The sequence below is a fragment of the Pedobacter superstes genome, from assembly GCF_037622515.1.
GTDB classification, from domain to species: domain Bacteria; phylum Bacteroidota; class Bacteroidia; order Sphingobacteriales; family Sphingobacteriaceae; genus Paradesertivirga; species Paradesertivirga superstes.
In genome coordinates, this window is sequence record NZ_JBBJCN010000001.1 from 519043 (window position 1) to 576713 (window position 57671).

General features: G+C 37.6%; 56 protein-coding genes and 1 tRNA gene (2 of these 57 only partly in view). 36 read left to right on the forward strand and 21 right to left on the reverse strand.

From position 1 onward, the window contains the following. Positions 1-1335 carry the 3' portion of an arginine decarboxylase gene (locus WG906_RS02410; protein WP_339990923.1) on the forward strand. Its footprint begins 51 nt before the window's first position, so 1335 of the gene's 1386 nt are visible here — the last part of the coding sequence; its start codon lies off the left edge, out of view; the stop codon is at positions 1333-1335. Positions 1336-1581: 246 nt separating this feature from the next. Here WG906_RS02410 and WG906_RS02415 read toward each other — a convergent pair whose 3' ends face one another. The 8 genes from WG906_RS02415 to recQ all read right to left on the reverse strand — a co-directional run bounded on the left by WG906_RS02415 (position 1582) and on the right by recQ (position 11157). Next, complete coding sequence (locus WG906_RS02415) at positions 1582-2175, reverse strand: dihydrofolate reductase family protein (protein ID WP_339990924.1); 594 nt, start codon at positions 2173-2175, stop codon at positions 1582-1584. A 601-nt stretch (positions 2176-2776) separates the two neighbouring features. Then, a complete protein-coding gene (locus WG906_RS02420; RefSeq protein ID WP_339990925.1) occupies positions 2777-3823 on the reverse strand; it encodes an acyltransferase in 1047 nt (348 codons plus the stop codon). 108 nt (positions 3824-3931) lie between these two features. Next, positions 3932-4651 (reverse strand): RluA family pseudouridine synthase, encoded by a 720-nt coding sequence (locus WG906_RS02425; RefSeq protein WP_339990926.1) that lies wholly within the window; start codon positions 4649-4651, stop codon positions 3932-3934. A 45-nt stretch (positions 4652-4696) separates the two neighbouring features. Beyond that, complete coding sequence (locus tag WG906_RS02430) at positions 4697-5386, reverse strand: response regulator transcription factor (protein WP_339990927.1); 690 nt, start codon at positions 5384-5386, stop codon at positions 4697-4699. Positions 5387-5488: 102 nt separating this feature from the next. Next, positions 5489-6586, reverse strand: coding sequence for a redoxin domain-containing protein (locus tag WG906_RS02435; protein ID WP_339990928.1), 1098 nt, complete (start codon positions 6584-6586; stop codon positions 5489-5491). Continuing rightward, a complete protein-coding gene (gene gatB / locus WG906_RS02440; protein WP_339990929.1) occupies positions 6583-8067 on the reverse strand; it encodes an Asp-tRNA(Asn)/Glu-tRNA(Gln) amidotransferase subunit GatB in 1485 nt (494 codons plus the stop codon). Before gatB ends, WG906_RS02435 begins: the two co-directional genes overlap by 4 nt. A gap of 88 nt (positions 8068-8155) precedes the next feature. Further along, positions 8156-8968 (reverse strand): 3-deoxy-8-phosphooctulonate synthase, encoded by an 813-nt coding sequence (gene kdsA / locus WG906_RS02445; protein WP_339990930.1) that lies wholly within the window; start codon positions 8966-8968, stop codon positions 8156-8158. Beyond that, complete coding sequence (recQ, locus tag WG906_RS02450; protein ID WP_339990931.1) at positions 8968-11157, reverse strand: DNA helicase RecQ; 2190 nt, start codon at positions 11155-11157, stop codon at positions 8968-8970. The genes kdsA and recQ overlap by 1 nt, the downstream gene beginning before the upstream one ends. Positions 11158-11251: 94 nt before the next feature. Here recQ and WG906_RS02455 point away from each other — a divergent pair, with 94 nt between their 5' ends. Continuing rightward, entirely contained in the window at positions 11252-12217 is a 966-nt protein-coding gene (locus tag WG906_RS02455; RefSeq protein ID WP_339990932.1) for a KpsF/GutQ family sugar-phosphate isomerase, read from the forward strand. A gap of 81 nt (positions 12218-12298) precedes the next feature. Next, positions 12299-13381 (forward strand): mannose-1-phosphate guanylyltransferase, encoded by a 1083-nt coding sequence (locus WG906_RS02460; protein ID WP_339990933.1) that lies wholly within the window; start codon positions 12299-12301, stop codon positions 13379-13381. Positions 13382-13443: 62 nt separating this feature from the next. On the opposite strand, the gene rlmB is transcribed toward WG906_RS02460, so the two are convergent. Then, positions 13444-14220, reverse strand: a complete 777-nt coding sequence (gene rlmB / locus WG906_RS02465; protein ID WP_339990934.1) for a 23S rRNA (guanosine(2251)-2'-O)-methyltransferase RlmB — start codon at positions 14218-14220, stop codon at positions 13444-13446. Positions 14221-14486: 266 nt separating this feature from the next. Between rlmB and dnaB the strand changes: the two genes are divergently transcribed. Further along, a complete protein-coding gene (gene dnaB / locus WG906_RS02470) occupies positions 14487-16052 on the forward strand; it encodes a replicative DNA helicase (RefSeq protein ID WP_339990935.1) in 1566 nt (521 codons plus the stop codon). A 158-nt stretch (positions 16053-16210) separates the two neighbouring features. Here the strand turns inward: dnaB and chrA are convergent, their stop codons facing one another. Continuing rightward, complete coding sequence (gene chrA, locus WG906_RS02475; RefSeq protein WP_339990936.1) at positions 16211-17434, reverse strand: chromate efflux transporter; 1224 nt, start codon at positions 17432-17434, stop codon at positions 16211-16213. Further along, positions 17415-17750, reverse strand: a complete 336-nt coding sequence (locus WG906_RS02480) for a tetratricopeptide repeat protein (RefSeq protein WP_339990937.1) — start codon at positions 17748-17750, stop codon at positions 17415-17417. Before WG906_RS02480 ends, chrA begins: the two co-directional genes overlap by 20 nt. 44 nt (positions 17751-17794) lie before the next feature. Between WG906_RS02480 and WG906_RS02485 the strand changes: the two genes are divergently transcribed. From WG906_RS02485 to WG906_RS02495, 3 genes are read left to right on the forward strand one after another with little or no spacing between them, the layout of a single operon-like run. Next, positions 17795-18532: an electron transfer flavoprotein subunit beta/FixA family protein gene (locus WG906_RS02485; protein WP_339990938.1), complete on the forward strand. Its 738-nt coding sequence runs from the start codon at positions 17795-17797 to the stop codon at positions 18530-18532. Positions 18533-18558: 26 nt separating this feature from the next. Then, positions 18559-19530, forward strand: coding sequence for an electron transfer flavoprotein subunit alpha/FixB family protein (locus WG906_RS02490; protein ID WP_339990939.1), 972 nt, complete (start codon positions 18559-18561; stop codon positions 19528-19530). Positions 19531-19561: 31 nt separating this feature from the next. Further along, a complete protein-coding gene (locus tag WG906_RS02495; RefSeq protein ID WP_339990940.1) occupies positions 19562-20158 on the forward strand; it encodes a bifunctional nuclease family protein in 597 nt (198 codons plus the stop codon). A 69-nt stretch (positions 20159-20227) separates the two neighbouring features. On the opposite strand, the gene WG906_RS02500 is transcribed toward WG906_RS02495, so the two are convergent. From WG906_RS02500 to WG906_RS02510, 3 genes are all read right to left on the reverse strand, one after another. Next, positions 20228-21520: a citrate synthase gene (locus tag WG906_RS02500; RefSeq protein WP_339991512.1), complete on the reverse strand. Its 1293-nt coding sequence runs from the start codon at positions 21518-21520 to the stop codon at positions 20228-20230. A 192-nt stretch (positions 21521-21712) separates the two neighbouring features. Continuing rightward, on the reverse strand, positions 21713-22237 hold the full coding sequence (locus tag WG906_RS02505) for an outer membrane beta-barrel protein (protein ID WP_339990941.1): 525 nt from the start codon (positions 22235-22237) through the stop codon (positions 21713-21715). A gap of 99 nt (positions 22238-22336) precedes the next feature. After that, positions 22337-23155: a fimbrial biogenesis chaperone gene (locus WG906_RS02510; protein WP_339990942.1), complete on the reverse strand. Its 819-nt coding sequence runs from the start codon at positions 23153-23155 to the stop codon at positions 22337-22339. 362 nt (positions 23156-23517) lie between these two features. Between WG906_RS02510 and WG906_RS02515 the strand changes: the two genes are divergently transcribed. From WG906_RS02515 to WG906_RS02565, 11 genes are all read left to right on the forward strand, one after another. Beyond that, on the forward strand, positions 23518-23985 hold the full coding sequence (locus tag WG906_RS02515) for a hypothetical protein (RefSeq protein ID WP_339990943.1): 468 nt from the start codon (positions 23518-23520) through the stop codon (positions 23983-23985). A 42-nt stretch (positions 23986-24027) separates the two neighbouring features. After that, entirely contained in the window at positions 24028-24501 is a 474-nt protein-coding gene (locus tag WG906_RS02520) for a hypothetical protein (RefSeq protein WP_339990944.1), read from the forward strand. A 160-nt stretch (positions 24502-24661) separates the two neighbouring features. Next, the gene (locus WG906_RS02525; RefSeq protein ID WP_339990945.1) at positions 24662-24991 is read left to right on the forward strand and encodes a hypothetical protein; all 330 of its coding nucleotides are present in this window, start codon (positions 24662-24664) and stop codon (positions 24989-24991) included. 277 nt (positions 24992-25268) lie between these two features. Continuing rightward, positions 25269-25778, forward strand: a complete 510-nt coding sequence (locus WG906_RS02530; protein ID WP_339990946.1) for a hypothetical protein — start codon at positions 25269-25271, stop codon at positions 25776-25778. A 331-nt stretch (positions 25779-26109) separates the two neighbouring features. Further along, positions 26110-26622, forward strand: a complete 513-nt coding sequence (locus WG906_RS02535; RefSeq protein WP_339990947.1) for a hypothetical protein — start codon at positions 26110-26112, stop codon at positions 26620-26622. 558 nt (positions 26623-27180) lie between these two features. Then, positions 27181-27678: a hypothetical protein gene (locus tag WG906_RS02540; RefSeq protein ID WP_339990948.1), complete on the forward strand. Its 498-nt coding sequence runs from the start codon at positions 27181-27183 to the stop codon at positions 27676-27678. Positions 27679-27784: 106 nt separating this feature from the next. Next, positions 27785-28231, forward strand: coding sequence for a hypothetical protein (locus WG906_RS02545; protein WP_339990949.1), 447 nt, complete (start codon positions 27785-27787; stop codon positions 28229-28231). 186 nt (positions 28232-28417) lie between these two features. Continuing rightward, complete coding sequence (locus WG906_RS02550) at positions 28418-31099, forward strand: COG1470 family protein (RefSeq protein ID WP_339990950.1); 2682 nt, start codon at positions 28418-28420, stop codon at positions 31097-31099. Between the two features lie 160 nt (positions 31100-31259). Then, entirely contained in the window at positions 31260-32111 is an 852-nt protein-coding gene (gene ypfJ, locus WG906_RS02555; protein WP_339990951.1) for a KPN_02809 family neutral zinc metallopeptidase, read from the forward strand. Between the two features lie 175 nt (positions 32112-32286). Next, complete coding sequence (locus tag WG906_RS02560) at positions 32287-32949, forward strand: outer membrane beta-barrel protein (RefSeq protein ID WP_339990952.1); 663 nt, start codon at positions 32287-32289, stop codon at positions 32947-32949. A 128-nt stretch (positions 32950-33077) separates the two neighbouring features. Then, a complete protein-coding gene (locus WG906_RS02565) occupies positions 33078-33608 on the forward strand; it encodes a hypothetical protein (protein WP_339990953.1) in 531 nt (176 codons plus the stop codon). Here the strand turns inward: WG906_RS02565 and tamL are convergent. Beyond that, the gene (gene tamL, locus WG906_RS02570) at positions 33605-35941 is read right to left on the reverse strand and encodes a translocation and assembly module lipoprotein TamL (protein WP_339990954.1); all 2337 of its coding nucleotides are present in this window, start codon (positions 35939-35941) and stop codon (positions 33605-33607) included. The genes WG906_RS02565 and tamL overlap by 4 nt on opposite strands. Here tamL and WG906_RS02575 point away from each other — a divergent pair. The 3 genes from WG906_RS02575 to WG906_RS02585 all read left to right on the forward strand — a co-directional run bounded on the left by WG906_RS02575 (position 35902) and on the right by WG906_RS02585 (position 37005). After that, the gene (locus tag WG906_RS02575) at positions 35902-36675 is read left to right on the forward strand and encodes a TrmH family RNA methyltransferase (protein WP_339990955.1); all 774 of its coding nucleotides are present in this window, start codon (positions 35902-35904) and stop codon (positions 36673-36675) included. The genes tamL and WG906_RS02575 overlap by 40 nt on opposite strands. Positions 36676-36726: 51 nt before the next feature. Next, a tRNA-Cys gene (locus WG906_RS02580) sits at positions 36727-36797 on the forward strand. 28 nt (positions 36798-36825) lie between these two features. Further along, positions 36826-37005, forward strand: a complete 180-nt coding sequence (locus WG906_RS02585) for a spore protein (RefSeq protein ID WP_339990956.1) — start codon at positions 36826-36828, stop codon at positions 37003-37005. A 72-nt stretch (positions 37006-37077) separates the two neighbouring features. Here WG906_RS02585 and WG906_RS02590 read toward each other — a convergent pair whose 3' ends face one another. Then, positions 37078-38103 (reverse strand): quinone-dependent dihydroorotate dehydrogenase, encoded by a 1026-nt coding sequence (locus tag WG906_RS02590; protein WP_339990957.1) that lies wholly within the window; start codon positions 38101-38103, stop codon positions 37078-37080. Positions 38104-38189: 86 nt separating this feature from the next. Between WG906_RS02590 and mnmC2 the strand changes: the two genes are divergently transcribed. The 6 genes from mnmC2 (at position 38190) to WG906_RS02620 (ending at position 42718) form a co-directional block, all read left to right on the forward strand. Next, entirely contained in the window at positions 38190-38864 is a 675-nt protein-coding gene (gene mnmC2, locus WG906_RS02595; protein ID WP_339990958.1) for a tRNA (5-methylaminomethyl-2-thiouridine)(34)-methyltransferase MnmC2, read from the forward strand. Positions 38865-38916: 52 nt separating this feature from the next. After that, entirely contained in the window at positions 38917-39318 is a 402-nt protein-coding gene (locus WG906_RS02600) for a c-type cytochrome (RefSeq protein ID WP_339990959.1), read from the forward strand. A gap of 54 nt (positions 39319-39372) precedes the next feature. Continuing rightward, positions 39373-40182 (forward strand): nucleoside triphosphate pyrophosphohydrolase, encoded by an 810-nt coding sequence (gene mazG / locus WG906_RS02605; RefSeq protein WP_339990960.1) that lies wholly within the window; start codon positions 39373-39375, stop codon positions 40180-40182. Positions 40183-40337: 155 nt separating this feature from the next. Continuing rightward, entirely contained in the window at positions 40338-40889 is a 552-nt protein-coding gene (locus WG906_RS02610) for an RNA polymerase sigma factor (protein WP_339990961.1), read from the forward strand. Continuing rightward, positions 40886-42238 carry a hypothetical protein gene (locus tag WG906_RS02615; protein WP_339990962.1) on the forward strand — a complete coding sequence of 451 codons (1353 nt, stop codon included), beginning with the start codon at positions 40886-40888 and terminating at the stop codon, positions 42236-42238. Before WG906_RS02610 ends, WG906_RS02615 begins: the two co-directional genes overlap by 4 nt. Positions 42239-42316: 78 nt before the next feature. Next, positions 42317-42718 (forward strand): hypothetical protein, encoded by a 402-nt coding sequence (locus tag WG906_RS02620; protein WP_339990963.1) that lies wholly within the window; start codon positions 42317-42319, stop codon positions 42716-42718. A 6-nt stretch (positions 42719-42724) separates the two neighbouring features. Here the strand turns inward: WG906_RS02620 and WG906_RS02625 are convergent, their stop codons facing one another. Further along, complete coding sequence (locus WG906_RS02625; protein ID WP_339990964.1) at positions 42725-43945, reverse strand: ABC transporter permease; 1221 nt, start codon at positions 43943-43945, stop codon at positions 42725-42727. A 79-nt stretch (positions 43946-44024) separates the two neighbouring features. On the opposite strand from WG906_RS02625, the gene WG906_RS02630 reads away from it, so the two are divergent. Next, positions 44025-45299, forward strand: coding sequence for an exo-beta-N-acetylmuramidase NamZ family protein (locus tag WG906_RS02630; protein WP_339990965.1), 1275 nt, complete (start codon positions 44025-44027; stop codon positions 45297-45299). 10 nt (positions 45300-45309) lie between these two features. Continuing rightward, positions 45310-46239, forward strand: coding sequence for a methionyl-tRNA formyltransferase (fmt, locus tag WG906_RS02635; RefSeq protein WP_339990966.1), 930 nt, complete (start codon positions 45310-45312; stop codon positions 46237-46239). Between the two features lie 12 nt (positions 46240-46251). Here the strand turns inward: fmt and WG906_RS02640 are convergent, their stop codons facing one another. Together WG906_RS02640 and WG906_RS02645 are read right to left on the reverse strand one after the other, a co-directional pair. Then, positions 46252-47091: an aminotransferase class IV gene (locus tag WG906_RS02640; RefSeq protein ID WP_339990967.1), complete on the reverse strand. Its 840-nt coding sequence runs from the start codon at positions 47089-47091 to the stop codon at positions 46252-46254. 39 nt (positions 47092-47130) lie between these two features. Beyond that, entirely contained in the window at positions 47131-48168 is a 1038-nt protein-coding gene (locus WG906_RS02645) for an RluA family pseudouridine synthase (protein WP_339990968.1), read from the reverse strand. A 177-nt stretch (positions 48169-48345) separates the two neighbouring features. On the opposite strand from WG906_RS02645, the gene WG906_RS02650 reads away from it, so the two are divergent. From WG906_RS02650 to lat, 3 genes are all read left to right on the forward strand, one after another. Then, positions 48346-49401 (forward strand): DUF6588 family protein, encoded by a 1056-nt coding sequence (locus WG906_RS02650; RefSeq protein ID WP_339990969.1) that lies wholly within the window; start codon positions 48346-48348, stop codon positions 49399-49401. Between the two features lie 53 nt (positions 49402-49454). After that, complete coding sequence (locus WG906_RS02655; RefSeq protein ID WP_339990970.1) at positions 49455-50345, forward strand: 1-aminocyclopropane-1-carboxylate deaminase/D-cysteine desulfhydrase; 891 nt, start codon at positions 49455-49457, stop codon at positions 50343-50345. Between the two features lie 65 nt (positions 50346-50410). Then, the gene (gene lat / locus WG906_RS02660) at positions 50411-51742 is read left to right on the forward strand and encodes an L-lysine 6-transaminase (protein WP_339990971.1); all 1332 of its coding nucleotides are present in this window, start codon (positions 50411-50413) and stop codon (positions 51740-51742) included. 1 nt (position 51743) lies between these two features. Here lat and bshB1 read toward each other — a convergent pair whose 3' ends face one another. Both bshB1 and WG906_RS02670 read right to left on the reverse strand, forming a co-directional pair. Continuing rightward, positions 51744-52463: a bacillithiol biosynthesis deacetylase BshB1 gene (gene bshB1, locus WG906_RS02665; RefSeq protein WP_339990972.1), complete on the reverse strand. Its 720-nt coding sequence runs from the start codon at positions 52461-52463 to the stop codon at positions 51744-51746. A 150-nt stretch (positions 52464-52613) separates the two neighbouring features. Next, positions 52614-53216, reverse strand: a complete 603-nt coding sequence (locus tag WG906_RS02670; protein WP_339990973.1) for a DUF4294 domain-containing protein — start codon at positions 53214-53216, stop codon at positions 52614-52616. 120 nt (positions 53217-53336) lie between these two features. Between WG906_RS02670 and WG906_RS02675 the strand changes: the two genes are divergently transcribed. The 4 genes in view from WG906_RS02675 to WG906_RS02690 are tightly spaced (at most 55 nt apart) and all read left to right on the forward strand, a layout consistent with a single transcriptional unit that may run on beyond the window. Beyond that, a complete protein-coding gene (locus WG906_RS02675; protein ID WP_339990974.1) occupies positions 53337-55568 on the forward strand; it encodes a RelA/SpoT family protein in 2232 nt (743 codons plus the stop codon). Positions 55569-55623: 55 nt separating this feature from the next. Then, positions 55624-56097 (forward strand): Fur family transcriptional regulator, encoded by a 474-nt coding sequence (locus WG906_RS02680; protein WP_339990975.1) that lies wholly within the window; start codon positions 55624-55626, stop codon positions 56095-56097. A gap of 16 nt (positions 56098-56113) precedes the next feature. Continuing rightward, positions 56114-57388 (forward strand): adenylosuccinate synthase, encoded by a 1275-nt coding sequence (locus WG906_RS02685; RefSeq protein ID WP_339990976.1) that lies wholly within the window; start codon positions 56114-56116, stop codon positions 57386-57388. A 16-nt stretch (positions 57389-57404) separates the two neighbouring features. Further along, on the forward strand, positions 57405-57671 hold the 5' end (the start) of the coding sequence (locus WG906_RS02690; RefSeq protein WP_339990977.1) for an anthranilate synthase component I family protein. 1002 nt of this gene lie beyond the right edge of the window; the window shows 267 of its 1269 coding nt (coding positions 1-267); the start codon lies at positions 57405-57407; its stop codon lies beyond the right edge, outside the window.

Sequence of the window (57671 nt, forward strand, 5' to 3'; positions counted from 1 at the left end):
GGCTTTGAGGTTATTGATGATGAACTTTATTTCCATGACCTTAATCTTATGGAAATGATTGAAACGTATGGCACTCCGCTGCGGTTCACCTATGTTCCTTTAATTAGCAAAAAAATACAGCAGGCAAAACTTTTGTTTAAAAAAGCAATAGTAAATAATAATTATCGCGGAAGCTATAAATACTGCTATTGCACCAAAAGCTCGCATTTTAAACATGTAGTTGAAGAAGCTTTAAAAAATCATATCCACCTTGAAACCTCTTCCGCATTCGATATGCCCATGATCGATGCCCTTGAAAAAAAAGGTGTTTTAAATAAAGACATTACAGTTATTTGTAATGGATTCAAAACCTACCAGTACAAGCAGTATATAATTGATATGCTGCACGACGGCTTTTCAAATATCATTCCGGTATTGGATAATAAAGAAGAATTTAATCTTTACGATGATGAGCTCGATATACCCTGTAATTTAGGTATTAGAATAGCAGCGGAAGAGCAACCAGATTCTCAGTTTTATACATCCCGACTGGGAATCAGGATGGAAGACATTCTTGAGTTTTATAACAATAAAATTGCTGCAAATCCCAATTTCAAAGTGGTTTTGCTGCATTTCTTTATCAATTCAGGAATTTCGGATACACCCTATTACTGGAATGAGCTGGAGAAATATGTTACTCTTTATTGCAAGTTCAAAAAGTTAAATCCGGATCTTACGACACTTGATATTGGCGGCGGAATGCCCTTTAAAGATTCCCTGGTTTTCGATTTCGATTACGAATACATGGTAAATGAAATTGTTAAACGGATTAAGGAAATTTGTGCCGAGCACGATGTGGTAGAACCTGATATTATTACAGAATTCGGTAAATATACCTGTGCTGAAGCTTCAGGTATTTTATATAAAGTATTAGGCAGAAAACAGCAAAACGACCGCGAAAAGTGGCTTATGCTGGATGGTTCATTCATTACCAATCTTCCCGATGTATGGGCTTTAAATCAGAAATACATCTTATTACCCATAAATAACTGGGATTCTGAATACGAACGCGTTAACTTAGGTGGCATTACCTGCGACGGGCAGGACTATTACAGTCAGGAAGCTCACATGAACAACGTATTCATGCCCAAGACCCGTAAGGTTCAATATGTAGGATTCTTCCATACAGGCGCTTATCAGGAAGTATTAAGTGGATACGGCGGAATTCATCATTGTCTGCTTCCTTCCCCAAAACACGTAATTATTCGGCGTAACCGCGATGAAACTTTCAACTTTGAAGTGTTTGGTGAAGAACAGAACAGTAAACAGGTATTAAAGATCCTAGGTTATACCTAGGTTGTCCGATCCTGCTTGTTCCCAAGTTAACAAGCGATGGGATCAGCGTTCTATTCCGCAATTGGGTTAAATAACGGAGAGGTGAAATTTCATTCGTTAAAATAAAAATCATAATCGAGATGAGGCAGTTTTTAGATTTGTCTGATCTCGATTTTTTGTTAACCATTGTCTTGCGATCCTTGTTTATCTCGCATTCATTTTCCAGTAACAAATTTTCCGCTACTCTACCTTTGCCATATTTTTTTCTTAGGTTCCAACATTACCAGTCTTTACTTCTCCAGCCCGCTTGTAGTTGGCGATAATGACTCCACTTGGTGTCACTGTACTTTCTATTAGCGTGAATGCTGCCGGAATCGGGCCGTTGTCAAACAATTTTTTCCCTTTACCAAGAGTCAAGGGAAAAATTTTGAGTCTGAGTTCGTCAACTAAATCATTTTTGAATAATGTCTGGATCAGCTCGCCGCTGCCCCAAACTTGAATGTCAGAGCCTTCCGTTTTTTTTAGCTTTTCGATATCTGCCAGGCTTTCGAGGAAAACTGAGTTCTCCCAATCAGACTTTTTCATGGTTCTGGACACGACGTTTTTTGTGACATCATTAATACCTGCCCATCCATTTTCATGCTCAGGCCAGTAGCTGGAAAAGATCTCAAATGTTTTTCTTCCCAAAAGAAGATCTGCAGGTTTCATGTCTTTTTTCATGACCTCACCAAAAACTTCATCTCCATACGATGCCGTCCAACCGCCATATTTGAAACCGCCTGATGTATCCTCCTCAGGTCCACCAGGTGCTTGCATTACCCCATCCAAAGTAATAAATGATAAAACAATTATTTTTCTCATACTATTCATCTCCTTTCCAGCTTCTAAAGTCGGTTCATTTAAGAATTAATAAACTTGTTTCTAAGCTTTATATCCACTGAACCTGCTTAATTTTAGGCCAATTAAAAATGACAGTCCAAAAAAATGCCATAAACACGGCACAAAACACGAAGTAGTGTACCAGTCTGCCTCGGTGCCATAGTATCAGGTCTATTATCAGAGAAAAAAAAACCAAAAAGCTGTATTTAAAACAAAAGAAACAAAAAGTTGATTTAGATTAGAAAGGTTTTGATACCTTCTCTGTAATTCTAATCATGATTGCAGGCTAATGGCCATCTTCATAAGGATGTTCTATCAGCATTTAAAGTTAGAATGTAATGCTTAGACTTGTTGCAATTAGGAGTTATAGCACTTCACCGATAATCGAGTTTACATATAATTAAAATTTCAAAAATCTTATAAAGCTACCTTAAGCGACATCGGGAGATGATTAGTGCAGATTTCTTCTCTAATCGGTGTTGTCACCGTACGATAACTGCTTAATTTTGATGATATAGACGGGCATGGTTACAAATAGCATCCGGCACGTAGTTGCATCTAAGCACATGACTTCGCCGGCCATTTATCCGGAAATATAAGTTCCATAACGACTCCTGTTTATCAGAAATGTAATAATTGATGAAATAATTAAACACAATAATGTTGTCAATGGAATTCCTATAAGCGGGTTTATAAATGACCAGGAAATTCCAATTTTAGATAAATGAATTAATACAAAAACATGAGCTAAATATATCCCATAGCTATATTTGCTAATAAATTTTGTAAGGTTTGTGAACCATTCATTTTTAAAATTAAAATGTTTGAGAAACAAAAAAACGCCTGTTGACGCGACTATAACATTTGGACTTAAGAATGAATAAAAACCGCCGTAAAATCGCCCGTTACTCTTTGTTAATAAATAGGTTCCAATTATCGTAATTGAGATTCCGGTTAAAAACAGGAAAAAAGAAAGTAATTTAATTTTCTTTTCAGGAAACCTTGTAGTTGCCAATAAAAAGCCTAAAATCGGATATCCCAGGAAACCAGAAAAGTACCTTAAGTCTATCTCCGGCTTAATTTTAGTTAGGAATGGAAGACTGATCAGAATTACTATAAACCATATTACAATGTAATAGGAAATTTCCTTCTTTGTGCTGTTGACAATCCATTTGCTGATTATGGGAATAAACAAGTAAATTCCGATAATCATATAAATATACCATAAGTGATAAGATGCTCCCTTCCTGAACTGAATCAATATGTATTGAATTAATTCAACAGTATTCAAATTTACCCCATGCTTTTTTGAGATTAAATTATAAAGTATATATATAAAACTCCAAAATACAAAAGGGAGGAATATTCGTGAAATACGTTTTCGAAAAAAAACGCCAAGTTCATATGTTTTGGGTAAAATTAATGCTCCCGACAGCATTAAAAAAACAGGCACACAAAAGCGGACAGAGCTGTCGACGAAATTACCGATCCACCAATCACGATTCGGAATAGTACCATATTGATACAATATCGGTGCAGATACATGTAATAGAATTACCGAAATTGTTGCAAATGCTCTTAAATTATCTGCCCAAAATACTTTATTCTCTGTGCCTGGTATTTTATGCATTTTTCTGTCGTTGATTAATTACACGTCAATGAACGCCTCTAATCAATGGTTGCTGATTTGAACAGGATAATTGAAAAGGCATAAGTCCAGTCGAATTAATTGGTTCGTCTATAAATCAAACTTATCCAGCAACTTCAGCAAAGTAGCGAAATCTTTAGGATACGGAGCCGATACAGTGATCTCATCCATATCATTGATTTTAAAAGTCACTTCTTTAGCATGCAATGCAAAGCGTTTCATAATTGGAAGCTCTTCCTGATCTTTACCTAAGCGATATCCTCTCTTTATTCCTGAAAGCAATACTGGCTGACCTCCATACATATCATCCCCCGCGATAGCTGCACGTTGCGATGCGAGATGAATCCGGATCTGGTGCATGCGGCCGGTAATAGGCTGGCATTCTACAAGGGTGTAATTTTTATAGAATTTAATGGAATTGAAAATGGTTTCTGCTGCTTTACCCTCTTGCCGGCTTATGGCAACATTTTTATTTCCCAGGTTAAGAATGGGCAGATTAACATCAAGATTGTTAAACTGGTGCGTACCGTTAACAACAGCATGATAAACTTTCTTCACTTTCCGGCGCTCAAATTGCATAGATACCAGGCGGTAGGCTGCGGGATTTTTAGCGATAATTAAGCAACCAGAGGTTTCTTTATCCAATCGGTGACACACTTGCGCATCGCTTGAATACTGTTTAGCAAGGCGCAGCATACTAAGTTCCCCGCCTTCCCTTTCATCTAATGAACTAATAAATGGCGGCTTATTTACTACGATAATATCGTCGTTTTCGAATAGAATGGACTCTTTAAAATTTGGAAATTTCACGCCGCAAATTACAGAAAAAAACACTTATGTGTTTTTATTCCTTATCTATACGGGATCGAACTTATAACCAACACCTTTTACAGTGCTTATATAATCCTCACCAAGCTTTTCACGAACCTTACGGATATGGACATCGATGGTTCTGTTTGTGACTACAACAGAATCTTCCCAAATGCTCTTAAGAATAACTTCACGGGTGTATACCTTGCCAGGCTTGGAAGCCAGCAGATATAGAAGCTCGAATTCTTTCTTTGCCAGAACTATCTTCTCGCCATTGCGATAAACCAGATAGGTTTCTCTGTCAATCGTCAAATCAGAAATCTCTAATTTATTATCGATAGGCTCATCGGGCTGACTGTTGCGTCTTAAAATAGCATTTATACGACTTACAAGCGCACGAGGCTTTATGGGTTTGGCGATATAATCATCAGCTCCGACATTAAATCCGGCGATTTCAGAGTATTCTTCACTTCGTGCCGTAAGAAAGACCATAAATGTATTCTTAAATTCATTCATGGTTCTTAAAATCCGGCAGGCCTCAATTCCATCCATCTTGGGCATCATGATGTCCAGAATAATTAAATCAGGATGTGAACGCTTTGCTTCGCTAACACCTTCCTGACCGTTTGAAGCCGTGAAAACCTGATAACCTTCCTTTTTAAGATTATATTCAATTAACTCCCTGATATCAGGCTCATCATCTACAATCAGTATTTTTTGCTTTGTCGAACTCATGGTTATTATTTACCACTAAAGTATAACGCTAATAGCAGGAAATGGTTAAGCGTATATTAAGTTATTGTTAACAATGTATCTAATGTTAACAATATACAGAGTTTATCTCAATGTTTTAGTTAAGAAAGCTTCGAGTTCAGCTCCCCGTAAATTTTTAGCAATTATTTTACCTTCTTTATCAAGCAAATACGATGCAGGAATACCCTCAATACTATACTGCTTTACAACCTCACTATCCCATTGTTTTAATTCGGACGCATGGTTCCAGGCAAGCCCATCATCTTTAATAGCTTTGAGCCATAAGTCTTTATTGTTATCTAAAGAAACCCCCAGAATAGTGAAATTTTTATCTTTAAATGTATTGTACTGCTTCACCACATTCGGATTTTCCTCGCGGCAGGGCGCACACCAGGAAGCCCAAAAATCCAGCAAAACATATTTCCCTCTGAACTGGGATAATTTCAGTTCTTTGCCCTCTGCAGATGCCATTTGAAAATCGGGTGCGGTTTGGCCGACAGCCAGCGTCTTCAACTTCTCCATCTTCGCGGTAAAAGTTTGCACCGCTAAAGTATTTGGGAACTTACCTTTTATATCATCAGCATACTTTAAAAGCTCAGATTCATATTTAGTTTGGTCAAGAGAACTCATGGCATAAAAACCAGCCAGGTTATCTTTGTTTTTTTCTGCAAATTCAACAGACTCTTTTGCAAAATCATTCATGTTTTTTTCAAAACGCGGAATCAATACCCGTTCAACAGAATCTTTAACTGCAGGGTTGGCGCTTACTTTTTCCTGATATTCCTTTTGAATATCCATATATATTTTTCCGTACCTGGCACTAATCTTATTAAACTCTTTGAGTTTCTCGGAATCCTCTGAGCCTGTTAACTCATACTCGCCTGTTTCGTTTGAATAATCTGCTTTAAAATCAATTTCATCACCATTTTCAGCAATCAGGGGATAGGTTTTTTGTCCGGCAGAGATATAATAAAAATCAGCATCCGGAGAAATAACTGTAAACTTAAATTCGCCTTTATCATCTAAAATAGCCGAATCGACAAGCTTGTCAGCCTTATAGATGGCTACACTTTTTAAGCCGGAAGCATTGTCAAATTTACCGCTCACGATAAATTCGTCATTATTTTTGCAAGCCGTTAATACAGTGATTAACAGCAATAGCACACCAATTATTTTCTTCACTTTAATGAGTCTAATTTTTCAACAACCAACCTATTTGCAGTTTTAGGATCAATCTTCCCTTTTGAAAGTTTCATCACTTCGCCCATGAATAATCCTAAAACGCCTTTTTTACCTTTATTATATTCAATTACCTTATCAGGATACATTGAAACTGCCTGATCAATGTATTGCATCAGTTCATCACCGCCTGTATCTATCAGAAGATTAAGTTCCTGGACCATATCAAGCACATCCATTCCTGGATTCTTAACCAATTCAGGAAATAATTGCTGTGTAGCCGCTGTATTATTTATCTTCTTATCATCAACTAACGAAATAATAGTTGCAACAGATTCCGCAGGGATTTGTATAGAAAGGTTTTCTCTGGGATTATCGTTTAAATAAGATTGCACCGGACCATTTATCCAGTTGGCTGCCGACTTATAATTACCTGTAAATTTTACTACTTCCTGGAAATAATCCGAAACCGATTTATCTGAAGTAAGCGAATAAGCATCATATTCCGACAATCCAAAATCTTTGGTATATCGTTTAACTCTTTGTTCAGGAAGTTCAGGGAGTTCACTCTTAATTTGTTCGATAAATTCATTGCTAAGCACCAAAGGCGGCAAATCCGGTTCGGGAAAATACCGGTAATCATAAGCCATTTCTTTCGAACGCAAAACGGATGTTACACCTGTTGCGGCATCAAAATTCAATGTATTCTGATCGATTCTCCCTCCGTTCTCTATCACTTCAACCTGTCTGCGGAATTCATAATTTACAGCCCTCTGAAGGTTTCGTATAGAGTTAAGATTTTTAACCTCGCACCTCGATCCATATTCTGTTACTCCCTTTAACCTAACAGAAATATTGGCATCGCAGCGCAAACTTCCTTCCTCCATATTTCCATCGCAGATCTCCAGGTATCGAACAAGTTTTCTGATCTCGCTTAAATAGGCCGCGGCTTCTTCAGCCGATCGTAAATCAGGTTCAGACACTATTTCAACAAGCGGAACACCGGCACGGTTCAAATCGATTAAAGAATATCTATCATCCCTGTCATGAATACTTTTTCCCGCATCTTCTTCCATATGGATGCGGTTTAAACGAATCTTCTTTTCGGGCTTGTCTTTTAAACTTATAGAAACATATCCCTTCTGACAGATAGGTAATTGATCCTGAGTTATTTGATATCCTTTAGGAAGATCGGCATAGAAATAATTTTTTCTGTCGAACCGGTTAATCTTATTAATGGTACAATTGGTCGCCAAACCCATTTTAACGGCAAAGGCGACAACTTTTTTATTGAGTTTAGGCAAAGAACCGGGCAGACCTAAGGAAACAAGGCTGGTATGATGATTTGGCTCAGCGCCGAATGAAGCAGGATCTGTAGAAAATATTTTGGTGTTGGTTGAAAGTTGTGCATGTATTTCCAAACCGACAACTAATTCATATTTATCGAAGACCTCCTGGGTAAGTTTTTTTTGTTCCGTTTTCATTTATTGTAAGGGAGCCAAATATACTATTTCTCTTTTATGATAAAGATTAGTGCATAACACTAGAATGCTCAAATAATTCTATGCTTATTTAAGCAACTGCCTGTCTTACCCGAATAAGCTTTTCTAATAAATTTTCGAGCAATGACAGATGCAACATATTTGCACCATCTGATTTTGCATTCTCAGGCTCGGGATGAGTTTCAATAAATAATCCATCAGCGCCTACTGCTATGGCGGCTTTCGCGATGGTTTCTATCAATGCAGGCTTCCCTCCCGTTACTCCGGAAGTTTGATTGGGTTGTTGCAAAGAATGTGTGCAATCCATTACTACCGGCACTCCGAATGCTTTCATTTCCGGAATTCCACGGAAATCAACTATCATATCCTGGTAACCAAAAGTATTTCCTCGATCTGTTAAAATAACCTTATTATTTCCGCTTTCCTGCACTTTATCAACTGCGAATTTCATAGAACCCGCCGATAGAAACTGCCCTTTCTTAATATTGATAACCTTTCCGGTTTTAGCTGCCGCAATTAACAAATCCGTCTGGCGACACAAAAATGCAGGAATCTGCAAAACATCAACATATTGAGCAGCTATTTCTGCTTCTTCCGCGGCATGTATATCTGTAACTGTAGGAATACCAAATTCCTTATTTATCCTGGCAAGAATTTTTAAGGCTTTTTCGTCGCCGATTCCGGTAAAAGAATCAATTCTGGAACGGTTTGCCTTTCTGTAAGAACCTTTAAAAATGTAGGGAATCTGAAGTTTGTCTGTAATTACAACAATCTTTTCGGCAATACGCATAGCAATGTCTTCACTTTCAATGGCACAGGGCCCTGCCATTAAAAAGAAATTGCCTGATTCCGAAAATTTAATTTGTGGAAGAATATTGATCATTAGTTTCCTAATTCTGATAAAAACTTAATTCGCATTAACTGGAGTTCTTCACGGGTATAATCATCACTGCCCAGTTCTTTTAAAGCTTCATCGATAGAATCCACTTCTGCGCCTCTAAAATAATCGAAAACCTCATCCTGGCGGTCTTCATCTATCATCTCATCTATATAATAATTCAAATTCAGCTTGGTTCCTGAACTAACGATAGTTTCAACTTCTCTCAGGATATCTTCATAACTAATCCCTTTTGATGATGCGATATCATCAAGAGCCAGCTGCCTGTCAATATTCTGTATAATGGAAACTTTTAAAGCTGATTTATTTGCAGCACTCTTAATGACCAGATCAATGGGTCTGTCGATATCATTTTCTTCGACATACTTATTTATTAATTCGATAAACGGGGTCCCGAATTTCATGGCTTTACCCGATCCTACACCGTGAATTTGCTTTAATTCTTCAAGTGTAACAGGATAATGCGTGCACATTTCTTCAAGAGAAGGATCCTGAAAAATAACAAAAGGAGGGAGATTTTTTTGTTTTGCAATTCGCTTCCTTAAATCCTTAAGCATTTGCAATAAAGCAGTGTCTAGTGTAGCCGCTCCTTGCTGCGAGCCATCTTCAGGATCATCCTCGGCAGTTTCCATCACCCGGTTAAGAATAAATCTCATCGAATGCGGACTATCTATAAAAGATTTTCCTGTCCTGGTTAGATGAAGCAATCCATAATTATCAATATCCTTGGATAAGTAATTATTTAAAAGTGCCTGACGAAGCAGTGATTTCCAATAAACGAGTCCATCTTCTTTCCCGCTTCCAAAATAAGATAGCTCATTATGCTGATAAGCTGTAATTTGTGAAGTTTCAATACCCATCATAATATTAATGATATGATGATCGTCGAATTTCTCCCCTAGTTCCAGAATTGCTTTCAGCGTTTTTTTCAGGTTATCTGAAGCATCAAAATGAGTTTTGGGTGCCCTGCAGCAGTCGCACATATTGTTGCACCCCGTTTCATTAAAATTCTCACCAAAGTAATGCAGAATTTGCTTCCTTCTGCAAACAGATGATTCGGCATAATCTATTACTTCTTTTAATATTTGAGTACCAATTTCCCGTTCAGAAACCGGCTTGTCTTTCATAAACTTAGCAAGCTTCTCTACGTCTTTCTCTGCGTAAAACGCAACACACTGACCTTCGCCACCATCTCTTCCTGCCCTACCCGTTTCCTGGTAGTACCCCTCCATAGACTTCGGAATATCGTGATGAATTACATAACGAACATCCGGCTTATCGATACCCATACCAAAAGCTATGGTCGCAACAATCACCTCAACATCCTCCATCAGAAATTTATCCTGTGTATCGGCGCGGGTTTTAGGGTCTAGTCCGGCGTGATAGGGAAGAGCTTTAATGCCATTCAGATTTAAGGCTTCAGCTACTTCTTCAACTTTTTTACGGCTTAAACAGTAGATGATCCCGGTTTTACCCGCATGTCCTTTTATGAACCTGATGATCTCTTTCATCACATTCCTCTTAGGCCTTACCTCATAATACAAATTGGGCCTGTTGAAGGATGATTTAAACAATGTGGAATCGGTCATCTGCAGGTTCTTAATAATATCCTGCTGAACCTTGGGAGTAGCTGTAGCTGTTAAAGCAATGATTGGAATATTTTCTCCAAGAGAGGAGATTACCTGGCGTATTTTACGGTACTCTGGTCTGAAATCATGACCCCATTCCGAGATACAATGGGCTTCGTCTACCGCAACAAACGAAATAGTGATTAAATTAAGAAATTCTATATTTTCAGCTTTTGCAAGCGATTCGGGCGCTACATAAAGTAATTTCGTTTCACCACTTAAAACATCCTGCTTAACCTTGGTTATTTCAGCTTTATTTAAAGAAGAATTTAAAAAGTGCGCAATACTTTCGGTACCACCAAAAGCTCTTAACTGATCTACCTGATTTTTCATCAGTGCGATGAGCGGTGATATTACGATGGCCGTCCCCTCTGTCATTAACGCTGGCAATTGATAGCAAATAGATTTACCACCACCAGTGGGCATTATCACAAAAGTATCTTTCTTTTGAAGAACGTTAGTTATTATCGCTTCCTGCTCACCTTTGAAGTTATCAAACCCAAAAAAATTCTGTAAATTATCAAATAATGATTTCTTTATCTCCATGTCCTCCCGGAAAAAAAATTAGAAAGGCTAATTTTAAACATCAAAATAACATATTTTTGCCGTGAAATAGTATTTTAAATTTAAAAACTTCTGTTTGAAGACAAACTCCGAAATTTTAAATATCGCCAGAAAGACACTTCAGACCGAGGTAGAGGGATTATCAGGGCTGATTCATAGATTAAATAATGACTTTCCAGTGATAATCACTCAAATTCTTGGCATCAAAGGAAGAGTTATTATCTCTGGGGTAGGAAAAAGCGCCATTATAGCCCAAAAAATGGTAGCAACATTTAACTCTACAGGTACCCCCTCAATCTTTATGCATGCAGCAGATGCAATTCATGGTGATCTGGGAATTATCCAGAATGATGACATTGTTATTTGCATTTCTAAAAGTGGAAATACTTCAGAAATTAAAGTACTTGTTCCATTTTTAAAACAGGCTGGTAATATCCTCATTGGTATGGTGGGCGATCTAAATTCTTATTTAGCTCAACAGGCTGACTATGTGCTTGATACGACCATAGAAAAGGAAGCTTGTCCGCATAACCTGGCTCCTACTACCAGTACTACCGCACAATTAGCTATGGGAGATGCTCTTGCTGTTAGCCTATTAGAATGCAGAGAATTCAGCAGTAAAGACTTTGCTAAATATCACCCGGGCGGATCATTGGGTAAACGTTTATATTTAAAGGTTAAGGACCTATATACCAGTAACAATAAACCCCAGGTGAACGGCGGCAGTTCCATTAAAGAAGTAATTATTGAAATTACAAAAAACCGTTTAGGTGCTGTAACGGTTGTCGACAATAATCAAATTACCGGAATAATAACTGATGGAGACATTAGAAGGATGATGGAAAAGCATAATTCTTTTGAAACCTTAGCGGCAAAAGATATTATGGGTAAATCTCCAAGACAAATCGAAAGCATGGAGCTTGCAATTAATGCTTTAGAGCTTATGCGAAGTAACAACATCACACAATTAATTGTTGCTGACAAGGGAGTTTACAAAGGAATTGTACATTTACACGATTTATTAAAAGAAGGAATTATATAACGTAATGAAACTATCATGAACATGCCAGGCACTGATATTCTCATGATAGCGTCACCTACATAAAAAACAATTATATATTAAATGAAAAACTATTATGCAGTAATTATGGCTGGCGGCATTGGCAGTCGCTTTTGGCCAATAAGCCGTTCAGCTCATCCCAAACAATTTATAGATATTCTTGGAACAGGAAAAACCCTGATTCAAACTACATACGATCGTTTTCTAAAAATCGTACCTGCAGAAAACATCTTCATTGTTACCAACGACAATTATGCATCCTTAGTTAAGGAGCAGTTGCCCAATATAGATTCAAGTCAGGTTCTTGGCGAGCCTGTAATGCGAAATACAGCACCTTGCATTGCCTACGCTTGCCATAAAATCAATATGCTAAACCCGGATGCTTCTATTGTAGTTGCCCCCTCCGATCATTTGATTCTGAATTCCGAAGAATTTGAAAAAGACATCCGCAATTCATTGGAGGCAGCCTCAAGAAATAATTGCCTGATCACTCTGGGTATTAAACCCTCCCGTCCTGATACAGGCTATGGTTACATTCAGTTTACCGAAGAAACTTTGGATAACGATTTTCATAAAGTTAAAACGTTCACCGAAAAACCAAATATAGAGCTGGCAAAAACCTTTGTCCAAAGCGGAGAATTTTTATGGAATGCCGGGATTTTCGTCTGGTCGGTATCGTCTATTTTAAAAGCTTTTGAGCAGTATTTACCAGAAATGAATGACATTTTCAAGGAAGGCGACAATATTTATAATACAGCCAAAGAAAATTCTTTTATTCAGAATGCTTACTATCAGTGCACGAATATTTCCATTGATTATGGCATTATGGAAAAAGCAGATAATGTTTACATTTTACCAACCGATTTTGGATGGTCAGATTTGGGAACATGGGCTTCTGTTTATGAGCTTGCAGAGAAAGATTACCTCGGAAACGCAGTAATTCCTTCAGACAAAGTGATTATGTACGATTCATCAAATTGTATGGTAAATGTGCCAAAGGGAAAACTTGTAGTTCTGCAGGGTTTGGACGACTATATTATTGTTGAATCAAATAATACACTCATGATTTGCCATAAAGACAAAGAGCAAAACGTGAAACAGATAGTTGCCGATGTAAGATCTAAGTTTGGCAACGAGTTTATATAAAAATTGAGTGAAGGAGTGAAGGAATGAAGGACAGAATCGATTGATTTTCTTTCTTCATTCTTTCATTTATTCATAGCCCCCACCCTCTGTCTTACCGCCTCATAAAGAATTACTCCAGCCGAAACGGAAACATTCAGTGAATGAATTTCTCCAAACATGGGGATTTTAGCCAGATAGTCGGCAGCTCTGATAATTTCATTTGAAATTCCATCCTCCTCCGAACCCAAGACAATTGCAACAGGCATTGTATAATCAGGTTCATATAAAAAGTCATTTGTCTTTTCAGTACAAGCCACAACAAACAAACCGGATTGTTGCAAAAAGCGGGTTGTCTTTAACAAATTTTCTTCCCGGCAAACGGGAATTTTAAATAATGCTCCTGCAGAAGTTTTAATGGCATCAGGATTAATCTGAGCAGAACCTTTTACCGGAACAACAATAGCGTGTACTCCTGCACATTCGGCTGTTCTTGCAATCGCGCCAAAATTCCTCACATCAGTAACTCCATCTAAAATCAAGATAAGAGGCGTTTCTCCTTTTTCAAAAATAGCGGGAATAATATCTTCAATGCGTTGATAAGTAACCGGTGAAATGAATGCAATTACTCCCTGATGATTTTTAGAGGTAATACGATTCAACTTTTCAACCGGAACCATTTGAAAATTAATAAGCTTATCACTCAATAAAGCCTTCAGCTCTTGAAATATTCCTCCGGTAAGGCCACGCTGTACATAAATCGCATCAATATCCTTTCCGCTTTGCACCGCCTCAATCACAGCGCGGATTCCAAATACCATTTGATTCGATTCTTTTTTAGGCCTTAAAGACTTAGTGTCCATTGTTAAAAATTTAGCTCGCAAAATACTGATATTTTGATCAAATTACAGGTTTAGGAGGTGATATTAATTTGATTGTTAACATCATAAAAAGTTATTAACACCCCATTTATGCTATTGAAAAGCTGGTAATTGCCTTTATCCACACTTTATCCACATAGGTTTGTGAACAGAACATACTACTTGTTAACAAGAATAAGTAAGTGTAAATATTTTTTTGTGGGTAAGTATCTGATGAGAAAAACATAGTTAATGCTATTTTTGTACAAATGAGTTTAGATAACCAAAATGATTATAATCCTGGGAAGAAGACTGCACCTGCAGAACGCCGAACCCGCCTAAGTAATATGGTAAGTGGCCTTGGTAAACTTCCTCCTCAGGCAGTTGATTTGGAAGAAGCTGTTCTTGGCGCATTGATGCTTGAAAAAGACGCCCTTTCAGCGGTTATCGACATTTTAAAGCCAGAAGTTTTTTATAAAGAAAGTCATCATAAAATTTTTGAAGCGATACATGCGCTTTTTCAAAAATCCTCTCCTGTAGATATATTAACGGTTACTTCTCAATTACGCCAGCAGGGTGATTTGGAAATGATTGGTGGTGCATATTATATCACCGAATTGACCAACCGGGTAGCTTCTGCAGCTAATATTGAATATCATGCCCGGATTATCTCTCAAAAATATATTCAGCGTGAACTGATCAGAATCTCTACAGAAATAATTAATAACGCTTACGAAGACACGACAGATATTTTCGATTTACTCGATCATGCGGAGAAAAACCTTTTTGACATTGCACAAAATAACCTTCGACGCGATTCAAGAAAAATGGATGATATTGTTCGCGAGTCGATAGAGACACTTGAAAAACTTCGTGATAAAGTAGATGGACTAACAGGCGTACCCTCTGGATTTACTGGTTTAGACAGAATGACCTCAGGCTGGCAACCATCCGATCTGGTAATCATTGCAGCAAGGCCGGCAATGGGTAAAACAGCCTTTGTATTAAGTTGCGCGCGTAATGCTGCTGTTCAGTTTAAAAAACCAGTCGTAGTATTTTCCCTTGAGATGTCATCGGTACAATTGGTAAATCGTTTGATATCCGGAGAAACGGAAATTGAGCAGGAAAAAATCCGTAAAGGAAATCTTGCTGAATGGGAATGGCAGCAGCTTCACTCTAAAATTGGTACCTTAACCGAAGCGCCTCTCTTTATTGATGACACCCCGGCTTTGAATATTTTCGAATTCAGGGCAAAATGCAGAAGATTAAAAGCCCAGTACGACATACAAATGATTATCGTCGATTACCTTCAGTTAATGCATGGAAAGGGTGAAGGAAAAGGCGGAGGAAACCGGGAACAAGAGATCGGTAGTATTTCCAGAGCATTAAAATCTGTAGCAAAAGAGCTAAATGTTCCTGTATTGGCGCTATCGCAGCTAAGCCGGGCAGTAGAAAGCAGACCTGGTGCAAGTAAAAGACCAATGTTATCGGATTTACGTGAATCCGGATCTATTGAGCAGGATGCAGACATGGTTTTATTTCTTTACAGACCGGAATATTATGGTTTAACTGAAGATGAAGAAGGCCGTTCTACAATAGGGATTGGTGAAGTTATTATTGCCAAGCACAGAAATGGTGAAACAGGAACGGTTCCTCTACGTTTTGTAGGTAAATTTGTGAAATTTGCAGATCTGGAGGACGATTTCTCCGGTCCGAGTGCACAAAAAGGAAATCCGTTTGGAGCAATGGCGCCTTCTGAAGATTTTGAGAAACCAAGCAATTTCATCATTCGTCCATCCAGAATGGATGATATTGATGAGGAGCCGCCATTTTAAATTTTCTATCGCCTTATTTCAAACAAAAAAAGCTCTATGACCGCTGTTATTTCAGGCAAACGGCAAAAAATCAGCAACTTATTATACTCAGGAAGCGCAGAGCCATCAATCTTTGGGAGCTTTGCGTATTATTTTCCTTTTCTGCTTTGCGGGAAAACTTAAATAAACCATCCCAGCAGCACTCCTCCAAGTATAATAAAAGGGGTTCGTACCCGCGTAAAATTCAAGAGGAGAAAGGTCACTATAATTAATCCAAAGGATAAAAAACTTACAGGCAATGCTTTAAGCATAAAGAAAAAAGCAGCAATTAAAAATCCTACAGCCACTGCGTTAATTCCCGAAAGGGAATTTTTTATTCTTGAGATTTTCTTAAGGTCATTCCAAAAAGGAACAAAAAATATCACCAGAATAAATCCGGGAAGGTTAATACCTAAAGTAGCTACAATGCCTCCCAAAATCTGTCCCGACATTGAATTTCCGGCATTTTTCATGGCCATAGTCCCTACAAATGAAGTAAATGAAAATGTAGGTCCTGGAAGTGCCTGCTGTAAAGCGAACCCTGCCAAAAACTCATCGCCTGATAAATAATGCTTCATCTGAACAAATTCTGTAAACATCAAAGGGATGAGCACTTGTCCGCCACCAAATATTATGATTCCGTTACGGTAAAAATTCTCAAATAATCTGATCGGCAAACTAAATGGAGATGTTTGGTTAATAATCGCACCCAACGTTGCAAAAAGCAACAAAATTCCTATATAATAAGTTACTTTACGGGTATTTATCTTAGAAAACAAATTAACCCGAAGGGTATTTTCCTCCTGGCTGGTTTCCAGTGCTGAAGATATAATCCCCCCCAATAATATAAGGATTGGAAAAACATAAGCATTTCTCAAAATCAGAGTTACAATTACCGCTGTGCCTGCCAACCATATTGAAATATCGCTTTTTAAGACTGATTTTGCTAATACATAGGCCGCATATCCTACAATACCTACAGCAATTGGTTGAACATAACGCATGATCTTAATAAACTCATTTTTATCATCCAGGAAAGAAAACATTATTGCGGCGAAACAGAGGATTGCTGCTGATGGTATTACCCAAATTAAGAAAGTTAGTATGGAAAGCCAAATTCCACCTACTTTATATGCTATTCCAATTAATGTTTGAGTAGATGAAGGACCTGGAAGGACCTGAGTGAGGGCGTTGAGTTCAAGAAGTTCCGTTTCATTTATATAATGCCTTCTGTTTACAAAATCTTTCAGCATTATAGCGATATGCGCTTGTGGTCCTCCAAAAGCAGTGAACGTATACACTATGACATCCCTGATAAAAAGAAATTGCTTCGCCGTCACCACATTAATCGTCTTCGTAATCAATTCCCATAGCTGAATTATAAACCGTTTGTAACTCAGAATATGCGTGGTTGTCTCTTGCAGAACGGGCTGTTAACATGCCTTGTTCGTAAGTTTTGATGGCATCATCTTTTCTGCCAAGTTTTTCATAAAGCTTGCCCAGGTGATAATATGTGCCTACATATTCTTTATGATTAAGAATTAAATCTTCAAAGTAAATCAAAGCTGAGTTTAAATCGTTTAAGGCTATATACTCCGTAGCCAGAGCGTACTTTAAGAAAGGATCGTTCGGCTCATTGTTGTAAAATTCTAACAGCTTTTGTAATCGGGTGTTCTGCATTTTAAAAAGAGGCTTTTTTAAACTAAATTTGCAAAAAAGAGAATATGAAATTATTGGTTTGTATAAGTAATGTACCAGATACCACAACAAAAGTAACTTTTACCAACAATAATACACAATTCAATACCGCGGGTGTACAATTTATCCTAAATCCTTACGATGAGATTGCATTATCAAAAGCAATTGAACTGACAGATGGTGGCAAAGGGTCTATAACTGTTATTCATGTAGGTGAGGCATCAGCCGATCCCACAATACGTAAAGCTCTGGCTATTGGGGCAGACGAAGCAGTGAGAATAAATGCTATTCCTCATGATGCCTATTTCGTAGCATCTCAGATAGCCAACTACGCTGCAAATCAAAACTTTGATATTATACTTACGGGAAGAGAATCTATTGATTATAACGGGGGTTTGGTTGCCGGAATGCTTGGTGAAATGTTGAATATTCCATCAGTATCTATCATTAAAAAGTTAGAAATGAATGGCAATGAATTATTGGTTGAAAAAGAAATTGAAGGCGGAAAAGAAGTAATCACCGTTGCATTGCCAACTGTCGTAAGCTGCTCTGAAGGTGTTGCAGAGCCCAAAATTCCAAATATGAGAGGAATTATGTCGGCCCGAACTAAACCTCTTCAGGTCCTTGATGCGATTGAAACAAGTAAACTAACAAATATAATAGACTATACATCTCCAGTTCCTAGAGGTGCTGTAAAAATTCTATCAGCGGATGACACCGAAAAGCTGGTAGAATTATTGCACACTGAAGCAAAGGTAATTTAAGCTGGCTAACCATTAATTAAAAAAACATGTCGGTTTTAGTATATACAGAACAAATAGAAGGGCAATTCAAAAAGTCGGCTTTTGAATCAGTTTCTTATGCGAAGGAAATTTCAAAAGTAATTAACGAGCCTTTAATTGCTATATCTATAGGAGAAGTTACAGATGCAAACTTACTAACCTTAAGTAAATATGGAGTTGATAAGATACTCATCGCCAGAAAAGATAATTTAAAAACGTTTTCAAACGAAGCATATGCGTCTGTTATTACAGAAGCTGCTGTTAAAGAGAATTCAACTATTATTATATTGTCCAATTCTTTTACTGGCAAAGGGTTGGGCCCATGTTTAGCTGTTAAGCTGAAAGCAGGGATCGTAGCGGGAGCAGTAGAGCTTCCAAAGATTGAAGGCGGAAAATTCCTAGTAAAAAAACCCACCTTTTCGGGTAAAGCCTTTGCGTCGATCGAAGTATTATCCGACATAAAAATAGTCTCTCTCAGCCCGAATTCCTTCACTTTAATAGAGGTTCAAACAAACCCGTCAATAGAAGAGTTTAATCCAAACTTAAGCGATACAGATTTTAAAGCCTCTGTTAAAGAAACCGTAAGAACTACAAATAAAGTTTCTTTACCTGAGGCTGAGATCGTCGTTTCAGGAGGAAGAGGCTTAAAAGGCCCTGAAAACTGGAAGATTCTGGAAGAACTGGCCGATTCATTAGGCGCAGCAACAGCATGTTCAAAACCAGTTTCTGATGCAGGATGGAGACCTCATGAAGAACATGTTGGACAAACTGGGATTGTAATCAGTCCGGATCTATATATTGCTGTTGGAATTTCTGGTGCGATTCAGCATCTTGCAGGTGTTAGTGCCTCAAAAACCATAGTAGCAATCAATAAAGATCCTGATGCTCCAATTTTCAAGGTAGCCGATTATGGCATTATTGGTGATGCGTTGGAAGTATTACCTAAATTAACAAAAGCAATAAAAGCATTTAAAGGTTAAGTTTTAAGCCAACATGTTTGGCCTTAATAATATGAAGAAAATCAAATTAGATATAGTAGGATTATCATATAGTCAAACGCAGTCTGGTGCATATGCCTTAGTTTTAGGCGAAGTGAACGGACGACGCAGGTTACCTATTATAATTGGAGGTTTCGAAGCACAGGCTATTGCTATAGAAATTGAGAAAATGACTCCGAGCCGGCCCTTAACTCATGATTTATTCAAATCGTTTGCACTGGCATATAATATTACCATTGAGGAAGTAATTATTTACAATCTAGTGGATGGAATTTTCTTTGCTAAACTGGTATGCAATGATGGTAAAAAAAACATTGAAATAGATGCCAGAACTTCTGATGCCATCGCGCTGGCTGTACGTTTTGAATGTCCGATAAATACCTATGAGTTTATTCTATCTACTGCGGGTATTATGATTGAAGGCAACGATTTTGTGTTTCTTGAAAACATAGATACTCCAACTGAGGAAAAAGTAGCTACTGCCGCAACAAATTATACTTCCCTGAGCGATGAAGAACTGAAAGAAAAGCTGCAGCAAGCTTTAACTGAAGAGGCCTATGAAAAAGCCGCGAAAATCAGAGATGAGCTTTCCAAACGAAAATCTTCCTGATCCAATAAAAAGATCGGAAACTATTTATAACAAAGAAAGGCCTGTTAATTTAGCAGGCCTTTCTTTGTATTATTGAGGTACAGAGTTCGTCTGCCTATCTCCTATATTTACAAAATCACGTTCTGTTTTGCCAACATATACCTGACGAGGTCTTCCTATAGGCTCTTTGTTAGCACGCATCTCATTCCACTGAGCGACCCATCCAGGCAAGCGCCCTAAAGCGAACAAAACGGTAAACATTTCTGTCGGGAAGCCTAATGCCCTATAAATGATGCCAGAATAAAAATCAACGTTCGGATAAAGTTTTCGGTCAGCAAAATAAGGATCATTCAATGCAGCTTCTTCCAATTGTTTAGCAATAGAAAGCACAGGATCATTTACACCTAGTTTTTCAAGAATATCATCGCAAGCCTTCTTAATAATTTTAGCTCTGGGATCGAAATTTTTATAAACCCGATGACCAAAACCCATTAATCTGAAGGAGTCATTTTTATCTTTAGCTTTAGCAACCCATTTAGCGGTATCGCCTCCATCATTCTTAATTTTTTCTAGCATTTCTATCACAGCCTGATTTGCACCACCATGAAGAGGCCCCCATAATGCAGCAACGCCTGCTGCTACTGAAGCATACAAGTTACAATCTGATGAACCAACAATCCGAACAGTTGAAGTAGAACAATTTTGTTCATGATCAGCATGAAGAATTAATAATTTATTCATGGCGTCAATAACAACCGGATCTGCATCTTCAGCGAAAGTCATTTTCATGAAACTGGAAACGTAATCAGAATTCTTATCAGGTTTGATAAATGGCTGACCAAGTGTATGCCTTTGGATCCAAGCAACGATAGCAGGCATTTTTGCTAACAATTTTATTAGAGTTAGATTTTGCTCGCTTTTAGTAGCTTGCTGATTTAAGCTTTCAGGATAAAATGCAGATAATGAACCCATTACCGAACACAATTTCCCCATTGGATGTCCCTCAACAGGGAAGGCAGCCAAAATTGCTTTTATTTCTTCCGGAATTTCAGCATGCTCTCTTAGCAAATCCTCAAATTCGTCTAATTGAGGTTGAGTTGGCAACTCTCCGTATATTAGTAAATAAGCAACTTCTATAAAAGATGATTTTTCTGCGAGTTGTTCGATGGGATAACCTCTGTACTTTAAAATACCTTTTTCACCATCAAGAAATGTAATAGCACTTTTCGTACAGCCGGTATTTTTGTACCCACTATCTAAGGTGATATAACCAGTTTGATCACGAAGTTTTGAGATATCTAAAGCTTTTTCATTTTCAGTGCCGGTAATTACCGACAATTCGTATTTTTTATCACCTAGAAGTATAGAAGCTGTTTCTGACATATTAATTGGATGTTGCAGCGCAAAAATAATCAAATCTGCCTTTTTTGGAAGTTATTTATTGCAACAACAGTAATTTTACAGTAAAAATGTGAATAATTATCGATTTTCTTCTTTAATAGGCATTTAAAAACTAAAAAAGCGGACCTGTTTATAACCTAAACAGTCCGCTTTAAGAAAAATAAAATTCAAATATTATCGGCTCAAATTAAATCCGTAGGCAATTCTCAATGCAACCTGACCTAAATTACCACCATTTTGAGAGAACCCTTCATAACGTAAACCAAGATCAATTCCTCTATTAAAGCCAATTCCGATGCCCGGAGCATAAACAAATGCTGTTCCCTGTCCTTCATCTGTACCAAAAGCGGCACCCACTTCTCCTGAGAAATAAAATCTTTCTGTCGGGAAAAATTTTAATCCTGCTTTCAAAGGAATAAAACCTACACTTCCTCCGCCCAAATCATCTTTAACAGAAAAATTAGTATACCCTAAAGATAGGATACCAGAGATATTACTATAAAAATCTTTCTGAAGTCTTAGATCTCCACCAACAGCTATATTGTAAGCATCGTTAGTAGGAATGCCCACGCTTAATCCAATTCCTAATCTGGTGTCTTTTGAATCTCCTGAAGGTTCTTTCGTTTGAGCATTTACATTTACTGAAATAAACAAGGCTACTGCGGCAGCAGCGAAAAATTTAGTTGTGTTTTTCTTCATATAAGTACAATTTAACTTTAGTTGGTTAAATATTCAGATACTATACAAATCAAATCAACAAATTGTTTTTACAAAATCGAAAAAATCAAAACCTTAGGATTATTTAATTTCAACAGATCTTTCAATAGCTTCAAGGGGCATATCAGAATCATACTCTAAAATTGCCAGCATAGAATATTTTCCTTTAGGAACAGTTTCTGGAATTTGCAGTTTAACAACCCTTTTTCCATCAGGAAATACTGGAAACTCCATTTCGTCCAGCTTAACTTCCTGTCCGTTGGCTAAATTGGTTAATAACAAACGTGCCTTGCATTCAAGCATGGTTTTTCCGGTGTTGATCAGGCTGAAATTATAAACATCCTTTTGAACTTTGTCTGGTTCTAATGCTATTGCCCGGGCTTCCTTTTTGTTCGCAGCAGTCGGATTTTCATAAACATGTATTCCAATACGATAGACTTCTCTGATAGTGGCTTTCATCTTTGCACCCTTAGTTTCATCGCCTGTTTGTTCTAATACATTCTGGATGAAAATCATTGACCACTTCATCTCATTAACCAGCTTAGGATCTGCAGGTGTTGTTAGAGTTACCCTCACATCACGTGATTTCTGGGGCTCTATCTCAACCAGAGAATTATCGAATGTTATCCATTTGGAGCATGAACGGTCAATAGTTCCTGGAAGAAAGTATTTATGCCCGCCCAAACTGTCTCTGACCCAGTCTCCTAAAGTTAATTGATAAGCCTGTTTTGTATCAGATAAGTTAGTAATTGTAATAATCTGGGTAGAAATGCCGCCGGCATTAGTATTGAAGCTTAAAATAGTGGGATTCACATTTATACGCTGAGCACGTGCTACTGATGATGATAGCAGAAAACATATCAATAGGTAGAATATAGCGCTCTGTTTATTTTTCTTCATTTACAGGATATTTTTTTATTCTAATTTATCAAATTAAAATTACACAAAAAAGGAAATGAAAATCCACCAGTTTCACCTTAATGAAGCATTGTCAGATCCAATTTAGAATTATAAAAAGTACTAACGTCCGGGTTATTACTTAATATATACTAAAGCAATTTACTAAAGTAATTCTTTTTTAGATATTATCAGAATATAGGACATATTGATCTATTTTTGAAACCCAGCTCATTTTAACATATTTTAATTCTATTATATTTGCTGGCACCCTGTTTGTCTTTACATTTTATATATTGTTAATATTTTTTTCCAATTCAAATATTTTGTCGAACGTAAAAAATATATTCCTGTTAATGTTAATAATGAGTTTAGCTATTAATGCCTATACACAGACAGAACCAGCTTTACCGTCTCCCTGCCTGAATGCCGGACCTGCTTCCAAAAACTACATTACTGTTACCGGAACGACCACCTTCACATTTAATACATTAAGCGATTTTTCGAGTTCAGAATCATTGAATAATATCACTATTTACCTTCAGTCAACTGCTAAATACAAGCTGTACATTGCCGGTGTAATGACCGGACTTAGCAGCTCTTCGACCAATACCCCCATTCCCATAAACACTTTTACAGTTTCATCCACCAATCGCGGAACATCTCCTGCTACGGTAACGCTGTCCAACTCATACGTCGAAGTGGCTCAATTGGGAATTCCTACCAACGGAATCAACCATGTATTAACGATCACAAGAAATGCCTTAAGCGGCTTTGTTCAGGCCCCCGGCACGCATACTCTTACTTTGCACATTCGTTTTTGCCAGTATTAATATATGGAAAATACCCTGAGGTTTTTCTTTTTCATTTTACTTATGACATTCTCTAATTCGGGTACTTATTCACAAACCAGGTACCTGACGAAAACTATCGATATAATAGTTCCTACTGTTTTAGATTTAGAGGTAACATCGGGAGCTAATCAGGTGGTAGATTTTAATCAAACAAGCAAGATTGACAATGGTATTGAGCTGCTTAGTGCCACAATACTGACATATACATCTAATAAGGCCTGGTTTATTACAATAAAATCAGGCAGCAGTAACTTTACGGGTGGCATGGGCGGAAGTCCTATGCCTGCTTCGGTCATTAAGTATAGAATAAACGGGTCTGGAAGCCCGTATGTTGCCTTGTCAGCGACGGAACAAGCTTTAGTCGCCACCACAGGATCCAAATATCCTCGGGGTACAGGCACAACTACCATTGATTTCAATGTAAATCCGGGCTATATTTATCCACCTGCAGATAACTATAGTCTTCAAATCATCTATACGATAAGCAATCTATAACATATACGTTAATTCCCTAAGTATAACAATTCCCATATTTCCCTATTATGGGAATTAATTTCCCACTACGTAACTTTTAAATTCCCCGACCGTAAACAATAAGGTGAAGTATTTCAGCGCCTTTATATTTTTATTTATAATATTCTCAGGTGTAATCTGCATGGCGCAAAGCCCGGCGGCAGTGAAAGTTTCTGCACATTCTCAAATAAATGTTCGCATTCCGTCTGTTGCTATTATTACTTTGGGTGATAATCAATCAAAATCAATTTCATACAGGTCATCTACTGATTTACAAAAAATAGTTAAACCTGAAATTACCAGCATGATTAAGGTGTTATCAAACCAAAAATGGTCAGTTAATATCGCTAAGGAAGAGGATTTATCCGATATCAATTTCCCCGTAAACCATTTATCAAAACCCGATCATACAGCCCCCGATCATTCACCCCAATCATCATTTACGATAATTTACGTAGCCACGCTTAATTAGCGGCTGACTATACTGCAATCGTATTATCAAAAACAGAAAGAACGCCGGGTCTATTTACGCTGCTAATAAAATCAGTCTTATTTTACATATGGGAAATTTTTTCCCTGCTTATCTGCCACAATTGTGCAAAAATCCCGCACACCTCCATCCCATTTTATCAAAACATATGCTTTATTATAACAAAAAAGGCATTTTCACTATTTGGTACAGCAATTGAATAAACATCAACAAGGATAAGTTAACGCTCTCAATTTTTAACTTTACTGGAACAATGATTATGAAAAAAGTTTTATTAGCAGTTTTATTTATAATTTCTTTAGTAGCATCAAAAACAGCTAACGCACAATTAGGAACAGCAGCGCCCACTGGTTCATTTTCTGTTAAGATCTCTGAAGTGCTTGACCTGGCAGTAACCAGCGGTGCTTCTAACACTTTCGATTTTAATAGTATAGCTAAACTTGATGCGGGTATTGAAACTTTAAATGCCGTTACTTTGACGTATAAATCGAATAAACCATGGTTTGTAAATGTCAATGCCAACACTGCTAACTTTACCGGAAGCTCACCAACTGCTATGCCTGCTTCAATTGTACAATTCAGATTAAACGGCAATACCTCTTATTCAACATTATCTACAGTTCCTGCTTCGTTAAGCGGAACGTCTGCAGCTAAAAATGCAAGAGGCACCGCTTCAATTGGAGTTGACTATAAAGTCAATCCAGGTTATACGTACGCTCCTGCCCAGGATTACGGAATGGTAATAACCTATACTATAAGCAATCTATAAAACTGCAATAATTTATATATTATGTTATAACCGGCAACAGCCGGTTTTTTTATGCTTAATTTTCAACAGATATGCAGTACAAAAAAATGAGGCTAAATCATTTGAAATAAGTACTTACAATTAAATCGTGGCACGTATTCAGATGGGGCATTTCTTTTCCCACATCCACCCCACATATGCGTAAAAACGCCCCGCTATTCCCGGTAGTTTATTTAGAAACAGGTCTGATCTGGCTTTAAAGCTCGTCTTGCCTTTTGGTACAGCCATTGAATACATACAAAACAGTTGAATTAAGTTAACGCTCTCAAAACTTTAACTTAAAATAACGATTATGAAAAATACATTACTTGCAATTTCTTTTTTAGCAGGATCTTTATTTTTTACGAATGCTGCAAAAGCTCAGTTAGGCACAGCAGCTCCTACGGGTTCGTTCGCAGTTAAAATTTCGGAAGTACTTGATCTGACAGTAACCAGTGGCGCCTCAAATACTTTTGATTTTAATAGTATCGCTAAAATTGATGCAGGTATAGAAACCTTGAATGCAGTTAGCCTGACATACAAGTCAAATAAACCATGGTTTGTGAATGTGAATGCGAATACAGCAGATTTTACCGGTAGCTCACCAACTGCGATGCCTGCTTCAGTTATACAGTTCAGATTAAACGGCAATCCTTCTTATTCTACCTTATCAACTGTTCCGGCATCATTAAGCGGAACATCTGCAGCTAAAAATGCAAGAGGTACTGCTTCAATAGGAATTGACTATAAAGTAAATCCTGGATATACATACGCTCCGGCTCAGGATTATGGAATGGTGATAACTTACACAATAAGCAACCTTTAAGAATTTTCCTTATCACATTTATATGAAGCCGGCTAAGCCGGCTTTTTTTGTTTGTATATCAGGACCTTAATTCGCAAAACTTTACAAAGCGATTCAACATGATATAGAGGATCCGGATGAACTTTGATGAGATTTCAACCTACAGAATCTTTCAAGAAGTTATTTTGCCGGACAAGACTATCTGTATATCCGAGTCAGGTAAGACACAAAAAAAATCACCACTTCCGTTGAGTGTGTTGCCGACGGGGATTTTTTCAAAGCTGATTTAATATGACAACCTTGAAAGCTGATATCATATAAAGAATGGAAGCACACAATCTGTTGTAACCCTACAGGGCGTAGTATCGAGTAGGAAACTTGTTGCACAAATCTTAAATTTATTCTGAGAAAACGTGGGGATTTATTTCCCACATTATGCGCACAAACAACGATAATTCCCCAATTCAAATATTATAAAATAGCTTGCAAGCTCTCAAAATGCATTTTCCTCCCTTTGGTATAGCAATTGACTATATGTGTTCAAAATGAATATTACTCTAAGCTTTAATAAATATAATCATGAAGAAATTTTTACTTGCACTTTGCTTATCCGCTCTATTCGTAGTAATCAATACTGATTCAGCAATGTCACAGGTACAGACCAGTAATGTTGCGGTTACTATCGCTACTGTTACAGAATTAACTGCAAATAATACCAATCTTGCAACATTTGCATTCTCAAACGGATCTGAATTAGAAACTGGTATTTCACAAACCAATGCAGTAAGCCTGGCTTATAAATCAAATAAGTTAACCAAGATTACAATAAAAGCTCTGGGAACTGGATTTTTTAGCTCTACAACTGGTAGTACCGACATGCCCGTTTCAGTGATTCAATGGAAGAAAAACGGAGTAGGTTCCTTTACACCCCTGTCAACAACCAGCGCTGATCTATCTGCATCTCAGGCAAAAGGATCAAGTAGTTTTGGAATAGATTACAAAATCACTCCAGGATTGCTGTATGATCCGGCTAATGATTACTCGGTTACAATTGAATACACATTAACTGCACTTTAGTTACATTTGTCAATATTATAAGGATATTCATAGAATGATTAATCATAATACGAAACAAAAAAAGTCAGCGTTCATATTATTTTTCATTTTTATCTCCTCCGTGGCTTTGGCACAAAAAACAGCTACCAGCATAATTACTATCAAAGTACCTGAAGCATTAAGTCTTTCGGTAAGTGGAGGAACCAGCGTTGATTTTGACTTTACCAGTGATGTGACCCTGCTCACGACAGGCATCGAAAAAATCAATGCCGTAACATTAACTTATCAGTCAAATAAGCCTTGGTTCCTCAACATAAATGCTACAGCCGCCAATTTCAATGGCGGGGATGGGGCCAATCCGATGCCTTCTTCCATCATTCAATTTAAAAACACCGCAGGCGGAACCTATGTACCATTATCAACTACCTCAGTATCTTTAAGCGGAACAACGGATGCAAAAAACCCGAAGGGTTCAAGTACCGTGGGCGTAGATTATAAAATAACTCCCGGGCTTAATTATCCGCCCTCCTCAGATTATTCAATAGGCGTAACGTATACGATCAGTACAATTTAAAAACTTTTTGACTGTATATTTCGTATAAAAACCGAACTTAGCTTCTGACAAAGCTTTCTTTGATTTAGTTATGAAATCGTGTTTTTCCCCGTATCTTAAATATATCCTATAGGATACATCTTGTTATCATTCAACGAACATATCATTAGAAATTTTATAAGCTGTTGTTTATTATTAGCTTTTTCTTTGAGCGTAAAAGCCCAGGGAACATTGAATAATAATCTCCGGGTTTCATTTCTGAAAGATACAGTTTTACAAGAGGGTAGTGCGCTTAGCTTTAATAGGGTAACTATCCAAAACACATCATCTGTAAAAACCATTTTCGGCCTGGAGCTTAATTTACCAGAGGGCTGGACAACCCTGCTTGATACCAGAAAAATATTTACCCTTGAACCTAACCAGGTGTTAGAATTGCCGATCAGGATTGCATCTCCTAATGATGCCTTAAGCGACCAGATCTATGCCATCACACTAATTTTAAGTAACCCGGGGATTGAGAAAAAAGTACCTTATACTTATATAGCAAGAGTTCGGGCAAACTCCAAATGGCGGGCATCATTACTTAATCCTGTTCTTAAGCTTGACAGAATAAACAAAGAAACATTTTTTCAGGTCAAAATATCGAATACAGGAAATATCATGCAGGAGTTGGTTTTAAATCTAAATACTTCTTTGGAATTAACCCTTCCAAAACGCAATAACAAAATTAATCTGCCGTCAAATTCCGATACTCTTATTCGGATAGGTATAATAACAGAACCTCGTTATCTGGAAGAATTCAAAACACAGGATATAGGCATAGAGATTACCAATAAAGATAAAGTCCAGCAAGTATTTTCTCAAAAAGTGTTCAGCAATAATACACTGTTCAGAGAAAACCCTTCCCTGTGGTACACAGCTCCAATGTTCATCGAGCTTGTTTCTCAAAATTTCAATGTAAAATCACAGCAGGTGTACTATATTAACAGCTCCGGAACTCTTTCACTTGAAAAAAACCGCTCGCTTTCTTTCAATTTTCGGTCGAATAATTTTTATACAGAAAATACAGGAAACAACAGTCGCTATGCCCACATTGATTATCTTTCCAAGCATTGGACTTTTTCAGTTGGAAACCAAACAGAATTTAGCACATACCTGATTGATGGAATTGGTGGGCGAATGGAATATAGGTCAGACAGGGGTTACAAACTCAAGGCTATGGGTGTTAAAAGCCGTTTGGGTGATGCCAATCAGTTTAGTCTTGAACAGCAACTCCCCATCGGAAAGACCAGCAATATTGTAAATAAAACTCTGGCCAGCCTGGATCCGGGGAATGAAAACAACAGCTTTTCTAATATCGCGGAGTTTAATAAGGATATAGGTAGTTCAGGATCTTTAACATTGTTAGGAGGATTTGGTACAGAAATTATTAAAATTCCTGGTTTTAATCATAAGGGCAATGGCCATACTGCGGGACTCCGTTACGATTATATTTCTCCCAAATTTATTGTCCGCACTACTAACAGTCTAACCTCCCGCCAATTTCCTGGTTTGGAGCGTGGTGTTAAACGTTCTTCAAATGAAATACGCTATGTTGTTAAGCGTTACTTTGGAGGAGCTGTTGCAGATTATAGTGACCGGGCAGTAAGTACTATCGATTCAAATCAATTCATTTACCTCTTTGGCGGAAAAACCAGCGAAATTGGGTTACGAGGTGGTTTTATTAAAAACAGAAATAATATCACATTAACCACATCAATTGTTGATCAGCTTCAGGATAGTGTTACCAACATATTATTCAGGTCTCATAAGCTAAATATTAATTCAGGCTTTGGCATTTTTAAATCCGTCACCTTATCGCTCTCTGCAAACCTTTTAAATAGCTTTGCTCCCCAAAATACCAGCCTGAAATCTGTTCCTGCAATTAATGTCTTTGGTTCCATTCAATCAAAAGGTTTGGGATTGAGTTTCAGACTGGATAAGGGCCCTCTGTATTATGCAGAACTTCTTGCCTATTCTAAAACCGGCCTTCAAAATAAACGGTATCAAATTGCACCCTATATTGAGAGAAATTTCTTAAAGAACAACTTAACTACCAGGCTGGAACTAAATTACGCACATGACATCCCAACTAATGAAAGAAGTTATGTTGCCCGGATGGACCTGAATCTGGATTTAAACAAACATGGATTATCATTACGTTTTTATGGTAATCACAATTTTGGTAATATGAATGCCTTAAATTCATTGAACCTTAGCATTAAAAAAGATCTTACTGCGCCATTAATTGGATTACAGAAATACCGGAATCTCAAAGTAGTATTGTTTAAAGATAATAACAGTAACAGTGTTTACGATCTACCTGATGAAGCAATTCCTGAAGCAAGCATCCGCATTGGGAATCAAAATTTCACTACAAATAAAAAGGGAGAAGCATTTTACCAGAATATTAAACAGGGAGATTATTCTATTGACCTCGGTCAGGTAAACAATATTCAAGGCTGGATTGCCAAAAATGGATTCAAGCCCTCGGTTAACGTCTCCAAGAGCCAGGATCTTTACATTCCGTTTCAAAAAAGTAAATTTTTATCAGGGCATTTAAACCTCAGTAAAGACCCGTTTAGCAAAAAGGAGTTTAATGCTTCTAACATCCGAATCACAGCTATCAGCTCAAAAGGAGAATCATTTTCAACCTTGACAAATGAAGACGGAGCGTTTTTCTTCAATTTATCTGATGATACCTATCTGATCCAGGTCAATACGAACGTTTTTAACGAAGATTTCAGGGTCCTTCAGGAGACCTTCAATGTGGATCTGACACAGAAAGATAATGAAAATATCATTTTTGAAATCCGCGAGCGTAAACGCCTCATTAATATCAGACGTTAAACCGACTCAAGCCTTAAACTTAAACTCTTTGTTTGAATTTCCATCAGGTTTCGCCCAAAAATCAAGACTGTATTACTAGATTAATTACATGGCATATTTCACTACACGAGTCTATTAAAACAAAGCATATTCATATAGTGTTGACCAAATAAACAATATTATGAAATGGTTGGGAAGACGCGGAAGCGGCAATATAGAAGATAGACGAAGCGGCGGTGGCGGCCTTGCCATCGGTGGAGGGGTTACCGCTGTTATTGCTGTTATATTCTCTTTATTAACAGGACAAAATCCGATGGAACTGCTTGGAATGTTTCAGGGTGGCGGTAGCGGAACCCAGCAGGAGGCCCCTCTGGATACGGAAGTAAATCAGGATAAAAAAGGTCATTTTGTTTCTGTTGTACTGGCAGATACGGAAGATGTCTGGAATAAACTTTTTTCCGAATCCGGAAGCGATTATAAAGAACCTACCTTAGTATTGTTTAGCGGGGCTGTACATTCTGCGTGTGGTAGTGCCAGTTCTGCAACCGGGCCATTTTATTGCCCAGGCGATGAGAAGGTTTATATTGACCTTACATTTTACGATGAACTTCAAAATAAATTTGGGGCTCCTGGTGATTTTGCGATGGCTTATGTGGTAGCCCATGAAGTTGGTCATCATATTCAAAACATTCTTGGAACTTCAAGCAAGCTGGACGAGGCCCGGGGTCGTGTGAGCCAGGAGGAATACAATCAGTTATCAGTAAAATTAGAACTGCAGGCGGATTTCCTTGCGGGAGTTTGGGCGCATCACGCTCAGCGCATGAAAAGTATACTGGAGGAAGGCGATATTGAAGAAGCATTAAATGCCGCGAATGCTATAGGCGATGACAGGTTACAGCAACAATCGCAAGGCCGGGTGGTACCTGATGCATTTACTCATGGAACATCTGCCCAACGCATGCGATGGTTTAAAAAAGGTTACGAAACCGGGGACATTAATCAAGGAGATACCTTTAACTCGCCTAACCTTTGATAATTCCGTATACTTTTATGGACAAAACGACTACAAAAAAGGCCATTTTATATCTTCTCAAAAGATTTGGAGGCTATTTTTCAACTCTAACAGCTTGTGTTTTAGCTCAAACTTTACTCAGAGGAAGTTTGGTCTGGTGATTGAACAACCCTTTATACACACAATAAAAAATATTATGAAAAAATTAGCTTTATTAGCAGTAGCGTTCCTTGTTACTGGAACCGCTGTGAATGCACAAACGACGACTTCAGTTGGTAGTACAAAATGGGGATTAAAAGCTGGCGTTAACTTAGCCAAATATAGTTATGGTAAAGATGATGCCGATAACCCAACTACTGACCATGCCACCAATTTTCATGTAACTGGTTATCTTGATCTTCCGGTAGGAAGCATGTTTTCTGTACAACCTGGTTTATCTCTTCAGGGGAAAGGTGCAGAATATACTGATAATAACACTTACGAAATCAAGGACAATACCATGTGGCTTGAAGTTCCGGTAAATTTGGTAGGTAAAATACCTCTGGGAGCAACTGGTACAAATATTTTCCTTGGTGCAGGTCCTTATGCATCATTTGGCTTAGCCGGAGAAAGGAAATTTACGGATAAAGTAGCTAACTCTACTACAAAGTCGGATTTGGAATTTGGTGATGAAGCAGGCGACGATTTAAAAGCACTTGATTTTGGCGTGAACGTACTTGGTGGCGTGCAGTTAAATAACGGCTTTAACGTTGGTGCAGGTTATGGATTAGGTTTATCTGATCTGCGTCCAAGTGGAGATGGTGGTAACGGTCAAGTTAATAACCGGGTTATCTCTTTCTCTTTAGGATATGCTTTTTAAATAAAGAAACATCAATTTACCGAACCGCCCCCAAAAAGGGCGGTTTTTTTATTTCAGGCCCTGGTAATTTGTAAAAATCGATTATTTGTTATTAAAAAGTATTTACCTTTCACGAGATTTTATAATTTATGAGATTTCAAATTATACTGCTTGTCATATTTTTAACTGCCGGAAACCTTCACGCTCAATCTGTCTCAGTAAATAACTTTTTAGTCAAAGAACATTTATTAAAAAATGATAAACTTGCCGTGATAGCCGCTGATTCGGCCGACAGGCCTATGGAAAGTGTCAACGGTACATTTATATTCAGCATTAACGGATTTAAGCAGGAACTGAGATTTAATGACGGTATCGCTGTTTCTCCTCAACAAATCGAAAAATCAACATTTGTATACATTAAGCATAAAAACGATCTGGGCACTCATTCAAAACTATATTACGTAATAAAAAAGGGAGAGAACTTAAATCCAATAAAAATCAATTGGCTGATCCTTGTGATAATTCCCTTAATAATTATAGCAATTGCCACTATTTTCCGGAAATTTTTAATTTTCGCTGTACTGTTACTAGTATTAATTTTCTTTTTTAACTCGAGCAAAGGTCTGGGTATACCGACCTTTTTTGAAACCATTATCGACGGGTTAAAATCTGCTCTTTAAAAAGGCATTCCTATACCGAAATTATATTGTAAAAACCTGTAGGTATCAGGGGCGTGAGTCCTTAAATATTCTTCTTTAAACTCATTATTAAAAATCTGTTTAATAACCCACTGTTCAGATCCCTTAAATTGTGGATCCTTTATCTTAGCCCCTACATCAAATCTGAAAATAAAATATTCTACATCGAACCTTAAGCCTGCACCCGCTCCTATCGCTATTTGATTAAAGAACTTATTAAATTTAAACTCTCCACCAGGATTATTGTCAGTCTTTCTGATTCTCCAAACATTTCCAAAATCTGTAAAGGCTGCTCCTTTAAGTTTAGAACCAAAAAAGTTATTTAAAATTTTAAACCGGTATTCCAGATTCGCCTCCATTTTTAATTCACCAAACTGGTCAAGGTTTATAAGACTTCTTCTTAGATCATCGCTATCTAAAGTATCCCTGTTATAATTCCCGGGGCCGAGGGTTCTGGCTTGCCATGCTCTTATACCGCTCGAGCCACCCGCATAATAGTTTTTCTCAAAAGGAAGTTGCGTTGTGGAATTACCATAAGGATGGGCAATGCCCGGGTTTATTCTTGCAATAAACTGGCGTTCTCCTCCAAAACTTCTGTATAGGCGCATATCGAAATCGGTTTTGGCATACTGCAGATAACGCAATCCCAAAAAGGTACTGTCGCTTTTTAACACCTTATCTAACAGATTTAAAGTATTTCCACCAATATCAGTAGATGTACGGAAGTATATAAAATTATCGTACGTTAAAAGTTTAGAGGCATTCAGGGTAAAAGTATAAAGACTACCTAAATTAAAGTATTGCCGGTCATTTGTTTTCAAGTACAAATTGTAACCAGCATCTTCTAATGAGTCTCTAAAATTTCCATCAAAAATCCCGTTCCGATATTCTATATTCAGCGGAGTAAATGAATGTAACTTCGTCCTGGTTTCAACCCAATCGTAGGTTAGTGAATTTATAAAAAGACGGCTTTTAAAGGCATTCAGCTGATCAAATATTTGTAAACTACTGGAAATCGTTGTGTGGGGCACTCCGTTCTTTCCAAGCTTATCTGTATTAAAAGGCACTAAAAGCCTTGGAAAGGTAAGGGTAATTCCAAACTGAAGATCCCGATTAAATATCTGGTCAACCAGATTGCCCTTTATTGCATTATTAAATAATAACCCATATCTAATCCTGAAATCAAGCTGCTCTGCACCGCCAAAAACATTCCGGTTAGTGTAAGTATTACCAATATTAAAACCGCTTCTACCCGAATTAAACGTATATTCCCCCTCAACCCGGTTACTTAATCTTTTCATTGGAACGGCCTCAATGGAGGCATCAAGACTAAGACTGTCGCTGGTTTTTACGTAATCAATTTTTACACTTTTGAAAACATTCAAATCGAAAAGTCTGTCGTAAGTTAAATTCTTCTTATCAATATCGTACTTTTCACCCTTCTTTAAATAATTATAGCTTAAAACTCTTTCTGGTTCAAATCTGCGGGAATAATCCCTGAAGAAGTATTGTGAATCTATGAGTAAGGTATCAGGTGTTCCGGTAGTTTTTCCATAACTGTTTTTTATCAGAAAGGAGGTATTATTCATGTAATACACTTTATGTTCTGTCTGATTGAGCGGATTGTCCAGGAACAACTTAATATTAGCTGCGCTTTCATAAAGATTTGTATCGACTGTAAACCTCACATACTGTTCTTTATAATCATAGAAACCGCTTTTCTGAAGCAGGTTAAACACCTGTTTACTTTCATTTCTCAATGAATCACCGTCATACCTTGTACCTTCAGTAATATTGGTAAATGACGGCCTGCTCTCCATATACAATTGCTTTACGGCAGCGTCAGGAATTACGTACGAGAAATTTTTAATTGTAAATGAGGGTCCGGGTACGGCAGTAAAAGTAATGTAGGCCTTTTTGTTTTTTACAATAATATCACTCTTAACTTTGGCTTTAAAGAAGCTTTTATCAAATAAAAACTTCTCCAGTTCACGACGGGAAATTTCAACTAGAGAACTGTCTAAAAGATTAGGCGCTTCTCCAATATCCCGGATCCGATCCGTTCTGTATTTACCTTTTTTAGTATTGAAGTAATTGTATAAAGCCAGGTTCAATCGTGAATTAGGCATAATATCACGTTGAACATATAAATTAGCCTGTTCGGAAAATTGCTTGTCTATTCCTTCAATAGACACACGTCTTACAAGCTTTTGATCTTCAGAAAGATATCTTGTGGCAGAACAGCCTCCCAAAAAAAGCACTAAAAACAGTATACTTGCAACAAATAAAGGACGAACGAATAAATATGCTTTCAAAATCTCAAATCAGTTTTGTAAATGCATTACACCAAAAAAAACATCGAAAAGAACAGGGTCTCTTCATAGCAGAAGGAAGTAAGTCGATTATTGAATTTGTACAATCCGACTATATTGTAACTACAATCTTTCATACTCCAGAAGCAGCCCCAAAGTTGTACAATTTATCACAGAAAGTAAAACTGCAGGAAGTAACATCTTCTGAATTAAAAAAAATCAGCACCCTAACTACCCCACATGATGCATTGGCTCTTATACAAATCCCTGAAAGAACCATTCCACAGCAAGAAAGTTTTAAAGGAAAATTCGTGCTGGTATTAGATGGGATTCAGGACCCGGGCAACTTAGGAACAATTATAAGAACTGCCGACTGGTTTGGATTTGCTGACATTATATGTTCTTCAGACACAGTAGACGCCTATAATCCAAAAGTTGTGCAGGCAAGCATGGGTTCACTTTCCAGGATACATATATATTACCAGGACCTTAGCACATTTTTGTCTGATGTCAATATGAAAATTTATGGTGCACTGCTCGAAGGTAATTCATTATTTGAAACCACTTTTGGTGAAGAAGGGTATATTATATTAGGAAATGAAGGGAACGGAATTTCTGAAAATGTAAAGACTTTAATTCATAACGTGGTAACTATTCCGCGATATGGAGAAGCAGAATCATTGAATGTTGCGATATCCGCGGCAATTATTTGTTCAGAAATAAAAAGAAATAAGTAAATAATATTGGGTGGCAATAATAAATTACTATTTTTGCACTCCCTTAACAAAGGTCGGATGGCCGAGTGGCTAGGCAGAGGTCTGCAAAACCTTCTACAGCGGTTCGAATCCGCTTCCGACCTCAAGGAAAAAATTAAAAAAATTAACACTATGGCAGTTACACGTTTAAAAAGAAAAGACAGAAGAAATAAAACGGTTTCACGCATGGAAGTTCAGTTTCTTAAATTAGGTCGTAACCTGGAAATAGGCAGCCGCTCTAAAGAATCTGCAACAAGCCAGCTTTCGAAAAACAACGCAGTTTTAGCTCAAATCGTAGCGCAGGCAAAATAGTTTTGCTTGTTTCAAAATAAAAAATCCCGAAGCCTTGCTCCGGGATTTTTTATTTTAATGAATCTTAGAGTTCTAAGATTTTAATATTCTCTTATTAATTTCCTTTATTAAGCCCGGCCCCTCATAAATAAAACCGGTATAGATTTGAATCAGAGAAGCTCCTGCGTCTAACTTTTCAATTGCATCTTCAGCAGAATGAATCCCTCCCACTCCAATAATTGGAAAAGCTTTCTGCGATTTCTCTGATAAATAACGTATAACCTCTGTGGACCTTTTGGCAAGAGGTTTTCCACTCAAGCCACCAGATTCAGTTTTAAGACTCTCTTCAGAAATTAGCCCATCTCTGCTAATAGTGGTATTTGTTGCAATAACTCCCGCAATTTTTGTTTCCAGAACTATTTCCACAATATCATCTAATTGGGCATCCGTTAAATCAGGAGCAATCTTTAGAAGTACAGGTTTTGAAACACCATTTTTCAAATTTCTTTGCTGCAAGGTATTTAGTATATGCTTCAGAGGCTCTTTTTCTTGTAATGCCCGTAAACCCGGAGTATTGGGCGAGCTAACATTTACTACAAAGTAATCCACCACATCAAATAAGGCGTCAAAACATTTAATATAATCACTTACTGCATCCTCATTCGGCGTAAGTTTATTCTTACCAATATTTCCGCCTATTATTAAACCCTCACGTTTTAGTTTCTTTAACCGAAGGGCTGCCACTCCCACTCCCTCATTGTTAAAACCCATCCTATTTATTAATGCTGCATCCGCCGGCAGGCGAAACATCCTGGGCTTATCGTTTCCTGGTTGAGGAAGAGGGGTTACTGTTCCAATTTCAATAAAACCAAATCCAAAATTAGAGAGCTCAGAAATTGAGGACGCATTTTTATCAAACCCTGCCGCCAATCCAACAGGATTTTTAAATTTTAAACCAAAAACTTCACGCTCTAAACGGGGATCATTTAATTGAAATGTTTTTTTTAGAACAGAGGAAACTCCCCATATCCCATTTAAAGTTTTTAAAGTTCCTGTAACGAAGTGGTGAATTTTTTCGGGTTCGAACTTAAATAAAAAAGGCTTTAGCAGTTGATACATGCAGCAAAAATACACGAATTATTGATTTCGAATTAAGATCATCAATCAGTTATTTTACTTTTAACTTTAAAGGCATAAATTAATCAATGATAAATTTGCATTTCGTTACAACCGCTGATGGCTCAAAAACCATTTATAATCCCGATGTAGGTGAGAACTATCATTCCAAACATGGAGCTTTGCAAGAAAGCAGGCATGTATTTTTAAAATCCGGACTTCAGTTCTTCCTTGAAAAAAATGACCAAAAGCATATTTCAATTCTGGAAGTGGGCTTTGGAACAGGCTTGAATTTCTTACTGAGCGCTGATTATTGCATGCAAAATCAGATTTCTTTAAGCTATACAGGTATCGAAGCTTATCCTTTATCGCTTGAGATGATTAGTTCTACTGAATACGAAAATTTCATTAACAGGAATTTGCATAAGACTTTTCTGAAAAACTATGAAGCAAGTTTAGCCGATGAAGTTAAACTTAATGATTTTTGCAAGTTAAATATTGCCAATTGCAAGCTTGAAGAGTTTACAAGCACAGATCGTTTTGATGTGCTTTATTTTGATGCATTCGCAGCCCTTCATCAACCCGAAATGTGGACAAGCCAGGCTCTGGAACATTGCTGTGCTTATTTGAACCCCGGAGGAGTATTCGTAACTTATGCCATCACAGGAAACTTAAAACGGTCTATGAAATCACTTGGATTTGAAATTGAAAAAGCCCCCGGAGCACCAGGCAAAAGAGAGATGCTAAGGGCTATAAAAAACTAAAATCATTCTGTTTTTATAACTATTTTAGAGACCTTAAAACAATCGAAAAAAAATGAAATCACGTACCTTTCTCATTCTGATCCTGCTTTCTGCTATCATCATCGGCACTTCGGCAACAATGCCCCAGCAAGAAGAAAAAACACAACCTGAGCACACCAATCTTAAAGTTCTCCCTAAAAAAATAAGTCACGAGGAGCTTGAAAAAGTAATGAAGCATTACAATGCAGCATTAGGCGTGAGATGCAACTTTTGCCACGTAAGGAATGAGGAAACAAAAAAAATGGACTATGCAAGTGATGCTAAGGAAGAGAAAGTTTCAGCAAGAGAGATGATGAAAATGACCAATAAGCTAAATATCAAAAATTTTGGCGAAAAGAAAAGTCAATATAACCAGGCAGTGATGGAAGTAAGCTGTGCAACTTGTCATAGAGGTAAATCGCATCCTGAAAAATAGTTCATGCCTGCTTTAGATTAAAAAAATATTTATTACAGTTCTCTTTCTTTCCATATGCCTTCTAATATCCCTCCATCTCAAGCATTAACACCACCCGCAGCATTTGAACGCTTGCTGACCATAATGGATACCTTACGGGATCAATGTCCATGGGATAAGAAGCAAACCCTTGAAACATTAAGACATCTCACCATTGAGGAAACTTATGAATTATCGGATGCAATTCTTGAGGGCGATAAACAGGAAATAAAAAAAGAACTGGGTGACATTATGCTTCACCTGGTTTTTTACGCACGGATAGGCTCAGAAACTGGCGATTTTACCATCACTGATGTTCTTAACAGCATTTGCGATAAGCTTATACATCGTCACCCTCATATCTACGGCGATGTGCAGGTAATTGATGAAGAGGATGTAAAGCGCAACTGGGAAAAATTAAAATTAAAAGAAGGCAATAAATCGGTACTTGAAGGCGTACCTTCATCACTCCCTGCTTTAATAAAAGCATCCCGAATTCAGGAAAAAGCAAGAGGAGTTGGCTTTGACTGGGAAGAAAAAGGCCAGGTCTGGGAAAAAGTGGAAGAAGAAATGAAAGAGTTCAGAGATGAGTTTAACGCTGCGGATGAAACGATGATTGATAAAGATAAAGCGGAAGATGAGTTTGGTGATTTATTATTCTCATTAATAAATTATGCCAGGTTTATTGATATCAATCCGGAAGACGCTCTTGAAAAAACCAATAAAAAATTTATAAAACGATTTCAATATCTTGAAAGCAAAGCTGTAAGTCTCAATAAGAGCCTTAAAGATATGACACTGGCAGAAATGGATGTCTTTTGGAATGAAGCAAAAAGCTTGTCATAAAAATTTCTTTGTACTTTTACTTACCTGAAATTTCAGTTCATTATCTGTTACCTGTAGCATTATTATCTTAACATCCGTATTGTAAAGATAACGGGAATGCTCACCGGTTGTAATGCTGAAAAACGGCGATGCTTATAAACTGAAGCGCAATTTTAATGCAAAAAATAACCGGCATATCAGAACCCGAATTAATACAAAAATGTAAGTCGGGGGACCTCAAGTATCAGGAGCTGCTTTATAAGCAGTTTTATGGATATGCCATGGGTGTTGGTATGAGATATCTTTCTAACAGAGATGATGCAATGGAAGTGGTTAACGATTCGTTTATAAAGGTTTTTAAAGGCATACAATACTTTAAAGATACCCAGCCTTTTAAGGCATGGCTGAGAAGAATTGTGGTTAATACATCAATAGATTGTCTGAGAAAAAATCTAAAACATTCAAATCTTTTAGATATTGAGCAGGCGGCCTATGTGGGTAAATCTGCTGAAGTTATAGATCAGTTGTCGGCTAAAGACATATTAAAACTACTTGATTCACTTCCTGAAATTCACAGGATGGTTTTTAATCTTTATGAGATTGACGGATATAATCACGATGAGATTGGAAACATATTAAATATTCCGGTGAGTTCTTCGAGGGTTTATTTAAGCCGCGCAAAAGAGAAGTTAAGGAAATATTTAACAGAGCAACAGGAGATAGTATGAGTGATCAGTTCGATAAGAAACTCGTAAAGAAAATAAACGAGGTCTTCGATAACTTCGAGGATGGCTCAGCAAATGAGAGCTGGATGGAACTGCGTAAACAATTTCCTGAAAAAGCTTCAAAACCCGGCACAGCGATCTGGTGGGTAAGCTCAGCAGCAGCCATCCTATTACTTTGCAGCGTCTGGTTCTTAACTAACGAGAAAAAGCCGGAAGAAACTAAAATCGTAAAATCATCTCCTCTGGAAAACACAGCCGGCCCTACTCTGCTTCCAGATACCATATCAGGAGATAGTAGTCTGACAGAAAATCCGATAGCATCCCTTGAGCCCGATTATCTAGCGACTAAAAAATTGCGTAATGTCAAAACCAGATCTAACCAAGATCAGGATATGATCTATGACTCAGCACAACAATCGCCGCCTGAAAAAGAATCAATGTCTGAAAATTCGCAGCATGATTTAACACTTATGGCTTTAACACCAAATCCAGGTAAAACCGAAAAACCAGAATTGGCTTCCAATGCAATTTCTCCCTCTGATTCATCAAAAACAGAATCCTCAACAGGCACATGGGTTGATAAATCTGGGGGAATAACTGATATTTATCCATCAGAAGTCATATCAAAAGAACAGTTATCTAATTTAATTCGAGTCGATAAAAAAGATAAAAAAAAGGATAAGCCTTTATCGGGTAAAATATTAAGTTTAGATATTTTTGCAGGAAGCTACTTTAATTATGCTGAAGGAAGCCGAACTAATATTAATACAGGATTTGGGTTAACATCCGACTTGAAAATCTCTAAAAAACTTAAGATTTCAACCGGAGTTTCTTTGGGCCAGAATTCGCTAAAGTACAATCAACTTATTCCCAGGGAGGCGGCATTAAGTTTTGCCAGCTCACATGATGCAATTCCATTAAATCTTTCCAATAAACAGGGCATTACATCGTTAAATCCAATAAGTTATTCCATCAATTCTTACGATGCAAAACTCTTGGGTCTGGATATTCCTGTTAATTTAAAATACACATTACTTGAGAAGAAAAATACTTTTTATTTAAGCACAGGATTCAGCTCAAACTTCTTTATTGATGAATCGTACACCTATACTTTCAATTATCAAACAAATAACAGCAAAGAACCAACTCTGCAAAGCAGCAGCAAATTCCAGAGTTTTGACTTTGCTAAAGTGTTAAATTTCTCAATGGGCCTGGATCATCGCATAAATAATCAAACGAAGCTTACTTTAGAACCATTTGTTAAATATCCATTATCCGGATTGGGCGCTAATGATTTAAGGTTTGGAGCAGCGGGCATGAATTTGAAACTTAATTTTAATCGATCGAAATAAAAACACAATCTACCACCTCATCTATTTATGAAAACATTTACACTAATACCCGCGGCATTTGTGTGCTTATGCTTTTGCATGTTATCCTGTGAAAAAGAATCGATTCATATCGATAAAGAGAATACATTTAATATACCGTTTACATCATCCCTGAATGAACATGTGGTAATTCAAAATGAATTATCACGAATATTTGTTCAGGTGAAAAACATTAGCGACAATCGTTGTCAAGATCATTTGAATTGTTCCGACCCTGGAGAAGCAAGCGTACGAATCGAAGTTTCGAATATCAGCAACTCTAAAGCCGAAACCCTGTTGCATCTTGGCTCAGTTAATTACGAATACCAAGACTCTGATAGTGTTACGCTAAACTTAGATGGCCGGTTATATAGTGTTTATTTAACAGGTGTGAATCCACATCCGATGTTAGAAAGCAATGAAATTCAGACGGCTGAAATACTTGTTAAATTAAAAAACTAAAAAATATTATTTAAATGCAATTGCTTTAACAGGGCTAATCCTGGTAACCAGCATCGATGGTATGATCAATACCACCAAGCACACGATCAGCGTACCGATATTAAGGAATACTATATCAAGCCACTCTAATTGAACTGGTACAAAAGACATATAATAGGAGGCCTGATCTAATTTAAAAAGATGCGTGTAGGCTTGCAGGAGGCCCAACCCAATTCCTAATGCATTGCCCAGCAGTAGTCCAAAACCTATAAGATATGCGGCATTACTCAAAAATATTTTCTGAATGCTCCAGTTTGAACTTCCGAGGGCTTTTAATATCCCAATCATATTGGTTCGTTCAAGGATGATGATTAACAGTGCTGAGATCATGTTAATGACTGCTACTGCAAGCATTAATATAAGTATCACCTGGGTATTTATATCGAGCAAAGAAAGCCATTGAAAAATAGTAGTATACCACTCTGTAATTGAAAAGGACCTGAGCCTAAAATTAATCAGATCAGACACTTCATTGCTTGTCTGATCTAATTTACCAAACTCTTTAACACGTATTTCATAGCCGCCAACCTGATTATCTTCCCAATTATTGAGCTTTTTTATTATCGACAAATCGCCGATTACATATGTTTTATCAACTTCTTCAACTCCTAAATCATAAATTCCTACAATTTTAAAGGGCCGTCTTCGCAGACTTTCCTGGATAAAATACATCAGAAAATCATCGCCTACCTTCAAACCTAAGCGGTTTGCAATATGTTGTGAAACTAAAATTTGTTTTTTCGCAGCTATACTATCCTTAAAATCAATAACTCTGCCTTTTACAAGGATTTTTTTGAAAAAATCCCAGTGAAAAGATTTGTCGACGCCCTTAAAAACCACACCTTCAATTTCGTTGTCGGTGTTAATAATACCGGGCTTAATCGCGTATGGCTGTGCATACTGTACCTGGGGAAGGGCTTCAATTTTTTTTAATGTATCAGAATTTAGAACAAAGGGTGAGTTTTCGTATGATGAATTGAGATCGTACTTTATTAAAAGGATATCTCCCGAAAATCCTCTTATTTTTTCCCGGATTTCAGTTTTGAATCCTTTAACTACAGCCACTGCCAGAATCATTACGCTAAGACTCAGCATGATTCCAAGAATGGCGATGCGCACACTCAACTTAGAGAAAGTGCGTTTAGATTTAAAAGTGATTCTTTGCGCTATAAAAGCCGTTAGATTCAAGCTATAACTGTTTTTTTGTACTTTAGCAAAGATGCAAAAATTTCCATCGCTTGCTGGTTGAACTAAATATTAATATAAAATGAGATTATTTATTCTTACCATATTACTTTCCGCTACGTTTATATCAGCATGCATTTCTGGTAATCCAGTACCCAGGCCTCCTTTCAGAACAAATATTCCGAACCCTTACACTGTTGATATTGATGCAATTAACAATGTAAAAAAGGCCAAACTGATGACCGGAGCGGAACAGACAACATTGTACGTGCCCTTTCTTAAAGGTAAACGGATCGGAATGGTTTTAAACCAGACTTCCATTATCGGCAATAAGCATAGTGTTGACAGCCTTAAGAACCTCGGCATCAACATCGTAAAAGTATTCGGACCTGAACATGGTTTCAGGGGCCAGGCAAGTGCGGGGGCCAGGGTGGAGAATAATACCGATATAAGAACCGGCATACCCGTAATATCTCTTTATGGATCACATTACAAGCCTACAACAGAGGATTTAAAAGGCATTGATTTAATGGTTTTCGACATTCAGGATGTTGGAGCAAGGTTTTACACCTACATATCAACGCTCCATTATTTAATGGAAGCCTGCGCTGAGAATAACCTGGAACTGATGATTTTAGACAGGCCAAATCCAAATGCATTCTCTATCGACGGACCAATTCTTGAGGAAAAATACAAATCATTTATCGGCATGCATCCTGTCCCGATCACTCACGGAATGACCATTGGTGAATATGCAAAAATGATAAACGGAGAAGGCTGGTTAAAAAATAAAATCCAGTGTAAACTGAACATTATAAAAATGGCAAACTATACGCACTTAACTGAATACACTCTTCCTGTTAAGCCGTCTCCAAATTTAAATACACAACAATCTATTCTCTTATATCCATCCCTATGTTTATTTGAAGGAACAATAATAAGTCAGGGAAGGGGCACCTACTTCCCTTTCCAGGTGCTGGGAAGTCCAAAGTTAAAAGGCAAATACACTTTTAACTTTAAGCCGGTGAGTATACCAGGCATGAGTGAAACACCATTACATCAAAACGAGATATGTTATGGTCTGGACTTAAGAAAGTATAACACAGACAATTTTCTTAGGTCAGGTAGAATTAATCTGAAATGGCTGATTGAGCTGTATAAAACATACCCTGAAAAAGATAAGTTTTTTGACTATAAACAAAACAAACAGATAAATAACTTTGACCGTTTAGCCGGTACAGAAGGTCTTAAAGAGCAAATAATATCCGGAAAGACTGAGGATGAGATTCGACGGTCTTGGGAACCTTCATTATCACATTACAAACTGATGCGAAAAAAATATTTACTCTACCAATAAATATATCATTATGAGAATAATATTCATGGGTACGCCTGATTTTGCAGTTGCATCGTTGGATGCACTTTTAAAAGCGGGATTTGAAATAATTGCAGTAGTAACTGCACCCGATAAACCTGCCGGACGAGGTCAAAAAATACAAGAATCTGCAGTTAAACAATATGCTGTTTCTAAAGGCCTGGAAGTTCTTCAGCCAGTAAAACTAAAAGACCCCGAATTTCTTAAAAAGCTTGAAACGCTTAATCCAGATTTACAAGTTGTTGTAGCTTTTAGAATGCTTCCCGAAGTAGTATGGGATATGCCTCTTATGGGAACAATTAATTTACACGGCTCACTCCTTCCCTATTATCGCGGGGCTGCGCCTATAAACTGGGCTGTTATAAATGGCGAAAAAGAAACTGGTGTGACCACTTTCTTTCTTCAGCATGAAATTGACACCGGAAATATCTTATTTTCTGAGAAAGTGCCTATAGGCGACAGTGAGACAGCTGGCGAAGTTCACGACAAATTAATGTATTCAGGAGCTCAGCTATTGGTTAAAACGGTAAGAGCAATTGAAGCTGGTGATTATACTCCCGTTTCTCAGGAAGAGGCAATAAAACACGCTTTACTGACTGATGAATTACCCCATGCCCCAAAAATCTTTAAAGAAGATTGTCTCATAAACTGGAATTTACCGGCACAAAAAGTTTATAATCACATCCGTGGTCTAAGTCCTTATCCAACAGCTTATACCTCTTTTAAAGATAAAATATTAAAAATTTATTCTGCTGAATTATTGAGCAAAGAGCCTGGCATACAACCCGGAGGATTTCTTAGTGATGATAAAACCTATCTCAGGTTTGCTTGCCTGGATGGTTTCATTTGTGTTAAAGATATTCAGCTGGAGGGGAAGAAACGAATGAATATCGAGGAGTTTTTAAGAGGGTTTAGATCTTAACAGACGAAACAGCTAAGTTATTGACGCATTCAATTTTCCAATTAACTCCTTTGATACTTCATTAAAGTATCGCTTGGTGTTAAAACCCATAACCCACTGTATTCCTCGCGAAGCATTCGTAAGGAATACTTCTTCAGCTTCATTTAAAATATCGGGATTGATTTGCGCTTCTATCACCTCCATTTTGTTCTCTTTTGCAAGTTTCATAACTACGGTTCGCATTACCCCTGCAATGCAACCCTCCGTCAATGCGGGCGTATATATCTTCTTTTTAAATACAACGAACACATTTGCGCTCATTGCTTCACATAAAAAACCTGTATTATTCAGAATGAAAACTTCATCCAAAGAATTCTCCTTTCGGTGAATGCCTGCCATCACATACACCAGAGAGTTGCAAGTTTTATGATTTGCCAGAATATTTATTGGTTTTGTAACTTCATCATAGACATCAACGATTAATCCTTTAGCCTGATTAATATACGTTCCTTCATCAGATTTGCTCATTTCAATCGCGTAGCCAAACTGGTTTCCAGCAGGGCTGTATAACCCTTCAGCATCACGATAAACAGTTAGTCTGACCCGGGCATTCTGTCCGTAGCTATTTCTCTTAACCAGTTCTTCTACCTTATTGATTAAAAACCTGGCATCTAGCTTTGAATATCCATCAATCTTTAAAACCATCATTCCTCGCTGCAACCGTTCGGCATGAAGTTCTGCAAATCTTAGCTTTCCTTTTAAATAACGCATTGATTCAAACAATCCATCTCCATATCTGAAGGAGCGGTTTGCAATTGTAAGAACCGGCTGGACTGCCGGAACAATCTCTCCGTTATAATTAATGAAATTCATAAACTTGATAAAATATTCTCAATTACAACCCTTAAATGATTAATCTGCTTTTATATTCGACACATAATTTCGCCACTTTTCCATTACGGCCTGAAAATCAGCAGGTAAATCGGACTCAAAGTGTATACGTTGCTTCGTTACCGGATGTTCAAATCCCAAAGATTTAGCATGCAAGGCCTGACGCGGTATAATCTCAAAACAATTCTCAACAAATTGTTTATACTTACTGAATACCGTTCCCTTAATAATTTTATTACCGCCATAGGAAGCATCACTAAATAAAGGATGCCCTATATGTTGCATATGCGCCCGTATTTGATGAGTGCGGCCGGTTTCTAACTGACATTCAATAAGCGTAACATAGTTAAAACGCTCTAAAACCTTATAATGCGTTACAGACCATTTTCCTTTTGATTCATCATCATAGATATCCATAATTTTGCGATCGCGTAAACTTCTGCCAATATAACCTGTCACTGTACCATCCTCCTTTAAATCGCCCCAAACTAAGGCTATATATTTTCTGGTGATACTATGATCAAAAAACTGTTTCGCAAGATACGACATAGCAAATTCGTTCCTGCTTATAAGTAACAATCCCGAAGTATCTTTATCGATGCGATGAACCAGGCCGGGCCTTCCGTCATTACCCGGTAGCTGGGGAAGTTGCTGAAAATGATAAACAAGGCCATTAACAAGTGTGCCCGTATAATTGTTATAACCAGGATGTACTACCATTCCAGCCGGTTTATTAACTACTAATACGTCATCGTCTTCATAAATTATATCTAATGGAATATTTTCAGGATAAACCTCTGTATCACGAGGCGGGTGTGGCAATACAATAGAAATAACATCAGCCGGCTTAACTTTATAACTTGCCTTCACCTGTTTATCATTCACAAGAACGCTACCCGTCTCTATTGCATTTTGGATTCTGCTTCTTGATGCATTCTCGACTCGCAGCATCAAAAACTTATCAATTCTTAAAAGCGATTGCCCTTTATCAACCACTACCCTAAGATGTTCGTATAGATCTTGCTCCTCCTGTTCTATTAATTCAACGTCCTCAGCCATTCCGCAAAATTAAACTTTGAAATTTAATTCATGTCAGAGAAACATATACTTAATTTATTCGTATTAAATTTTTTAATTGTTAAGCTATGAAGAAGTTCAGGAAAAATATAAAAGTGTTCTTAAATTTTTTCCCATTTTTGATACGGGAAATATATTATAAACACTAATTCGAATAGATTGAAAAATAACCGCCTAGTTAAAATTACATTACTTGTAAGTTGTTTAGTATTTTCTCATGTTGTGTACGCGCAGGATGGAGTTGCAGAATTGGCCCAGGTGGGTCCTGACGCAACAAAACTAGCCAATGCCTATCTGAGTCCAATATTCAAAGGCTTCGGTATCGGATTAAATTCCGGATGGGCAAATACAGCACATTCTAAAAACCTTGGAAGATTTGATGTAAGATTTTCTCTGACGGGAGCTTTTATTCCTAAAGAAGATGAAACTTTTGATGTTACAGCTTTAGGCTTATCCAACTCTGTTAGACTTAAATCGGGTCAGAATCCCTTATCACCGACAGCAGCCGGAGATAAAACCACTGGCCCAATAGTAGAAATCTATAATGGCAACGATAAAATCAAGGAATTTAATCTCCCTAAAGGAGCTAACATACCGATAATTCCGGCGCCGCAGTTACAGGCCACAGTGGGCTTAATCAAGGGTATTGATGTTAGCTTACGGGCAATTCCTGAAATTAAGCTAGGTGACGTAGGTTCTATTAACATGATTGGCGGTGGTGTGAAGGTTGAACTTCTTCCGCTCATTGCAGGTAAGACCCTTGGGAAATTACTGCCTTTTGACCTGGCAGTAGCTTTAGGCTATACCCAATTTTCATACAATAAAAAGTTAGATTATACTCCACCTTCCGGAAGCCCGGCGGTTAATGACAACCAGGAAATAGAGGCTAAAATCTCCGGTGTCAATGTTCAGGCGATTTTATCGAAAAAACTTTTAGTATTTACACCGTTTGTCGCTGTGGGATACAATACTTCAAAAACAAGCGGAGGTCTTAAGGGAGATTACAATGTAATCACCGGTTCTGTTCCGATAACAAATATGCCTGTTTACAGCACAATAACAGACCCGGTTTCTCTTGATAAAAAGAATTTCAACAGCTTTAGAAGTGATATTGGGTTTCAATTAAATCTTGCTATTTTAAGAATATACGGATCTTATTCTGTTTCCGAATACAATTCATTCAATGCCGGAATCGGATTTGGATTAGGAAAATAAATTAAAAACTCATTTCAAAAGCTCCGGTTTCGGAGCTTTTTTATTTTCATGAGATGATAAACCTTGATTTCCATAGTCCTGAAGAAGAATTCCATCATCCACTATTTCTTGAAAAGAAGATCAGAGTCTATCTTAAAAGGGACGATCTTATTCATCCATTTATTTCCGGAAACAAATGGCGAAAGCTAAAATATATATTGCGTAAAGCTGAGTCCGAGGGCAAAAAACACCTTGTGACCTTTGGCGGAGTGTGGTCCAATCATTTATTGGCGACAGCATGTGCTGCAGCTAAATTCGGACTGAAAAGTACAGGGATTGTCCGCGGGGAAGATATAAATACCGAGACACTAACCTTTTGCAGATTGTTTGGCATGAATCTTCTTTTTGCAGACAGGGAAAGCTATCGCGATAAGCAAACCCTTTTCGACAAACATTTTAAAGATGATCAGACTGCCTTTTTAATTGATGAAGGAGGATGCAGTAATGAAGGCGCACAAGGGTGTGCTGAATTAATCGATGAACTTAAGCAAGAATACCAGCATATATTTTGTTCCTGCGGAACAGGTACAACTGCGGCCGGTATCATAAATGGATTAAAAGCTATAAACTCCAACACTGTTTTTCATGGAATATCTGTTTTAAAAGGCGATTTTCTTAAAAAAGAAATTGGAAAGCTTCTTTTGCAACCTGTTGAATTTAGCTTACATTCCGATTATCATTTCGGAGGATATGCGAAAACTCAGCCAGAACTCATTCAATTCATTAAAGATTTTGCTTCAGGGACTGGTGTGCTACTCGATCCCGTGTACACAGGTAAAATGATGTTTGCGATCTTTGATCTGGCAAAGAAAAATTATTTTCTACATGGTGACAAAATCCTGGCTATACATACAGGAGGCTTATTTGGATTACTGGGTATGAAAGAAAAATTTCAAAATGAGTAATTTTATCAAGCGATGCCCCATCAGGTTTTCGCTCCTTATTTAGTATTTTTGAGTAAATATCTGGTATGTATAAATTATCTGTCACACCCGAAAATGTACACGAAATATTAGCAAAACACATCCTTGCCGATGGCTATGACCTTACCTTTGATATGGAAAAAAGCGAAGGTGTTTTCATGTACGATTCTAAGCATAGAAGGAATATGCTTGATTTTTTTACTTGTTTTGCTTCTGTACCTTTGGGTTATAACCATCCTAAAATGCTGAATGATGAAGAGTTCAAAAAGAATTTACTTCTGGCGGCAATCAGCAATCCTTCTAACTCGGATATTTACACACAACAATATGCTGAATTTGTAGACACCTTCGCAAAAACTGCTATACCAGATTATTTACCGCATGCATTTTTTATTGCGGGCGGAGGTCTGGCAATTGAAAATGCGCTTAAAACAGCTATGGATTGGAAAGTGCAGAAAAATTTCAGAAAGGGATATACCGAAGAACGAGGTTTTAAGGTAATACATTTTGAAAATGCCTTCCATGGTCGCACCGGATATACACTGAGCTTAACCAATACTCATCCCGAAAAAACAAAATGGTTCGCTAAATTTAACTGGCCTCGCGTTTCAACTCCAGCAATTCATTATCCTTTAACCGGAGAAAATTTAACAGACCTTATTCAACGAGAAGAGCGTTCTATTCAACAGATTAAGCTGGCGTTTGCCGAAAATAAAGATGATATCTGTGCCATTATTATTGAGCCGGTTCAAGCCGAAGGAGGTGATAAACACGTCAGAAAGGAATTTCTGGAACAGGTAAAAGTCCTGGCGGATGAAAATGAATGTTTCCTGATTTACGACGAGGTGCAAACAGGTGTTGGTTTATCCGGAAAGTTCTGGTGTCATGAACATTTTGGAGAAAAGGCCCGTCCGGATATAATCGCCTTTGGAAAAAAAATGCAGATATGCGGAATACTTGTCAGCAGAAAAGTAGATGAGATTGAAGGCAATGTATTCACCGTTCCTTCGAGATTAAATTCGACCTGGGGAGGTAATCTTACGGATATGGTTCGGGCATCTAAAATACTTCAGATAATTAATGAAGATAGATTAGTAGAGAATGCCGCCCAAACAGGGCAATATCTTCAAAAACGTTTAAAAGATCTTTCCGGGAAACATCCCCAAATATCTAATGTTCGTGGATTCGGGATGCTAACGGCCTTTGATTTCCCCGATCAAAAAATGCGCGATAAATTTATAGCGAAAGGATTCGAAAATAATGTTTTGTTTATTGGCTGCGGAACATCCTCCATTCGCTTCAGACCAGCGCTTATCATGCGCCCGGAGCATATTGATGCGGGAATGGAAATTATGGAACGAATTCTTCCTTCTTTATAAATTACCTCAGATTAAACAAATCATCAACACCCAGCAGTTTTTTGCTTGTGAAACCTTCTGCAAACGTAGCACCGATTGATTTACCAAATTCTCTTGCTCTTGCTTCAATTACTTTAACAAAGTCGGGGCTCGAAATATAGGTTTCATGCTCTTCTTCAATATCGGGATTATAAAACTGAGTTTTGAAAGCTTTTATTGAGGCCATTTTTAAATCCCAAAACTCCGAAATATCAATCAAAATATCGGGTTTTATATAGGCATCCTGAATATATTCCAACACCAGCCTGGGGCGCCATGCTACTTGCTGTTTTCCTTCAAAAATGGTAACTATCTTAGGCAGACCTGCCAAAAATGCAGATTCATTTAATAAAAAGCCTCCCCTTCCATGATCGGGATGGCGATCATGTACGGCATTAACAAGAAGTATTTCCGGCTGATATTGCCTGATCTTTGTGATGATCTGCAAGCGATGATCTTCATCATTTACAAAAAACCCATCCCTCATTCCCAAATTTTCACGAACATCTAAGCCCAAAATATTACTGGATTCCTTAGCTTCCAGGTCTCTGGTTTCTGCTGTTCCTCTGCTTCCCAATTCACCGCGGGTTAAATCTATTATCCCTATTTTTTTACCCAAAGCTTTATGCATAAGCAAGGTTCCGGAACAACTTAATTCGGCATCATCAGGATGCGCTGCGAAAGCTAAAATGTCTATTTTCATTTGAGAATATTTGTCTTTTATGGCGTTTAAGCTATCATGAGCTCATATTCATTGCTGCTGGTGAGTGGTATGCTCATGACGTTTTCATTTATTAAACTAGGTGTGTAAATTGGGCTTTATGAGGCAGAGAGGCAAAAAATGAACAGGTATTTAATTATATCCCGCCATTAGAATTATTGCTTCAATATCCCGCTCTTCCTGAGCATTATACTGATGCTTAAGATTATGGCCAGATACTCTTGCAATAGATTGATAAAGAAATGCAGTAACACCGCCTTTAATTTCTCTGACTAAATCGTAGGTGCTTTTTCCGGTTTCGCGGTCGATTAATTTTATGAGAATTTCACCCTGGTAAATCGACATATTTTTAACTTCGCGGTTAAACATATCTTTGATTTCCTGATCGCAGGCCTTAACAAGCTTTCTTTGATCTCTTTTATTTGTGGTTAGTGCAAGGTCCTGACTAAGTTTGGTATACCTATTGCGGGCAAACCTGGCATAAGGAAGCACTTTAAGAACATTATATTTTAGACGGTCGTATTGAAATCTTGCTTCAGGCGTTCTAAAAACACGTGTAATTTTAATGTTTACATCAGCAAGGGGGATCCATGGAATCATTGTTCCATCAATATCGCGGGTAGCATATACCTTTATTGTATCATTCTTACCTGGAGCAACACCAGAATTATTCTCCTGAGCAAAAGAATAACTGAATAATACACATAAAAAAAAGGCAAGACTAAAAATTTTCATACTTTAGGGAGTGCACAAAAATACACCTAATTTCGTTTATAATTAATATCCAATATACGAAATTGTAACCCATTAAGTATAAAGAGGACAAAATTTTGACAGAATGTTTCAGATTTGAATATGAATGAGTTAGTAATTGATCTGGAAGCCGAAAAAGCGGAAATACTTAAAAGGTATCGTGCGTTGTTAAAAGCCTGTAAGTCAACTTTACAGAGGGGGGACAAGCGCCTGATCAGGCAAGCCTTTGACATGGCCCTTGACAGCCATAAAGATATGCGCCGTAAATCCGGCGAACCATATATTTATCACCCTATTGCAGTTGCACAAATTGCTGCAGAAGAAATTGGTTTGGGAACTACTTCCATTGTATGTGCCTTATTACACGATGTAGTTGAAGATACAGCAATTACTCTTGATGATATTGAAAGAGAGTTCGGAAAAAAAGTCGCTAAAATAATAGATGGTTTAACCAAAATTTCCGGCGTCTTTGATACGAACAGCTCTTTACAGGCAGAAAACTTCAGAAAGATGCTGCTTACCCTGGCAGATGATGTCAGAGTAATTTTAATAAAGCTGGCCGACCGTTTGCACAATATGCGAACCATGGATTTTATGCCAAGGGATAAACAAATGAAAATTTCATCTGAAACTATTTATCTCTACGCGCCGCTGGCACACCGCCTAGGTTTATATGCCATGAAATCCGAATTAGAGGATCTCTCCATGAAATATATGGAATCAGAGACCTATAAATTCATCGCTAAAAAATTAAACGAAAAAAAGGCAGAAAGAGAGCAATATGTAAAAGCATTCGTTGAACCCATAAAAGACATACTTGAAGAGCAGGGCCTGACTGCGGAAGTATACGGCCGTCCGAAATCAATTCACTCTATATGGAATAAAATGCGGAGCAAAGGAATTCCATTTGAGGAAGTGTATGACCTTTTTGCCATCCGTATTATATTAGACAGCAAACCGGAAACCGAAAAAGCAGATTGCTGGAAAGCATATTCAATTGTAACTGACTTATATCGTCCTAATCCTGACAGGTTGCGTGACTGGATCTCTTCGCCAAGAGCCAATGGGTACGAATCTTTACACACTACGGTTATGGGTCCTAAGGGCCAGTGGGTAGAAGTTCAAATCAGAACTATGCGCATGAATGAGATTGCTGAAAAAGGATTTGCGGCACATTGGAAATATAAAGAATCTTCGTCAGACAGTGGCTTGGATCTGTGGATACAAAAGGTACGTGAACTCTTAAGCAACCCTGAATCGAACGCACTGGATTTTCTGGATGATTTCAAAATGAACCTTTTTTCTGATGAGATTTTCATCTTTACTCCTAAGGGTGCATTAAAACAACTTCCAACAGAAGCTACTGCGCTTGATTTTGCATTTGATATTCACTCTGATATCGGAGCAAAATGTATCGGAGCAAAAGTAAACCACAAACTGGTGCCACTTTCGCATAAGCTTCAGAATGGTGATCAGGTTGAGATAATCACCTCCAGTAAACAAACTCCTAAAGAAGACTGGTTAAATTTTGTGGTTACCGCGAAAGCGAAATCTAAAATTAAATCAAGTCTTAAAGAAGAAAAACGCCGAGTTGCTGATGAAGGGAAAGAAATTCTGGAGAGAAAACTAAAATCTCTTAAAATAACGTACAACACAGATAACATCAATAAGATTACCTATTATTTTAAATATCCCTCACCTCTGGATCTGTTCTATAATGTTGCTACCGGTGTTATTGATTTAAAGGATCTGAAGCAATTTCAAACCTCCGAAAAAACCATTGAACAACGGTCACCGGAAAAAATTGAAGCTCATCAGATAGAAGGAATTATTAATAAAGTTAAATCTAAAGACAGCAACACCTTACTTATCGGTGAAGATTTACAAAAAATAGATTACAAACTTTCAACCTGCTGTAATCCCATTCCTGGCGATGACGTATTCGGATTTATAACGATTAATGACGGAATTAAAATCCATCGTACAACCTGTCCCAATGCCGCCAAACTGATGGCCAATTACGGTTACCGGATAGTAAAAGCTAAATGGACATCGCAGAAGGAACTGGCGTTTTTAACAGGCTTGCGCATAACCGGAATTGACGATGTGGGCTTAATAAATAAATTAACTACAGTAATTTCTAACGATTTTAAAGTTAACATGCGCTCCATTACGGTGGATAGCAATGAAGGGATTTTTGAAGGCTCCATAATGGTTTACGTGAACGACACGCAACATCTTGACAATCTGATTAAGAAACTCAGGCAGGTAAAAGGAGTAACAGCGGTGACCCGATTTGACTCAGAACACCAAAATATTGATTTGGCTTCATAAAACTTTTAAGATTTCTTATTTTTTTGGATAAATTTGAGCGCTGTTAAAGCAAACTATGCCTGCACAAGAAACTATAGCACTTGTAAAAAAGATTTTTGAGGCTTACCTCGAAAATAAAAACTTAAGAAAAACGCCCGAGCGTTTTGCTATACTGGAAGAAATATATTCACGTAGCGACCATTTTGATGTAGAGTCACTTTACATCCACATGAAAAATAAAAAATATCGTGTGAGCAGAGCGACAGTTTACAATACCCTGGAGCTCCTGGTCTCTTGTGATCTGGTTACCAAACATCAGTTTGGTAAAAATATGGCTCAATTCGAAAAATCATATGGATATAAACAACATGACCATATCATTTGCATAGACTGTGGTAAAGTAGTTGAATTCTGCGATCCGCGAATTGGCCAGATACAATCCATGATGGGCGATTTACTGAAATTTGAAATTAAACACCACTCTCTAAATCTTTACGGCAACTGTGCTAAATTAAAAGCCGGTTATTGTGAATCTTATTCAAAAAATTAATACCAAAATAATTTAAATGGCTGTTGACGTACTCTTAGGCCTCCAATGGGGCGATGAAGGAAAAGGAAAAATTGTTGATGTTCTAAGTCCGAAATATGATTTAATCGCACGCTTTCAAGGTGGGCCTAATGCCGGGCACACGCTGGAATTTGACAATCAGAAATATGTATTGAATACTATCCCTTCCGGAATTTTCAATGAAAAAACCATGAATCTGATCGGCAATGGTGTAGTAATCGATCCGATTATTCTTAAACGGGAACTTGAAAACCTTAAAAAAAGTGGTTTTGATCCTGTAGCAGCCAAAAAGCTGGTTATTGCACGTAAGGCTCACCTTATTCTTCCGACACATCAATTGCTTGACGCTGCCTCTGAAAGTAAGATGGGCGATGGAAAAATCGGCTCTACGCTAAAAGGTATCGGTCCCACATATATGGACAAAACCGGTCGTAATGGCGTTAGAGTTGGCGATACAATGCTGCCTGATTTCAAAGACAAATACAACAAACTGGTAAATAAGCATAAATCTATTCTTTCACACTACGGTGAAATTCCTGATTTCTCAGAAAAAGAAGCTGCGTTCTTCGAAGCAATAGAATATCTTAAGGCAATCCCGCAAGTAGACAGCGAGCATTATGTAAATCAATTTTTAACCGCAGGTAAAAGTGTTTTGGCCGAAGGTGCACAGGGCGCAATGCTTGACGTAGATTTTGGATCTTATCCTTTTGTCACTTCTTCTAATACGACTGCGGCAGGGGCCTGTACTGGTCTCGGCATCGCACCGTCCAAAATCGGTTCCGTAATCGGAATTTTCAAAGCTTACTGCACACGTGTTGGGGGCGGACCATTCCCTACTGAGTTACATGATGAAACCGGTGAAGAACTTCGCAAAACAGGTCATGAATTCGGTGCTACAACTGGTCGCCCACGTCGCTGCGGATGGATTGATCTTCCTGCTCTTAAATACGCTGTCATGCTTAATGGAGTTACCGAACTGGTAATGACAAAGGCGGATGTATTAAGTGGCTTCGACAAAATTTATGCCTGCACGCATTACGAATATAATGGTGAAACTATAGATTATATGCCTTATGATATCTGTTCAATCGAACCCAAACCAGTTTTTAAAGAAATTGATGGTTGGAAAGAGGATCTGACTGGAATTAAAACTATAGCTGAAATTCCAGAAAAATTAATGGCTTATGTAAAGTATTTAGAAGCAGAAGTCGGGGTACCTGTAAAGTATCTTTCGGTTGGACCTGACCGTGTTCAAACTCTGATTTTGAACTAAATTCAAATTTTCCGGCATGGAAATTCATAATCCGGAAGATTTAGATCTTTTTAAGCAAAAAGCATTACAATGGGCTGCCTCTTTTGAGACAGCCTGTTATTTTGACTCAAACGACTATACCGATCCATACTCAGCATTTGATGTCTTAATTGCTGCCGGGACAAACCTGGAACTCAAAAAAAACTCAGGATCAGCATTTACTCACCTTGCTCATTTATTAAACAACAACAAAGATTGGGTTTTGGGTTTTTTAGGTTACGATTTGAAAAACGAAACGGAGAAC

Coding starts and splice junctions, on each gene's coding strand:
- WG906_RS02415 (WP_339990924.1), bottom strand. CDS start 2,175: ATGAGAAAAATAATTGTTTTATCATTTATTACTTTGGATGGGGTAATG.
- WG906_RS02420 (WP_339990925.1), bottom strand. CDS start 3,823: ATGCATAAAATACCAGGCACAGAGAATAAAGTATTTTGGGCAGATAAT.
- WG906_RS02430 (WP_339990927.1), bottom strand. CDS start 5,386: ATGAGTTCGACAAAGCAAAAAATACTGATTGTAGATGATGAGCCTGAT.
- gatB (WP_339990929.1), bottom strand. CDS start 8,067: ATGAAAACGGAACAAAAAAAACTTACCCAGGAGGTCTTCGATAAATAT.
- kdsA (WP_339990930.1), bottom strand. CDS start 8,968: ATGATCAATATTCTTCCACAAATTAAATTTTCGGAATCAGGCAATTTC.
- recQ (WP_339990931.1), bottom strand. CDS start 11,157: ATGGAGATAAAGAAATCATTATTTGATAATTTACAGAATTTTTTTGGG.
- WG906_RS02460 (WP_339990933.1), top strand. CDS start 12,299: ATGAAAAACTATTATGCAGTAATTATGGCTGGCGGCATTGGCAGTCGC.
- rlmB (WP_339990934.1), bottom strand. CDS start 14,220: ATGGACACTAAGTCTTTAAGGCCTAAAAAAGAATCGAATCAAATGGTA.
- dnaB (WP_339990935.1), top strand. CDS start 14,487: ATGAGTTTAGATAACCAAAATGATTATAATCCTGGGAAGAAGACTGCA.
- WG906_RS02480 (WP_339990937.1), bottom strand. CDS start 17,750: ATGCAGAACACCCGATTACAAAAGCTGTTAGAATTTTACAACAATGAG.
- WG906_RS02485 (WP_339990938.1), top strand. CDS start 17,795: ATGAAATTATTGGTTTGTATAAGTAATGTACCAGATACCACAACAAAA.
- WG906_RS02490 (WP_339990939.1), top strand. CDS start 18,559: ATGTCGGTTTTAGTATATACAGAACAAATAGAAGGGCAATTCAAAAAG.
- WG906_RS02495 (WP_339990940.1), top strand. CDS start 19,562: ATGAAGAAAATCAAATTAGATATAGTAGGATTATCATATAGTCAAACG.
- WG906_RS02500 (WP_339991512.1), bottom strand. CDS start 21,520: ATGTCAGAAACAGCTTCTATACTTCTAGGTGATAAAAAATACGAATTG.
- WG906_RS02505 (WP_339990941.1), bottom strand. CDS start 22,237: ATGAAGAAAAACACAACTAAATTTTTCGCTGCTGCCGCAGTAGCCTTG.
- WG906_RS02510 (WP_339990942.1), bottom strand. CDS start 23,155: ATGAAGAAAAATAAACAGAGCGCTATATTCTACCTATTGATATGTTTT.
- WG906_RS02515 (WP_339990943.1), top strand. CDS start 23,518: ATGAGTTTAGCTATTAATGCCTATACACAGACAGAACCAGCTTTACCG.
- WG906_RS02520 (WP_339990944.1), top strand. CDS start 24,028: ATGACATTCTCTAATTCGGGTACTTATTCACAAACCAGGTACCTGACG.
- WG906_RS02525 (WP_339990945.1), top strand. CDS start 24,662: ATGGCGCAAAGCCCGGCGGCAGTGAAAGTTTCTGCACATTCTCAAATA.
- WG906_RS02530 (WP_339990946.1), top strand. CDS start 25,269: ATGAAAAAAGTTTTATTAGCAGTTTTATTTATAATTTCTTTAGTAGCA.
- WG906_RS02535 (WP_339990947.1), top strand. CDS start 26,110: ATGAAAAATACATTACTTGCAATTTCTTTTTTAGCAGGATCTTTATTT.
- WG906_RS02540 (WP_339990948.1), top strand. CDS start 27,181: ATGAAGAAATTTTTACTTGCACTTTGCTTATCCGCTCTATTCGTAGTA.
- ypfJ (WP_339990951.1), top strand. CDS start 31,260: ATGAAATGGTTGGGAAGACGCGGAAGCGGCAATATAGAAGATAGACGA.
- WG906_RS02560 (WP_339990952.1), top strand. CDS start 32,287: ATGAAAAAATTAGCTTTATTAGCAGTAGCGTTCCTTGTTACTGGAACC.
- WG906_RS02565 (WP_339990953.1), top strand. CDS start 33,078: ATGAGATTTCAAATTATACTGCTTGTCATATTTTTAACTGCCGGAAAC.
- WG906_RS02585 (WP_339990956.1), top strand. CDS start 36,826: ATGGCAGTTACACGTTTAAAAAGAAAAGACAGAAGAAATAAAACGGTT.
- WG906_RS02590 (WP_339990957.1), bottom strand. CDS start 38,103: ATGTATCAACTGCTAAAGCCTTTTTTATTTAAGTTCGAACCCGAAAAA.
- mnmC2 (WP_339990958.1), top strand. CDS start 38,190: ATGATAAATTTGCATTTCGTTACAACCGCTGATGGCTCAAAAACCATT.
- WG906_RS02600 (WP_339990959.1), top strand. CDS start 38,917: ATGAAATCACGTACCTTTCTCATTCTGATCCTGCTTTCTGCTATCATC.
- mazG (WP_339990960.1), top strand. CDS start 39,373: ATGCCTTCTAATATCCCTCCATCTCAAGCATTAACACCACCCGCAGCA.
- WG906_RS02610 (WP_339990961.1), top strand. CDS start 40,338: ATGCAAAAAATAACCGGCATATCAGAACCCGAATTAATACAAAAATGT.
- WG906_RS02615 (WP_339990962.1), top strand. CDS start 40,886: ATGAGTGATCAGTTCGATAAGAAACTCGTAAAGAAAATAAACGAGGTC.
- WG906_RS02620 (WP_339990963.1), top strand. CDS start 42,317: ATGTTATCCTGTGAAAAAGAATCGATTCATATCGATAAAGAGAATACA.
- WG906_RS02630 (WP_339990965.1), top strand. CDS start 44,025: ATGAGATTATTTATTCTTACCATATTACTTTCCGCTACGTTTATATCA.
- fmt (WP_339990966.1), top strand. CDS start 45,310: ATGAGAATAATATTCATGGGTACGCCTGATTTTGCAGTTGCATCGTTG.
- WG906_RS02640 (WP_339990967.1), bottom strand. CDS start 47,091: ATGAATTTCATTAATTATAACGGAGAGATTGTTCCGGCAGTCCAGCCG.
- WG906_RS02645 (WP_339990968.1), bottom strand. CDS start 48,168: ATGGCTGAGGACGTTGAATTAATAGAACAGGAGGAGCAAGATCTATAC.
- WG906_RS02655 (WP_339990970.1), top strand. CDS start 49,455: ATGATAAACCTTGATTTCCATAGTCCTGAAGAAGAATTCCATCATCCA.
- lat (WP_339990971.1), top strand. CDS start 50,411: ATGTATAAATTATCTGTCACACCCGAAAATGTACACGAAATATTAGCA.
- bshB1 (WP_339990972.1), bottom strand. CDS start 52,463: ATGAAAATAGACATTTTAGCTTTCGCAGCGCATCCTGATGATGCCGAA.
- WG906_RS02670 (WP_339990973.1), bottom strand. CDS start 53,216: ATGAAAATTTTTAGTCTTGCCTTTTTTTTATGTGTATTATTCAGTTAT.
- WG906_RS02675 (WP_339990974.1), top strand. CDS start 53,337: ATGAATGAGTTAGTAATTGATCTGGAAGCCGAAAAAGCGGAAATACTT.
- WG906_RS02680 (WP_339990975.1), top strand. CDS start 55,624: ATGCCTGCACAAGAAACTATAGCACTTGTAAAAAAGATTTTTGAGGCT.
- WG906_RS02685 (WP_339990976.1), top strand. CDS start 56,114: ATGGCTGTTGACGTACTCTTAGGCCTCCAATGGGGCGATGAAGGAAAA.